The sequence below is a fragment of the Streptomyces sp. NPDC048825 genome, from assembly GCF_043198355.1.
Lineage (GTDB): Bacteria > Actinomycetota > Actinomycetes > Streptomycetales > Streptomycetaceae > Streptomyces > Streptomyces xiangluensis.
Genome location: NZ_JBICUR010000001.1, coordinates 115,344 through 171,481 on the forward strand (window position 1 = coordinate 115,344; position 56,138 = coordinate 171,481).

51 protein-coding genes and 1 pseudogene (2 of these 52 cut by a window edge) are annotated in these 56,138 nt (G+C 71.5%); 23 read left to right on the top strand and 29 right to left on the bottom strand.

Features of this window, described 5'->3' with window-relative positions; translation table 11 throughout:
• On the top strand, positions 1–910 hold the 3' portion of the coding sequence (dapA, locus tag ACGFNK_RS00485; RefSeq protein ID WP_393410450.1) for a 4-hydroxy-tetrahydrodipicolinate synthase. The gene continues 17 nt to the left of window position 1, outside the view; the window shows 910 of its 927 coding nt (coding positions 18–927); its start codon lies off the left edge, out of view; the stop codon is at positions 908–910.
• Positions 911–1,285: 375 nt separating this feature from the next.
• The gene (locus tag ACGFNK_RS00490; protein WP_393410452.1) at positions 1,286–1,648 is read left to right on the top strand and encodes a DUF4180 domain-containing protein; all 363 of its coding nucleotides are present in this window, start codon (positions 1,286–1,288) and stop codon (positions 1,646–1,648) included.
• Between the two features lie 73 nt (positions 1,649–1,721).
• On the opposite strand, the gene ACGFNK_RS00495 is transcribed toward ACGFNK_RS00490, so the two are convergent.
• The 3 genes from ACGFNK_RS00495 to ACGFNK_RS00505 form a co-directional block, all read right to left on the bottom strand.
• Positions 1,722–2,942 carry an acyltransferase family protein gene (locus tag ACGFNK_RS00495; RefSeq protein WP_393410455.1) on the bottom strand — a complete coding sequence of 407 codons (1,221 nt, stop codon included), beginning with the start codon at positions 2,940–2,942 and terminating at the stop codon, positions 1,722–1,724.
• Entirely contained in the window at positions 2,939–5,257 is a 2,319-nt protein-coding gene (locus tag ACGFNK_RS00500) for a glycosyltransferase (protein ID WP_393410458.1), read from the bottom strand. Before ACGFNK_RS00500 ends, ACGFNK_RS00495 begins: the two co-directional genes overlap by 4 nt.
• Before the next feature lie 215 nt (positions 5,258–5,472).
• On the bottom strand, positions 5,473–5,877 hold the full coding sequence (locus ACGFNK_RS00505; RefSeq protein WP_393410461.1) for a VOC family protein: 405 nt from the start codon (positions 5,875–5,877) through the stop codon (positions 5,473–5,475).
• A gap of 116 nt (positions 5,878–5,993) precedes the next feature.
• Between ACGFNK_RS00505 and ACGFNK_RS00510 the strand changes: the two genes are divergently transcribed.
• Both ACGFNK_RS00510 and ACGFNK_RS00515 read left to right on the top strand, forming a co-directional pair.
• Positions 5,994–6,356 carry a hypothetical protein gene (locus ACGFNK_RS00510; protein WP_393410464.1) on the top strand — a complete coding sequence of 121 codons (363 nt, stop codon included), beginning with the start codon at positions 5,994–5,996 and terminating at the stop codon, positions 6,354–6,356.
• An 81-nt stretch (positions 6,357–6,437) separates the two neighbouring features.
• On the top strand, positions 6,438–7,091 hold the full coding sequence (locus ACGFNK_RS00515) for a hypothetical protein (RefSeq protein WP_393410466.1): 654 nt from the start codon (positions 6,438–6,440) through the stop codon (positions 7,089–7,091).
• 60 nt (positions 7,092–7,151) lie between these two features.
• Here the strand turns inward: ACGFNK_RS00515 and ACGFNK_RS00520 are convergent, their stop codons facing one another.
• Entirely contained in the window at positions 7,152–7,547 is a 396-nt protein-coding gene (locus ACGFNK_RS00520; RefSeq protein ID WP_393410469.1) for a cupin domain-containing protein, read from the bottom strand.
• Between the two features lie 52 nt (positions 7,548–7,599).
• Between ACGFNK_RS00520 and ACGFNK_RS00525 the strand changes: the two genes are divergently transcribed.
• Positions 7,600–8,592: a GlxA family transcriptional regulator gene (locus ACGFNK_RS00525; RefSeq protein ID WP_393410471.1), complete on the top strand. Its 993-nt coding sequence runs from the start codon at positions 7,600–7,602 to the stop codon at positions 8,590–8,592.
• A gap of 198 nt (positions 8,593–8,790) precedes the next feature.
• Here the strand turns inward: ACGFNK_RS00525 and ACGFNK_RS00530 are convergent, their stop codons facing one another.
• Complete coding sequence (locus ACGFNK_RS00530) at positions 8,791–9,588, bottom strand: cache domain-containing protein (protein WP_393410474.1); 798 nt, start codon at positions 9,586–9,588, stop codon at positions 8,791–8,793.
• The gene (locus tag ACGFNK_RS00535) at positions 9,536–10,360 is read right to left on the bottom strand and encodes a FadR/GntR family transcriptional regulator (protein WP_393410476.1); all 825 of its coding nucleotides are present in this window, start codon (positions 10,358–10,360) and stop codon (positions 9,536–9,538) included. The genes ACGFNK_RS00530 and ACGFNK_RS00535 overlap by 53 nt, the downstream gene beginning before the upstream one ends.
• A gap of 113 nt (positions 10,361–10,473) precedes the next feature.
• Here ACGFNK_RS00535 and ACGFNK_RS00540 point away from each other — a divergent pair, with 113 nt between their 5' ends.
• From ACGFNK_RS00540 to ACGFNK_RS00555, 4 genes are all read left to right on the top strand, one after another.
• Complete coding sequence (locus ACGFNK_RS00540; RefSeq protein WP_393410478.1) at positions 10,474–11,523, top strand: ABC transporter ATP-binding protein; 1,050 nt, start codon at positions 10,474–10,476, stop codon at positions 11,521–11,523.
• A gap of 145 nt (positions 11,524–11,668) precedes the next feature.
• Positions 11,669–12,865 carry an ABC transporter substrate-binding protein gene (locus ACGFNK_RS00545; RefSeq protein WP_393410480.1) on the top strand — a complete coding sequence of 399 codons (1,197 nt, stop codon included), beginning with the start codon at positions 11,669–11,671 and terminating at the stop codon, positions 12,863–12,865.
• A gap of 13 nt (positions 12,866–12,878) precedes the next feature.
• A complete protein-coding gene (locus ACGFNK_RS00550; RefSeq protein ID WP_393410482.1) occupies positions 12,879–13,763 on the top strand; it encodes an ABC transporter permease in 885 nt (294 codons plus the stop codon).
• 94 nt (positions 13,764–13,857) lie between these two features.
• Complete coding sequence (locus ACGFNK_RS00555) at positions 13,858–14,673, top strand: ABC transporter permease (RefSeq protein ID WP_393410485.1); 816 nt, start codon at positions 13,858–13,860, stop codon at positions 14,671–14,673.
• A 304-nt stretch (positions 14,674–14,977) separates the two neighbouring features.
• Here the strand turns inward: ACGFNK_RS00555 and ACGFNK_RS00560 are convergent, their stop codons facing one another.
• Both ACGFNK_RS00560 and ACGFNK_RS00565 read right to left on the bottom strand, forming a co-directional pair.
• Positions 14,978–15,718 (bottom strand): Type 1 glutamine amidotransferase-like domain-containing protein, encoded by a 741-nt coding sequence (locus ACGFNK_RS00560; RefSeq protein WP_393412112.1) that lies wholly within the window; start codon positions 15,716–15,718, stop codon positions 14,978–14,980.
• Between the two features lie 89 nt (positions 15,719–15,807).
• A complete protein-coding gene (locus ACGFNK_RS00565; protein ID WP_393410488.1) occupies positions 15,808–16,524 on the bottom strand; it encodes a FadR/GntR family transcriptional regulator in 717 nt (238 codons plus the stop codon).
• A gap of 185 nt (positions 16,525–16,709) precedes the next feature.
• Here ACGFNK_RS00565 and ACGFNK_RS00570 point away from each other — a divergent pair, with 185 nt between their 5' ends.
• The 8 genes from ACGFNK_RS00570 to ACGFNK_RS00605 all read left to right on the top strand — a co-directional run bounded on the left by ACGFNK_RS00570 (position 16,710) and on the right by ACGFNK_RS00605 (position 30,510).
• On the top strand, positions 16,710–18,089 hold the full coding sequence (locus tag ACGFNK_RS00570; protein WP_393410491.1) for an SLC13 family permease: 1,380 nt from the start codon (positions 16,710–16,712) through the stop codon (positions 18,087–18,089).
• Positions 18,090–18,188: 99 nt separating this feature from the next.
• Positions 18,189–19,679 carry an acyl-CoA synthetase gene (locus tag ACGFNK_RS00575; protein ID WP_393410493.1) on the top strand — a complete coding sequence of 497 codons (1,491 nt, stop codon included), beginning with the start codon at positions 18,189–18,191 and terminating at the stop codon, positions 19,677–19,679.
• Positions 19,680–19,686: 7 nt separating this feature from the next.
• Positions 19,687–21,078, top strand: coding sequence for a carboxyl transferase domain-containing protein (locus tag ACGFNK_RS00580; RefSeq protein ID WP_393410496.1), 1,392 nt, complete (start codon positions 19,687–19,689; stop codon positions 21,076–21,078).
• Positions 21,079–21,179: 101 nt separating this feature from the next.
• The gene (locus tag ACGFNK_RS00585; RefSeq protein WP_393410498.1) at positions 21,180–21,533 is read left to right on the top strand and encodes a CU044_2847 family protein; all 354 of its coding nucleotides are present in this window, start codon (positions 21,180–21,182) and stop codon (positions 21,531–21,533) included.
• On the top strand, positions 21,530–23,446 hold the full coding sequence (locus ACGFNK_RS00590) for a trypsin-like peptidase domain-containing protein (RefSeq protein WP_393410500.1): 1,917 nt from the start codon (positions 21,530–21,532) through the stop codon (positions 23,444–23,446). The genes ACGFNK_RS00585 and ACGFNK_RS00590 overlap by 4 nt, the downstream gene beginning before the upstream one ends.
• A 28-nt stretch (positions 23,447–23,474) precedes the next feature.
• Positions 23,475–24,494: an AAA family ATPase gene (locus ACGFNK_RS00595; protein ID WP_393410502.1), complete on the top strand. Its 1,020-nt coding sequence runs from the start codon at positions 23,475–23,477 to the stop codon at positions 24,492–24,494.
• Between the two features lie 76 nt (positions 24,495–24,570).
• The gene (locus ACGFNK_RS00600) at positions 24,571–29,346 is read left to right on the top strand and encodes an SAV_2336 N-terminal domain-related protein (protein WP_393410504.1); all 4,776 of its coding nucleotides are present in this window, start codon (positions 24,571–24,573) and stop codon (positions 29,344–29,346) included.
• Positions 29,347–29,472: 126 nt separating this feature from the next.
• Complete coding sequence (locus tag ACGFNK_RS00605; RefSeq protein ID WP_393410506.1) at positions 29,473–30,510, top strand: rod shape-determining protein; 1,038 nt, start codon at positions 29,473–29,475, stop codon at positions 30,508–30,510.
• 55 nt (positions 30,511–30,565) lie between these two features.
• On the opposite strand, the gene ACGFNK_RS00610 is transcribed toward ACGFNK_RS00605, so the two are convergent.
• Positions 30,566–31,147, bottom strand: a complete 582-nt coding sequence (locus tag ACGFNK_RS00610; protein ID WP_393410508.1) for a hypothetical protein — start codon at positions 31,145–31,147, stop codon at positions 30,566–30,568.
• 538 nt (positions 31,148–31,685) lie between these two features.
• Complete coding sequence (locus ACGFNK_RS00615) at positions 31,686–32,336, bottom strand: phosphoribosyltransferase (protein WP_386355526.1); 651 nt, start codon at positions 32,334–32,336, stop codon at positions 31,686–31,688.
• Between the two features lie 174 nt (positions 32,337–32,510).
• On the opposite strand from ACGFNK_RS00615, the gene ACGFNK_RS00620 reads away from it, so the two are divergent.
• Positions 32,511–32,930 carry a CBS domain-containing protein gene (locus ACGFNK_RS00620; protein WP_386355523.1) on the top strand — a complete coding sequence of 140 codons (420 nt, stop codon included), beginning with the start codon at positions 32,511–32,513 and terminating at the stop codon, positions 32,928–32,930.
• 114 nt (positions 32,931–33,044) lie between these two features.
• Complete coding sequence (locus ACGFNK_RS00625; RefSeq protein WP_393412114.1) at positions 33,045–33,506, top strand: archease; 462 nt, start codon at positions 33,045–33,047, stop codon at positions 33,504–33,506.
• Positions 33,507–33,559: 53 nt separating this feature from the next.
• Here ACGFNK_RS00625 and ACGFNK_RS00630 read toward each other — a convergent pair whose 3' ends face one another.
• Positions 33,560–34,978, bottom strand: a complete 1,419-nt coding sequence (locus ACGFNK_RS00630; protein WP_393410511.1) for an RtcB family protein — start codon at positions 34,976–34,978, stop codon at positions 33,560–33,562.
• A 126-nt stretch (positions 34,979–35,104) separates the two neighbouring features.
• Here ACGFNK_RS00630 and ACGFNK_RS00635 point away from each other — a divergent pair.
• A pseudogene (locus ACGFNK_RS00635) lies at positions 35,105–35,221 on the top strand (TetR/AcrR family transcriptional regulator); the annotation flags it as partial.
• A gap of 92 nt (positions 35,222–35,313) precedes the next feature.
• On the opposite strand, the gene ACGFNK_RS00640 reads toward ACGFNK_RS00635, so the two are convergent.
• From ACGFNK_RS00640 to ACGFNK_RS00650, 3 genes are all read right to left on the bottom strand, one after another.
• Positions 35,314–36,354 carry a glycoside hydrolase family 5 protein gene (locus tag ACGFNK_RS00640; protein WP_393410513.1) on the bottom strand — a complete coding sequence of 347 codons (1,041 nt, stop codon included), beginning with the start codon at positions 36,352–36,354 and terminating at the stop codon, positions 35,314–35,316.
• Positions 36,355–36,775: 421 nt separating this feature from the next.
• On the bottom strand, positions 36,776–37,006 hold the full coding sequence (locus ACGFNK_RS00645; RefSeq protein ID WP_393410515.1) for a DUF5133 domain-containing protein: 231 nt from the start codon (positions 37,004–37,006) through the stop codon (positions 36,776–36,778).
• Between the two features lie 552 nt (positions 37,007–37,558).
• A complete protein-coding gene (locus ACGFNK_RS00650; protein ID WP_393410517.1) occupies positions 37,559–38,047 on the bottom strand; it encodes a DUF5709 domain-containing protein in 489 nt (162 codons plus the stop codon).
• A gap of 211 nt (positions 38,048–38,258) precedes the next feature.
• On the opposite strand from ACGFNK_RS00650, the gene ACGFNK_RS00655 reads away from it, so the two are divergent.
• Together ACGFNK_RS00655 and ACGFNK_RS00660 are read left to right on the top strand one after the other, a co-directional pair.
• A complete protein-coding gene (locus ACGFNK_RS00655; RefSeq protein ID WP_393410519.1) occupies positions 38,259–39,533 on the top strand; it encodes a cytochrome P450 in 1,275 nt (424 codons plus the stop codon).
• A 31-nt stretch (positions 39,534–39,564) separates the two neighbouring features.
• The gene (locus ACGFNK_RS00660) at positions 39,565–39,810 is read left to right on the top strand and encodes a hypothetical protein (RefSeq protein ID WP_386355503.1); all 246 of its coding nucleotides are present in this window, start codon (positions 39,565–39,567) and stop codon (positions 39,808–39,810) included.
• A 187-nt stretch (positions 39,811–39,997) separates the two neighbouring features.
• On the opposite strand, the gene ACGFNK_RS00665 is transcribed toward ACGFNK_RS00660, so the two are convergent.
• The gene (locus tag ACGFNK_RS00665; RefSeq protein ID WP_393410521.1) at positions 39,998–40,987 is read right to left on the bottom strand and encodes an SDR family oxidoreductase; all 990 of its coding nucleotides are present in this window, start codon (positions 40,985–40,987) and stop codon (positions 39,998–40,000) included.
• Positions 40,988–41,198: 211 nt separating this feature from the next.
• Between ACGFNK_RS00665 and ACGFNK_RS00670 the strand changes: the two genes are divergently transcribed.
• Positions 41,199–41,375 (top strand): hypothetical protein, encoded by a 177-nt coding sequence (locus tag ACGFNK_RS00670; protein WP_386355497.1) that lies wholly within the window; start codon positions 41,199–41,201, stop codon positions 41,373–41,375.
• Between the two features lie 153 nt (positions 41,376–41,528).
• Here ACGFNK_RS00670 and ACGFNK_RS00675 read toward each other — a convergent pair whose 3' ends face one another.
• From ACGFNK_RS00675 to ACGFNK_RS00740, 14 genes are all read right to left on the bottom strand, one after another.
• Positions 41,529–42,563: a DNA topoisomerase IB gene (locus ACGFNK_RS00675; RefSeq protein ID WP_393410524.1), complete on the bottom strand. Its 1,035-nt coding sequence runs from the start codon at positions 42,561–42,563 to the stop codon at positions 41,529–41,531.
• A gap of 302 nt (positions 42,564–42,865) precedes the next feature.
• The gene (locus tag ACGFNK_RS00680; RefSeq protein WP_393410526.1) at positions 42,866–43,762 is read right to left on the bottom strand and encodes a glycosyltransferase family 2 protein; all 897 of its coding nucleotides are present in this window, start codon (positions 43,760–43,762) and stop codon (positions 42,866–42,868) included.
• The gene (locus ACGFNK_RS00685) at positions 43,759–44,676 is read right to left on the bottom strand and encodes a glycosyltransferase family 2 protein (RefSeq protein WP_393410528.1); all 918 of its coding nucleotides are present in this window, start codon (positions 44,674–44,676) and stop codon (positions 43,759–43,761) included. Before ACGFNK_RS00685 ends, ACGFNK_RS00680 begins: the two co-directional genes overlap by 4 nt.
• Positions 44,673–45,632 (bottom strand): glycosyltransferase family 9 protein, encoded by a 960-nt coding sequence (locus tag ACGFNK_RS00690; protein WP_393410530.1) that lies wholly within the window; start codon positions 45,630–45,632, stop codon positions 44,673–44,675. The genes ACGFNK_RS00685 and ACGFNK_RS00690 overlap by 4 nt, the downstream gene beginning before the upstream one ends.
• Complete coding sequence (gene rfaE2 / locus ACGFNK_RS00695) at positions 45,629–47,002, bottom strand: D-glycero-beta-D-manno-heptose 1-phosphate adenylyltransferase (RefSeq protein WP_393410532.1); 1,374 nt, start codon at positions 47,000–47,002, stop codon at positions 45,629–45,631. The genes ACGFNK_RS00690 and rfaE2 overlap by 4 nt, the downstream gene beginning before the upstream one ends.
• Before the next feature lies 1 nt (position 47,003).
• Positions 47,004–47,597, bottom strand: coding sequence for an SIS domain-containing protein (locus tag ACGFNK_RS00700; protein WP_393410534.1), 594 nt, complete (start codon positions 47,595–47,597; stop codon positions 47,004–47,006).
• Positions 47,597–48,814 (bottom strand): glycosyltransferase, encoded by a 1,218-nt coding sequence (locus tag ACGFNK_RS00705; protein WP_393410536.1) that lies wholly within the window; start codon positions 48,812–48,814, stop codon positions 47,597–47,599. The genes ACGFNK_RS00700 and ACGFNK_RS00705 overlap by 1 nt, the downstream gene beginning before the upstream one ends.
• The gene (locus tag ACGFNK_RS00710) at positions 48,811–49,761 is read right to left on the bottom strand and encodes a glycosyltransferase (protein WP_393410538.1); all 951 of its coding nucleotides are present in this window, start codon (positions 49,759–49,761) and stop codon (positions 48,811–48,813) included. Before ACGFNK_RS00710 ends, ACGFNK_RS00705 begins: the two co-directional genes overlap by 4 nt.
• Positions 49,758–50,747, bottom strand: a complete 990-nt coding sequence (locus ACGFNK_RS00715; protein WP_393410540.1) for a glycosyltransferase family 9 protein — start codon at positions 50,745–50,747, stop codon at positions 49,758–49,760. The genes ACGFNK_RS00710 and ACGFNK_RS00715 overlap by 4 nt, the downstream gene beginning before the upstream one ends.
• Positions 50,744–51,346: a D-glycero-alpha-D-manno-heptose-1,7-bisphosphate 7-phosphatase gene (locus tag ACGFNK_RS00720; protein ID WP_393410541.1), complete on the bottom strand. Its 603-nt coding sequence runs from the start codon at positions 51,344–51,346 to the stop codon at positions 50,744–50,746. The genes ACGFNK_RS00715 and ACGFNK_RS00720 overlap by 4 nt, the downstream gene beginning before the upstream one ends.
• Positions 51,343–52,344 (bottom strand): glycosyltransferase family 2 protein, encoded by a 1,002-nt coding sequence (locus tag ACGFNK_RS00725; protein ID WP_393410542.1) that lies wholly within the window; start codon positions 52,342–52,344, stop codon positions 51,343–51,345. Before ACGFNK_RS00725 ends, ACGFNK_RS00720 begins: the two co-directional genes overlap by 4 nt.
• Complete coding sequence (locus ACGFNK_RS00730) at positions 52,341–53,975, bottom strand: carbamoyltransferase (protein WP_393410543.1); 1,635 nt, start codon at positions 53,973–53,975, stop codon at positions 52,341–52,343. Before ACGFNK_RS00730 ends, ACGFNK_RS00725 begins: the two co-directional genes overlap by 4 nt.
• 534 nt (positions 53,976–54,509) lie before the next feature.
• Positions 54,510–55,472 (bottom strand): NAD-dependent epimerase/dehydratase family protein, encoded by a 963-nt coding sequence (locus ACGFNK_RS00735; protein ID WP_393410545.1) that lies wholly within the window; start codon positions 55,470–55,472, stop codon positions 54,510–54,512.
• Between the two features lie 57 nt (positions 55,473–55,529).
• On the bottom strand, positions 55,530–56,138 hold the 3' portion of the coding sequence (locus ACGFNK_RS00740; protein WP_393410547.1) for an endonuclease/exonuclease/phosphatase family protein. 174 nt of this gene lie beyond the right edge of the window; the window shows 609 of its 783 coding nt (coding positions 175–783); its start codon lies off the right edge, out of view — the gene reads right to left on this strand; it ends in the stop codon at positions 55,530–55,532.

The following is a 56,138-nucleotide window of genomic DNA, read 5'->3' on the forward strand; positions in this document are numbered from 1 at the left end:
TCTCACCGACCTGTTTGTCCCCTTGGTGACTCCGTTCACCGACGACCTGCGCCTCGCCCCGGACGCGCTCGCCTGCCTCGCCGACGAGGCGCTGTCGGCCGGCGGCGCTCGGGGACTCGTTGCCCTGGGCACCACCGCGGAGGCGGCCACGCTGACCACCGAGGAGAAGCGGGCCGTGGTCCGCATCTGCTCGGCCGCCTGCCGGGCACACGGAGCTCCGCTGATCGTCGGCGTCGGCACCAACGACACCGCCGACGCCATCACGACACTGCAGGAGCTCGCTCAAAGCGGTGACGTCGCCGCGGCGCTGGTTCCCACGCCGCCCTACACCCGGCCCGGCGAGGCGGGAACGCTGGCGCACTTCACGGCACTCGCCGAGCACGGGGGTTTGCCGCTGGTCGTCTACGACATCCCGTACCGCACCGGTCAGCCCCTCAGCACCAGCACGCTGAAGGCGCTCAGGCACCTACCGGAGGTCGTCGGGGTCAAGTACGCGACCGGCGCGATCGACGCAGCCGCGATGGAACTGCTCGGCTCGTCGATCTCGGGCTTCGCGGTGCTCGGCGGCGATGACGCCGTCATCTCGCCACTGCTCGCGGCGGGCGCCCGCGGCGGCATCCTGGCGTCGGCCAATGTCCGCACCGCTGACTACGCCGAGCTGATCTCGCTGTGGCAGCGTGACGCCACCGGACCGGCCCGCAGGCTGGGAACCGAGCTGGCCCGGCTGTCCGCCGCGCTCTTCGCCGAGCCGAACCCGACCGTGATCAAGGGGGTGTTGCACGCCCAGGGCCGTATCCCCAGCCCGGCCGTCCGGCTGCCGCTGCTGGCCGCCTCCGCCGATTCGGTCCGGCGAGCTGCAGACCTGGCAACCGCCAGGACCCACCAAACCCACCAAGAGACCGCGGCCTGACACGGGCCCGTGGTCCCCGGGGGAACCCGGTGGACTTCGATGCAAGCCGATGGGCCCAGCCCGCTCCCGTGCCACCACACTCCCCACGTGGGCGAGCTGTCCCGGCCGTCCGAGAGTGATCCCGGGTAGGCGGCAGGAAGCAGCTGCTCCTGGTCGGTCACCTACTCAGACTGGAGGTGCGCGACAGCGGTAACGGCAGGCCGACGATCCGACCACGAGAGGTGTACGGGGCGAGGGCACTGGTCCGCGAGTTGGCCGATGACTTCGGCGTCACCGAGCATGTGCCGGGCAAGACCGTGTGGGCCTCCTTCAAAGTCGCGACGGTGTGGGTAAACCCTTTCTCGCCTGTCTCGGCTACCTCGTAGCCTGGGCGCCATGACCACCCTGCAGAAGATCCACGACGTCCCCGTCCTGATGTGCGCCCCCGAGGGCGAACCCATCCGCAGCGAACGCGACGCGCTGGATTTCATCGGCGATGCCGGGTATCAGGGCGCCCAGTGGGTCGTCATCCCCGCCGAGCGGTTAGACGAGGCGTTCTTCCAGCTGAGCACTCGTGTCGCCGGAGGGATCATCCAGAAGTTCGCCCAGTACGGCGTGGGGATCATCATCCTCGGTGACATCTCCCGTCATACGGAGGCCAGTTCGGCGCTGCGGGACTTCGTCCGTGAGTGCAATCGTGGGCGGCAGACGTGGTTTCTGGCCGATGTGGAGAAGCTGAAGGAGCGGCTCAAGGGGTAGAAGGCCCGGCCCGTTGGTGTGTCCTGCGCGAACGGGCTTCCGTGCGCGCAGGACACGTGCGGGACTCGTACCCTCAGCGCACCGGTTGCGGCGCCCCGACCGGCTCCGGTTCCCGCTCCGGTGACGGTGAGGTCGCCGGCGCCGCCGGGTAGAACTCCCGCGGCCTCCCCGCCCCGTCCTTCGCCCGGACCAGCAGGCTGCCTGGGTACTCCACGAGCCAATAGCTCAGTACCGCCGTCGGCAGTGCCACCGCCAGGACGATCAGGACGCCCAGCGGAAAGCCCGACGGGCCCGGTGGCAGCCACCCTGTCTTGTCGAGTTGGAGCATGACCGGTTCGTGCCAGATGTAGAGGCTGTAGCTGATCAGGCCGACCGCTGTGACCCACCGGGCCCTCAACACCGCGTGTCCACGCACCCGTTGGCGTGCATGCAGCGTCGCGAGGAGAAGCACGAACCACAGCAGGGCCGCGAGCGGGTGGTAGTAGGTGTGGGCGAGGTTCTCCGGGGCGGACGCATACGAGAGCGCGTACAGGCCCGTCAATGACGCCACCGAGAGCAGCACGGACCAGCGGCCGGCGATCCGGCCCCGTTCCCCCAGCGCGACCAGCAGCACCGCGAGGCCCATGCCCGCCGCGAAGCCCCCGAAGCGGGCCTGGGGGCCGAAGTACACCGGCCAGTTGGTGTGCGGGATGCCAAGGACGTGGTGGGCGAAGGCGATCCAGGCGACGGGAGCCGCGAACAGGGCTACGCAGCCCGAGGCGCAGAGCGCCACCCTCGCGCGGCGGGTGCTCAGGCGGCGGCAGGCCCGTATCGCCAAGGGCCCTAGGGCGACCAGGGAGAGGTAGAACGCGATCTCCAGGGACAGAGACCAGCTCGGGCCCAGCGTGTAGAAGATCCGCTCGCGGTCGAAGATGTGCGTGAACGTGAGGTGTTCGACCAGGTCGCGCCAGTCGCCGGGGAGCGTGGGGTTGCGGCTCGCCCAGACGACCAGGACCGCGAGGAAGTACAGCGGCAGGATGCGTACCGCCCGCCGGAAGAGAAACACCTTGCCCGGCCGTACCGACCCCTCGTCGATGGCCGCGCGGGCATAGGAGAGAGTCAGCAGGTACGCGGACATCACGAAGAAGAGGTCGATGACTTCGAGGGAGATGAGCGCGCCCAGCCAGGGGTTGTCGACCGGCGGATGGGAGCCTTCGGCGTCGTACGTGTAGTACTGCTGCCAGACGTGGAAGACGACGGTGCTGAGGGCGGCGAGACCGCGGAAGCCCTGGAGTTCGAGGGTGGAACGCTTCACGCCTCGGACACCTCCGCTCGTTCCGCTCGCGGTGTGACCCGCCAACGCCGGTCCCCCATCGCCTCCTTGAGGTGCGCCTGCCGCGCGACGAGGTTCTTGAAGTGCGTGTAGAAGAACGTCGTCACGAGGAGGTACCGCCAGAACCAGGCCTTACGGCGCCGCAGTTCGGGCACCGCGAGGCGCCAGGCGAACGCCGCCTGCACGACTCCGGCGGACAGGGTCAGTGCCACCGCCAGCAGACAGACGGGTACGGCCCAGTCGAGCCCGTCCACCCCGCCCGCTCGCAACGCCGCGTGCAGCAGCACGGGCAGGATCTGCAGCGACAGCCACGGCTGCACCTCCCGCCAGCCGAGCAGCACGAAGAGGCCGGCCTTCTGGCGGCGCGTGAAGAGCGGCGACCGGAGCCCGCGCCACAGATGCCGCAGTGAGACCTGGAGCCAGCCCTGCGCCCAGCGCGAGCGCTGGTTCCACAGCGGCTTCAGCATCGTGGGCGCCAGCTCGCGCGAGACGAGGGTGCGGTCCATGGCGATCCGGGCGCCCTCGGCCAGCGCGCGCATCGTGGAGTCGATGTCCTCGGTGAGCATCGAGCCGTGCATCCGGGTGCGCGCCAGAAGATCCGTACGCCAGAAGCCGTTGGAACCGCCGAACACCCCGAAGCCGTACATCCGGGTCCGGCCGGGATGGCTGACCGCGTAGATCGCCTCGAACTCGACGCCGACCAGCTTGGCGACCCATGAGCTCTCGCCGTTACGGATCACACAGTGGCCCTGCACGACGTCGTAGCCGTTCGACAGCCAGTCCCAGGCACGCCGGAAGGCGTCCGGCGCCGGATGATGGTCGGCGTCGAAGATGCCGACGAACTCGCCTCCTACGCGCGTAGCGGCAGCGTTGAGATTCTGCGCCTTCGACGTGCTGCCCGGCACGGGGAGCAGGACGAGGCGGGGGTCGCGGCGGGCGATCTCGCGCAGGGTGTCCTCGACGGGCAGGGGGTGCGGGGTGTTGTAGGCGAGGACGATCTCGAGTTCGTTCGGGTAGTCGAGGCGCAGGAACGATTCGACGGTGTCGACGATCGTGGCGGCCTCGTTCGGCAGATACGCGGCGATGACGGCACTGGCGGGCGGATACGGCTGCGCGGCCTGCGCGGGGCGGGGCTCGGCGTCGAGCGAGTACAGGCACTCCAGCACGATGAGCAGCGCGGATACGACGAGACCGGCGACCACCACCCAGTACGCGGCCGAAGCGAGGTCCCAGCCGAGTGCGTAGGCCTGCTGATAGATCAGGAACGGCACACCGATGCCGAGCAGCAGGCTCAGCACCGGGGACAGCAGCGGGGCGAGGGAGGTGCGGGCGCCGCGGTGGGACGACCGGGCCCTGGCGCGCATCCACGGTTCGTAGCGGACGGGGCGCAGATCCCGGTGGCGTACGGCCTCCGCGGCGGCGTCCCGAGCTTCTTGAACCGGGCGGCTGTGGCCGGTGTGGTCGGTGAGCGGGGTCCAGCCGACGGCAGGAGTAAGCCGTACGTTCTCGTCGGCGACGACGAACCGGGTGCCGGCGACGGTGGTGGCGAACTCCTGGAGCGCGCCGAGGGCCGCCTCCTCGTCGACGCCGGGCATCAGCATGAGCAGACGCCCTTCGTCGTCCCAGCCGAGCCGGTCGCAGCCGCTGCCGAGGCGCTCGGCGACCTGGGCGAGCCGTTCGGCGACCTCACGCCGCACACGTGTGCCGAGCCGGGCCTCCAGCGCGGCGGTCTCGGCGACACCGACCACGGCGAGGACGCCTCCGCGGCGGGCCGCCGCCGGACGCCTCAGCTCCCGGTCGAGCTCGTCCATGAAGTGCGGTCCTGAGTACAGACCGGTGCGCGGGTCGAGGAGCAACTGGTCCACGGGGACGGGCACTCGGTGCAGCTTGGCCGCGATCCGCGCGTCCAGCTCGTCCGGGTCGGGTGCCTGAGGCAGACAGTCGTCGGCGCCGTCCCGCAGCAGCCCGGCCACGGACTTGGGGCAGCCGTCCGCGGTGACCATGAGGAGGGGCAGCGCCTGTCCCGCGGGATCGGCACGCACCTCCCGTACGACACCAAGTCCCTCGTCGAGGGCGACGATCGCGTCGGGCCGGTACTGCCGCGCCTGCCGGATGACGTCTCCCGGCGCCGCGTGAGAGACCTCGTAGCCGGCCGATATGAGCGTACGGCCCAGCTGTTCACGCTTCGTTCCCGGCGTCCCGACGGCCAGGACGTGACCGGGGCTGGGCTCGGTATCTCGGGGCACGCGCGCGTGAGCGTCCTGGGGCACGCGGGCGTGCCCAAGCTGATTCAGCATCTATGTGGTCCGATCCTGTCGGATTGTGGGGGAGGACCTTGATTCGGATGAGCGCTCAACTGCCTTGTGGGTATGGGCAATTGACGACATCAGCCTTGGCGATCACTGTGTCGGCAAGCCTTCGACGGCGTAACACTCTCTTTGCGGTCTTATGCCGACGTGGCGAAGATCGCTGCCGTCAGGTGGGGCCTGAGCGGCAGCGTGACGGCCGAAGCTCAGACCCCTCGGCACCAACCTGCGGGCCGCCCTTCCACACAGAAGCGGTTCCCCTCCGGGTCGGCCAGCACCACGTACGGAGGCTGTTCGGGGCGACGGTTCTCCGGGTAGTGCGGCCAGTCGACACGCTGTGCACCCAGGGCCACCAAACGGTCAACCTCGTCATCGAGGTCACGCTGTCCCGCCTTGAGATCAAGGTGGACACGGGGGAACTCCTCCGCAGGACTCTCACTCACGTCCATCGCGATCGCCACCCCGGAACCTCCCGGCGGAGGCTCCAGCACGATCCAGTCGTCGCCTTCGAAGCGGGGCGGGCGCCGCACGTATCCCAGCGCCTGACGCCAGAACTCCCCCGCTCTCCGGTCATCACTCACACCCAACGAGATCTGCCCGATCACCGTCATGCGTCCAGATTAGAGACGGTGTGACACCACGTCATGCTTTCGTCCTGACGAACGTCACTGCGAAGTGATGACACCACGCCCTGCCAGGCGAGCGTGAAGGCGGCTGAGATGGATGCATGACCTCGGCACCCGTCACCGACGCTGAGCGTCTGACCCACACCCAAGGCGACGTCCACTCCGTGAAAGGGCTGCCCCACGCGCTCGGCCTGGCCGTCCTGAACCTCTGCAACCCCGCCCAGATCGACGTGCTGGTCCGCATGGACGGCTGGCGGCGGGGCCGTCCCATGCCCGCCCGTTCCGGCGCCCCCGTACGCCCCTCAGGAGGACATCAGATGCACCGAACCTTGTCCCTCGCCGTCGCCGCCACCGCGGTGGCGGCGACGGCGATTCCGGGAGTGTCGGTGGCGGCGACGCCGGACACCGTGCGCTGGGGCCCGTGCCCGGAGAAGGCCGCCTTACGTGCGCGAACGACGCGGTGACGGCGTTCCTGACCACCGGGCAGCACCCGGCGCGGGACCTCGCCTGCGCGGCGGAACCCAGCAAGTAACGGGAGTAGAGACATGCTCAGGGAGTGGCGGCATCGTCGGGCTGTGCAGCGGGTCAAACCCGGGGACGGGCGACCGTTGAAGCGTTTCCGCTGGTGGCAGATGCTTACCCGCGCACTGTTCCATCTTCGGCTGGTGAACGACGACGGCCGGCAGACGGTCTACGCAGTCGAGGTCAAGCATCAGAATCAGTCGGAGGGCTACGTCAAGGCCCATCTGTACCTCGACGGCAGGCATCACGCCGAGTCCAAAGTCCCTGCCGTCTTCCCCGTCCAGGGCGGCACCGTCGAAGTGAGGACGAGCGGCTTCGGGCTCAAGCGCTGCCACTACGTCACCGCCGAGGGGTCCGAGCACCAACTCGTCCCGGACCCCGCCTCCGCCGAGGGGCGCCGCGCGCGCCTCGACCGATCGCACCCCGCACTGAGCCGCTGTATCGGTTTCCTCTCGGTGATCGTGCTCGTCATCGGCCTGGTTCTCCTGATCCTTCAGCTCGCCGAACAGGTCACCCGGGCGCCGGAGGGCGTCGCCCAGTACGTCGGGACCTTCACCTCGCCCATTGATCTACCGGCGTGGGGCAACGCCGTGGTCGGGCTCGTCACTGTGGCGGCCAGCACCGAGCGGGCGCTGCGGCTGCGCTACAGCCGGCTGCTCGACGGCGGGGCGGGCTGAGCCTGACGTATACCCGGGCCCCGGCGGATGAGCGCTTTGAGGCGCCGCAGGCCTGTCGGCTCAGGTGCTGAGTGTGTGCCCGGTCGTTGCGTCCACGTGGTCCGGGACCTCATCGTGCCGATCGCCCACGGTCAGCGTCCCGGAGGGCTCGAACACGAGGATTGCGGCGCCGGACGGAGCGTACGGCTTGTGCTCCGTGCCTCGGGGGACGGTGAAGACCGCCCCCTGCGGGAGCAGGACCGTGCGCTCCCCATCGGCCTCGCGCAAGGAGATGTGCAGCTCTCCGTCGAGCACCAGGAAGAACTCGTCGGTGTCGTCGTGGACGTGCCAGACATGTTCGCCCTCGACCTTGGCGATGCGGACGTCATAGTCGTTGACGCGCGTGACGATACGAGGGCTCCACAGGGCATCGAAGGAGGCCAGAGCCTTGCTGAGGGAGATGGGTTCGTTACTCATGGGCTCATCCTGAGCCGTCTTGCATGGCCGAGGTGAGTGCTAGAAATTGCGCATGGCGAAAGAATCCTCGCACGCACTGCGCTCGGCGGGCGTACACCGGGTCGTCGTGATCGTCGACGAGAACTCGAACCCCTTCGAGCTCGGTTGCGCGACCGAGGTCTTCGGTCTGCGCAGACCGGAGATCGGCCGTGATCTCTACGACTTCAGGCTCTGCTCCCCCGAGCCCCGCACCCTGATGAGGGACGGATTCTTCACACTCACGGGAGTCGCCGGTCTGGAAGCGGCCGACACGGCGGACACCTTGATCGTCCCCAACCGTCCCGACGTCGAGGTGCCCCGCCGCCCCGCCGTGCTCGATGCCGTCCGACGGGCGCACGCGCGCGGTGCGCGCCTGGTCGGCTTCTGCAGCGGCGCGTTCACACTGGCCGAGGCCGGAGTTCTCGACGGGCGCCGGGCGACCGCGCACTGGCAGTGGGCGGATTCCTTCCGGGCGCGCTTTCCTGCTGTCCGCCTCGAACCAGACGTGCTGTTCGTGGACGACGGCGACATCCTCACCGCCGCGGGGAGCGCGGCCGCGCTCGATCTCGGGCTGCATGTGGTCCGCCGCGACTACGGCGCGGAGGTTGCCAACTCGGTGAGTCGACGACTGGTTTTCGCGGCAAACCGGGACGGCGGGCAGCAGCAGTTCGTGGAGCGGCCCATGCCCGACCTGCCTGACGAGTCCCTGGCGCCCCTCTTGGCCTGGGCGCAGGAGCGGCTGGACTCACCGCTCACGGTCTCGGACCTTGCGTCGCGCGCGGCGGTCAGTGCGGCGACGCTGCATCGTCGCTTCCGGGCACAATTGGGAACGACGCCGTTGATGTGGCTCACAGGGGAACGACTCGCCTTGGCATGCCGGTTGATCGAGCGAGGTGAGTCCCGCTTCGAGATGGTCGCGCGGCGCAGCGGGCTTGGCACCGCTGCCAATTTGCGCACTCTGATGCGCCGCGAGACGGGCATCACTCCGTCGGCATACAGGCGTCGGTTCGGGCCGGAAGCGGATTGACGGCGGGGCATCCTGCATCCCGAAGGTCTTTGTCGCAAGGCGAGGAGCCCGTGGGTCCGCAGTCGATCCGGAAGCGGCTTTCCGACCGTGCGATGCATCCGTTCCGGGTGTGCGGTTGCGAGAACGCCGATGCAAGGGGCGGTGCCGAGCCGGAAGCGCATGTCCGGCGACCCGGACTGCGGAGTGCGGGCGCCCGGGTTACGGGCGTTGGGCCGCTGTCACCAGGATCAGTGGGACGCCGTCGCAGGGACGCAGTTGCAGGCCGCCGTGTTCGACACCGTCTGCCGAGCCGGCCAGTACCGTCGCGAAGTCCGGGCCCTTGATGAGCGATCCGGCCAGGTGGTGAGGGTCGGTGGAGGCGGCGACGCGGCCGCGCGCGTTGACCAGGCGGGCGGGTCCCGGCAGGCATTGGAGTATCGGCACGACGCCTGCTTCGAAATGCCGCAGATAGACGTCGGCCGCGGCCACTCCCATGAAGCGGCCCTTGACCATCACGGGTGCGGAGAGGGTGAGGCTGTACTCGTCCGAGCAGAGATAGTCGACGTAGGGTCCCGCGACGGCCCGCTGCCCGGTGTCGCGGGGCAGCGTGAACCAGTCCCAGTGGGTGTAGTCGTAGTACGCCGAGTGCTCCGGGTCCAGGTCCAGCAGTAGTGGCCGGAGGGTTCCGTCCGCGGTGGTCTGCCACCACTCCAGGCATGCCGGTACGTCGCCGAGCAGCCCGGGCACCGCCACGAAGCCGACCCCCGAGACCAGGTCGTACCGGCTGAGGCGGGCGTGCAGGCCGGGGCGAAGAGCCGCCAGATCGGCCGAGACCGGACGGCGGCCGTTCATGCCGGCCGAGGTGAGCACCGCCTCCGTGTCCGCCCCCGTCCGGCACACGGCGTCGAAGACTCCTTCGAGCGCGTCCCGGACACGGGCGGCCACGTCGGCGACCGTCAGCTCGTCAAGAACCGCCGCCGGGGCGTGTTCGAGACGGGGATCGCTGCCGCTGCCCATGGGGGTCCTCCTTCGGACGGGGACCGCGCGCCCCGTGGACAGGACCGAGGCGGAGTTCGATCAGACGCGTCATGGAGGTCTGCACGCATTGTTCGGCCAAGGCCCTGGCACGGTCGTCTGCACCATCATGCACAGCTGCGATTACGGCGCGGTGACGATCCAATACGTCCTGAAGGTACTCGTCCTCGCCGAGTACGAGGCGCATCAGTGCTCCCACCTCGGTCTGGAGGGTGACCTCCGCCTTGGTCAGCCGGGCGGACTGAGCGGCCGCGGCCAGTTCGACGTGGAAGCGTCCATAGATCCGGCTGCGCGCCGCGGTGTCCTCCGCGCGCGTCAACTCTCCCAGGGACCTGTTCAGTTGCCGGAGGTCCTGAGGCTCGGTGCGCTGGGCGGCGAGCCGGGCGGCGGCACCCGAGACGGCCGCCCAGTGGTCGGAGAGGTCGCGGAGTTCCTCGGTGCTCCAGTCGGAGAGACGGGCCCGCAGTCGGTCCTCCGCAGGCTCGTCGGGCACGGTGACGAAGCTGCCTCCGCCGCGGCCCCTGCGGGTGGTGACCAGACCCTGCTGACGCAGAGCCATCAGGGCCTCGCGCAAGGTCACGGTGGACACGCCGAGCTGAGCGGCGAGTTCGGTCTCGCCGGGCAGCTGCTCACCGTCGGCCAGCAACCCGAGGTCGATGGCGTCACCGAGTCTGCGTACGACGGCATCCACCCGGGCGAGGGTGTCGACGGGCGTGAAGACGGCCCTTTGGGCGCCCGGTTTGTCGCGGTTCACGACCACCACCTTGCTTGTTGACTCAGCCGTTACCTTAATGGGGCCTTGAAATTAGAACTATGACTTCATATGTTTATGGTCAACGTCCGACAGCATCAGAAAGGTTCCCGCCCATGGAGGGAATGGCGATCCGGCTGCAGAGCCTGCGCAAGGCGTTCGGCCGGACAGAGGCCGTGGCCGGAGTCGATCTGGAGATAGCGGACGGCGAGTTCTTCTCGATGCTGGGTCCGTCCGGCTCGGGCAAGACCACGGTGCTCCGGATGATCGCCGGCTTCGAGGCTCCCACCAGCGGCACCATTGAGCTCGCCGGTTCCGATGTCACGCGCCTGGCGCCCTTCGAACGCGATGTGCACACCGTGTTCCAGGACTACGCCCTGTTCCCGCACATGACCCTGGAACAGAACGTCGCCTACGGCCTCAAGGTCCGCAAGGTGCCCAGGGCCGAGCGGCTGAGGCAGGCCCGGGAGGCGCTGGCGGGCGTAGGGCTCGAGGACTTCGGCACGCGCCGCCCGTCCCAGCTCTCCGGCGGCCAGCGGCAGCGCGTCGCACTCGCCCGCGCCCTGGTCGGCCGCCCGAAGGTGCTGCTGCTCGACGAGCCGCTCGGCGCCCTCGACCTGAAGCTGCGCGAGCGGATGCAGATCGAGCTGAAGGCGATCCAGCGCGAGGTCGGCATCACCTTCGTCTTCGTCACGCACGACCAGGAGGAAGCGCTGACGATGAGCGACCGGATCGCGGTGTTCAACCACGGCCGCATCGAACAGATCGGCACACCGGCCGAGATCTACGAACGGCCCGCCACCCCCTTCGTCGCAGGCTTCGTCGGCACCTCCAACCTGCTCACCGGCGAGGCCGCCGAGCAGGTGGTGGGCAAGGTCGGCACGTACAGCGTCCGCCCGGAGAAGATCCGGGTGGTGAAGGACTCCGAGAACGTCGACGATCCGGACCACTCCACCGCCGTCGGTACGGTCGCCGAGGTCGTCTACCTGGGGGACGCGACCCGTTTCCTGGTCGACCTCGACGCAGGCGGGCGGCTCACCGCCCTCCAGCAGAACCTGGAGACCTCGTCCGAGGACGTCGCCGCCTACCGCGGCTCCCGGGTCAGGCTCCAGTGGCACCACCGCCACAACTTCCGTGTTCCGGAAGCGGTCCGGGCAGCGAAGTAGCCGCACCCGTCCGTACCGCGTCCCCCGCGCCCGGCCCCTGCCCCCCCCCGTGCCGTGCCCCCTGCCCCGTCCGTGCCCGGCGGCCCCCCTGGCCCGTGCCCTGCCCTGCCCATCCCCCTTCCCACTCGTGGAGATTCCCGTGCGCATGTCCCATTCGCTCAAGGCGGCCACCGCGGTCGGTGTCCTGCTTCTCGTCACCGCCTGCGGCTCGTCCGACGGCTCCGGCTCCGGCTCCGCCGCCTCCGGCCTGAACCCGCCGGACCTCAAGGCCCAGGAAAAGCTCGGCAAGACCGAGGGTGAGGTCAACCTCATCGCCTGGGCCGGCTATGTCGAGGACGGCACCAACGACCCGGAGGTCGACTGGGTCTCCGACTTCGAGAAGGAGACCGGCTGTCAGGTCAACACCAAGACCGCGGCCTCCTCCGACGAGATGGTCAGCCTGATGAAGACCGGCCAGTACGACGCCGTGTCCGCCTCCGGCGACGCCTCGCTGCGGCTCATCGCCTCAGGTGACGCGGCGCCCGTCAACACCGACCTGACCCCCAACTACGCCGACGTCTTCGCGGGGTTGAAGAACAAGGACTGGAACACCGTCAAGGATGTGCCCTACGGCGTCCCGCACGGCCGCGGTGCCAACCTCCTCATGTACAACACGGAGAAGGTCAAGCCCGCCCCCACCTCCTGGTCCGTCGTCTTCGACAAGGGCTCGGAGTACCAGGGCAAGGTGACCGCGTACGACTCCCCGATCTACATCGCGGACGCCGCGCTCTACCTGATGAAGACCCAGCCCGAGCTGGGCATCAAGAACCCGTACGCGCTGGACCAGAAGCAGTTCGACGCATCCGTCGCCCTGCTGAAGGAACAGAACGCCAACATCGGCGAGTACTGGAGCGACTACCTCAAGGAGATCTCGGCCTTCAAGAGCGGTGACTCCGTCGTCGGCACCACCTGGCAGGTCATCGTCAACGCCGCCAAGGCCGAGAAGGCCGACGTCGAGGCCGTCCTCCCGGAGGAGGGCGCCACCGGCTGGTCCGACACCTGGATGCTCTCCGCCAAGGCCGAGCACCCCAACTGCGCCTACAAGTGGATGGACTGGATCATCTCGCCCGAGGTGAACGCCCAGGTCGCCGAGTACTTCGGCGAGGCACCGTCCAATGCCAAGTCCTGCGACCTGACCGCCGACAAGAACCACTGCGCCACGTACCACGCGAGCGACGAGCCGTACTGGAAGAACGTCCACTACTGGACCACTCCCATCGCTCAGTGCATCGACGGCCGTACGGACGCGAAGTGCGTGCCGTACGCCAAGTGGGTCCAGGCCTGGACCGAGATCAAGGGCTGAGGGTCAAGGACCGATGACGAACACCGTGCCTGCCGCCGGACCTGTCCGGCGGCTCGCCGGGACCCTGCACCGCCGCCCCCGGCTGCGACTGTCCCTGCTGCTCTCCGCGCCGCTCGCCTGGCTGGTCCTGGCCTATCTCGGCTCGCTCGCCGCGCTGTTCATGTCCGCGTTCTGGACCACGGACAGCTTCACCTCGAACGTGGTGAAGGTCTGGAACACGGACAACTTCACCGCCCTGTTCACCACCGACGTCTACCGCCAGGTCGCCCTGCGCAGCGTCGGCATCGCCCTCGCGGTAACGGCCCTGTGCGCCCTGATCGCCTTCCCCATCGCCTTCTACACGGCCCGCATCGCCCATCCCAAGTGGCGGCCGCTGCTGGTCGTCGCGATCCTCACCCCGCTCTGGGCCAGCTACCTGGTCAAGGCGTACGCCTGGCGACTCATCCTCGCCGACGGCGGGTTGCTGGACTGGGCGCTGGCGCCGATCGGTCTCGACGGTCCCGGCTACGGACTCACCGCGACCATCGTGGTCCTGACGTATCTGTGGCTGCCGTACATGATCCTGCCGATGTACGCCGGACTCGAACAACTCCCGGCCAACCTGCTGGACGCTTCCGCCGACCTCGGTGCCCGCACCGCACGCACCTTCCGCTCCGTGGTGCTGCCGATGCTCCTGCCGTCCGTCGCGGCCGGCTCGGTCTTCACCTTCTCGCTCAGTCTCGGCGACTACATCGCCGTGCAGATCGTCGGCGGCAAGACCCAGCTCATCGGCAACCTCATCTACTCCAACATCAGCTTGGACCTGCCTCTGGCCGCCGCGCTCGGCACCGTACCCGTGGTGATCATCGTGCTCTATCTGCTCGCGGTGCGCCGCACCGGAGCGCTCAGCAGCCTGTGAAGTCCCAAGCCCCTCAAGTCCCGAGCCTGTGAAGTCCACGACTCTCTTGAGTCCCCGAACCCTCCGACCGTACGACGCACAGCGAAGGCCCCCGATGAATCTCTCCCGCCCCGCGCGCATCGTCCTGCGCATCACCGCCGGGCTCGGCTTCGCGGTCATCTACATCCCGCTGCTGTTGGTCCTGGTCAACTCGCTCAATCCCGACCGCAGTTCGGGCTGGCCGCCGCCCGGCCTCACCTTCCACTGGTGGAGCGCCGCCTGGGAAAGCACCGGCGCCCGCGACGCCGTGTGGACCTCCGTCAAGGCCGGACTCGGCGCCACCGCCATCGCCCTGGTCCTCGGTACTCTCATCGCCTTCGCCGTCCAGCGCTACAAGTTCTTCGGCCGCGAGACCATCTCCTTCCTCGTCGTTCTGCCGATCGCCCTGCCCGGCATCGTCACCGGCGTCGCGCTCAACACGGCCTTCCGTACGGTCCTCGAACCGCTCGGTGTCGGGCTCGGCATGTTCACCGTCGTCGTGGGCCACGCCACCTTCTGCATCGTGATCGTCTTCAACAACGTCATCGCCCGGCTGCGACGGATGCCCGGCTCGTACGAGGAAGCAGCCATGGACCTCGGAGCCCACAGCTTCCGCGCCTTCGTCGACATCACCTTCCCGCTGGTGCGCTCCGCGCTGATCGCGGGCGGGCTGCTGGCCTTCGCGCTGTCCTTCGACGAGATCGTGGTGACCACCTTCACCGCGGGCCCCGGCATCCAGACCCTGCCCGTCTGGATCTTCTCCAACATGGCCCGTCCCCAGCAGGCCCCGGTGGTCAACGTCGTCGCCGCCGTCCTCGTCCTGCTCTCCGTGATCCCGATCTACCTCGCCCAGCGGCTGTCGTCCGACACCACGTCCGGCAGCAGGATCTGATCCCCGCCTGCGACGCAACTCCCACCCGGCCGAACCCCCCGAGGTAGAGCATGTCGTCCGCGTCGGCGTCGGGCTTGGCCATGATGCCCAGCACCTTCTCGGGCAACAGCGGCAGCTCGGGCACCGGGCCGCCACATCCGCCTGCCACACATCTCGAACCAGAGGTGTCTGGCAATGGGGCTCCCGACCTCGTGGACGGTCATCGTCAGGCTCACGTCGGGTAGTGATGCCACCCAGTCACGGTGCTGGGTGAGTACGTCGGAGATCGCCTTGGTCTCCCCGGGGTTGGACACGACGATCAGGGTCAGTTGACCGTAGGCAAACGGCGCGGCTCGATGCGTTCCTCGACGGCCGAGTCGCCGTCGCGGGTTACGACATACGCTCCCTTGCCGGGCAACTCGGTTACGGCTTCGGTCAGTTCGGTGCCGCGGTAGACCAGGCCCACTCCGTCGTCGGTGCAGTGCGTGACGGGCAGGGTGCCGTTCGCGACGAGGCTGTGGACCAGGGGGCGGCGGCCGGGGTCGGTGTCGTAGTGGACGCCGTTGCCGTAGGGGAGGAAGCCCAACGCGTTGGTGAGCGGGCGGAGTTCGGGGCCGAAGGAGTCCGTGGTGCCGCCCTGGAACCAGCAGATCGAGCCTGCGCTGACGCCGCTGAGGACGACGCCCGAGCGCCAGGCCCGGCGGAGGATGTCGTCCAGGCCGTGTACCCGCCACACCGCGAGGAGGTTCGCCACCGAGCCGCCCATGACCCAGACCACGTCCTGGTCCAGGACGGTGCCCTCCACATCCTCGTGGTTGGGCATCGGGAAGAGCTGGAGGGGCGTGAGGTCGAAGCCCGCCACGCGTGCGGCCTCGGACATGCGGGCGGTGAAGTGCTCGGCGTCGCCTATCGCCGTGCCGACGTACATGACGCGTGGGCGGCGGCCGTGGGCGCCCGACAGTTCGACCGCGTGGTGCACCAGGGCGTCGAACATCACCATGGTCCGGCCGCCGCCGGCTCGGTGGCCTCCGGAGGTGGCGAGGATGGTGGGCTCCCGTCCGTTCACGGGAGAGGGAGAAAGAGACGGAGAAGGGATGGTGGCGGGGGCGGGTCCTGGTGCGGGTGCGGTCATGACGGGGGATCGTAACGAGCCTGTCAGGCCGTTGGGTCGTCGTCCTCCGGGTCCCAGTCCAGCAGGCGTACCTTCGCCACCGTGCGGACATGGCGGCGCATCGCCGTGGCCGCCTGCCTCGGGCGGCGGTCGGTGATCGCGTCGAGGATCGCGTGGTGCTGGGCCAGGGAGCGGGTGGGGCGGCCCGGCTGACGGAGGGATTCGTTGCGGCTCTCGGTGATCTGGTCGGCGATGGAGCGCATGAACTCGGCGAGGATGCTGCTGTGGGCCGCCGCCGTGACCGCGGCGTGGAAGAGCCGGTCGCCCTCCACTCCGTGGGCCCCCTCCTCGATCTCGCGTGCCATGTGGTCGAGGGCCTGGCGCAGGGCGGCGAGATCGTCGTCCGTGCGGCGTTCGGCGGCGAGTTCGGCGAGCTTGGTCTCCAGGGCCTCGCGGGCTTCGAGTACGTCGGGAAGGCGCCGACGGCGTTCGACGAGCCGGTCGACGGGTTCCACGTCGAGGCTGTCGCGGACCAGATACGTACCGCCACCGTGCCGGGCCTCGACCAGGCCCTGGACCTCCAGGACCACGATCGCCTGCTTCACGGAGGCGCGGCTGACACCGAGACGGGCCGCCAGGTCGCGCTCGGGCGGCAGACGGTCACCGGCGCGCAGACCGCCCTCGGCGACGTACTGGCGCAGCCGCTCCAGCACCTGCTCGTAGAGGCGCTGTTTCATCATGGGGCGCAGGGCTTCGGTCATGAGGTCCCCCTTCGTCGGGAGCCTAACACCGTGGTCCAGTGGTCCATTGGCTGAGCCAATTCTTGCGCGACCCCTTGACGTCCGTACGCGTCGCACCCACGCTGTCCAGCGACCGAAGTGGTTCAGCCACTTGGCCAATCAGCCAGCCCTCTATGCCACTCCGGGGCCCAAGGACGGGAGCCCGTATGTCCGCCGAACTGATATCGATCCTCGTACTCGTCGTGGTGTTCGTGATCGCCACCACCCGCTCCATCAACATGGGCGCGCTCGCCTTCGCCGCCGCGTTCGGGGTCGGCGAACTCGTCGCGGACCTCAACGCCGACGAGATCTTCGCGGGCTTTCCCGGTGACCTCTTCGTCGTGCTCGTCGGGGTGACCTACCTGTTCGCGATCGCCCGCGCCAACGGCACCACCGACTGGCTCGTGCACGCCTCGATCCGGCTCGTACGCGGCCGGGTCGCGCTGATCCCGTGGGTGATGTTCGTGATCACGGGGGCGCTCACCGCGATCGGCGCGGTCAGTCCGGCCGCGGTCGCGATCGTGGCGCCGATCGCGCTGAGTTTCGCGGCGCGGTACGGGATCAGCCCGCTGCTGATGGGCGCGATGGTGGTGCACGGGGCGCAGGGCGGCGGCTTCTCGCCGATCAGCATCTACGGATCGATCGTCAACGGGATCGTGGAGCGCGAGAACCTGCCGGGCAACGAGATCGCCCTCTTCCTGGCCTCCCTGTTCGCCAACCTGGTCATCGCGGGCGTGGTCTTCGTGCTCTTCGGCGGGCTGAAGCTGTGGGCGCAGGGGGCGGTGACGCCGGACGAGCCCTCCAAGGACGCCTCTGACAAGGGCGACCTTCCGGAGGGCGGTTCCGGACCGCAGCCCGCCGGCACCGCTGCCGGCACGGGTACCGGCACCGGCAGCAACACCGCCGTAGCCACCCGCCCCGACGCACCCGCCAAGCCCGACACCACCCGCCTCACCCCGGCCCGTATCGCCACGCTCACCTCGCTCGTCGCCCTCGTCGTAGCCGTCCTCGCCTTCGACCTGGACGCCGGTCTGACCGCGATCACCCTCGCCGTCGTGCTGAGCACCGCCTGGCCGGAGGACAGCCGCAACGCGGTCGGCCAGATCGCCTGGTCGACGGTCCTGCTGATCTGCGGTGTCCTCACGTACGTCGGTGTCCTGGACGAGATGGGCACCATCACCTGGGCCGGTGAGGGCGTCAGCGGCATCGGCGTCCCGCTGCTGGCCGCGGTCCTGCTCTGCTACATCGGCGCGATCGTCTCGGCGTTCGCCTCGTCCGTCGGGATCATGGGCGCACTGATCCCCCTCGCCGTGCCCTTCCTCGCGCAGGGCGAGATCGGGGCGGTCGGCATGGTGGCCGCACTGGCCGTGTCGGCGACGGTCGTGGACGTGAGCCCCTTCTCGACGAACGGCGCGCTGGTACTGGCCGCGGCGCCGGACGTCGACCGCGAGCGTTTCTTCAGGCAGCTGATGGTGTACGGAGGGATCGTGGTGGCGGCGGTACCCGCGGTGGCGTGGCTGGTGATGGTGGTACCCAACTGGGGATGACCTGGGGATTCCCCGGGGAGACCTGAGGATGCCGACGACGCCATGAGTGACGTACCGCCATGAGCCACGTACCGACGAACGACCAAGGAGTAACGACGCGTGTCCCCTCTCTTCCCGGCCCTGACCGAGGCCTCCGCGGACCCCGACGGACCCAGTGCGCACCGGCCCGCCCTGCGCTTCGGCAACCGTTCCCTGACGTACGGCGAGCTGGCCGGCGTGGCCGCGCCCCTGGCCGAGCGCCTCGCGGGAGCGGGCCGGATCGCCGTCTGGGCCACGCCCACCCTGGAGACCGCGGTCGCCGTGGTCGCCGCGCTGCTGGCCGGCGTTCCCGCCGTACCGCTCAACCCGAAGTCGGGCGAGAGCGAGCTGGGGCACATCGTGTCGGACAGCGCGCCGACGCTGGTGCTCGCCGGATCCGGTGACCAACTCCCCTCGGCGCTGGGCGGGTTGGGGCGCGTCGACGTCGACGTACGCGCCACGCGGACGCCCCGCGTGCCTGAAGACCCCAGCCCCGAAACCCCCGCCCTGATCGTCTACACCTCCGGCACCACCGGCCCGCCCAAGGGCGCCGTCATCCCCCGCAGGGCCATCGCCGCCACCCTGGACGCCCTCGCGGACGCCTGGCAGTGGACGGGCGACGACGTACTCGTGCACGGCCTGCCCCTCTTCCATGTGCACGGCCTGATCCTCGGCATCCTCGGCCCGCTGCGCCGCGGCGGCTCGGTCCGTCACCTGGGCAGGTTCGAAACCGCGGGCGTGGCAAGGGAGTTGAGCGCGGGCGCCACGATGTTGTTCGGGGTGCCGACGATGTACCACCGGATCGCGCAGGCGCTGCCCGACGAGCCGGCTCTCGCGAAGTCCCTGGGGAAGGCACGACTGCTGGTGTCGGGCTCCGCGGCTCTGCCCGTGCACGACCACGAGCGGATCGCGGCGGCGACCGGACGCCGGGTCATCGAGCGGTACGGGATGACGGAGACCCTGATGAACACGAGTGTCCGTGCGGACGGGGAGCCGCGCGCGGGCACGGTCGGCGTCCCGCTGCCGGGTGTCGAGCTGCGGCTGACGGAGGACGACGGGGTGACGGCCGTCGAGGCGTACGACGGGGAGACCGTGGGCGAGATCCAGGTCCGCGGGCCGAACCTCTTCACGGAGTACCTGAACCGGCCCGACGCGACGGCGGCGGCGTTCACGGAGGACGGCTGGTTCCGCACGGGTGACATGGCCGTGCGCGACCCCGACGGCTATGTACGCATCGTCGGCCGCAAGGCCACCGACCTCATCAAGAGCGGTGGTTACAAGATCGGGGCGGGTGAGATCGAGAACGCGCTTCTGGAGTACCCGGGCGTGCGCGAGGCCGCGGTCACGGGTGAGCCCGACGCGGATCTCGGCGAGCGGATCGTGGCGTGGATCGTGCCGGACACGGACACGGAGACGGGCTCGGCTCAATCACCGCCGTCCGCCGAGGAGTTGGCGGACCATGTGGCCCGTCGCCTGGCGCCCCACAAGCGTCCGCGCGTCGTCCGTTACCTCGACGCCCTGCCCCGCAACGACATGGGCAAGATCATGAAGCGTGCGCTGCCCCATGACTGACGGTCCCATGGCTGACGGCTCCATGAGCGACGTGACCGGCGTACGGCGCTTGACGGCTCGCGAGGCGATCGGTCTCGTGGCCGACGGTTTCACCGAACTCCCGGCCCCGACAGGCGAGTACGCTCCCGACGGCCCGCTGTCCTGGCAGGGCTACGACGCCTCGCGCGGCCGAGCCGCCGAGCGCACCGGCGAGGAGGAGTCCGTCGTCTGCGGCAGCGCGCGGGTCGGCGGGACGGGCGCCGTGCTGATCTCGTTCGAGTTCGGCTTCCTGGGCGGCTCGCTCGGGGAGCGCACCGGGGACCGGCTGGAGGCGGCGTACACGTACGCGCGTGAGCACCGCCTCCCCGTCGTGTCCCTCGTGGCGACGGGCGGCAGCCGGATGCAGGAGGGCATGCGCGCCCTGGTCCAACTCCAGCGTGTGGCGCGGCAGTCGGCACTCACCCGCGCGGCGGGCCTGCCGCAGCTCGCGGTGCTGCGGGACCCGACGACGGGCGGCGGCTGGGCCACGCTGGGCGCGGGCGCCGACGTGATCCTCGCGCTGCCGGGCGCCCAGGTCGGATTCGCGGGTTCCCGGGTCCGTCCGCCGGACGCGGACCCGGCGGCGTACACGGCGGAGGCGCAACTGGTGGCGGGTTCGATCGATGCGGTGGTTCCCCCGGAGGTGCTACCCGGGGTACTGGAGCTCTGGCTGCGCCTGCTGACCCGCCCGTCGACGACACCCGCCCCTCCCCCGCCCGCCCTGGGCCGGGCCGGCCTCCCCGCCACCGGCCGTGAGGCGGTCGACAACGCCCGCTCCCCTCAACGACCCCGCGCCCAGGCCTACTTGGACGCGTACTTCACCCACCGCGCGCCGATCAGCGGCGACCGCACCGGTGGCGGCACCGACCCCGCCACCGGTCCCGACCCCGGAATGCTCTGCGGCTTCGGCGAACACGACGGCCGTACGATCGCCTACGCGGCCCAGACGGGCACCGCCACCCGCCCCGCCGGCTATCGCACCGCCGCCCGTCTGATCCGACTGGCGGACCAACTCGGCATCCCCGTACTGACGTTGGTGGACACCCCGGGCGCAGCCAACGACGCGGAGGCGGAACGTCAGGGCGCGGGTGCGGCGATAGCGGAGCTGTTCGCCGCCGTGGCAGCCGCACGCACGCCCCTCACCAGCCTCCTGATCGGCGAGGGCGGCTCGGGCGGCGCCCTCGCCCTTGCCGCTCCGGACAACACCTGGGCCACACCGGACAGTTACTTCTCGGTGATCGCTCCGGAGCTCGCGGCGGCGATCCTCAAGCGGCCGGCGGAACAGGTGACAGAGACGGCGGACGAACTCCGGATCCGGCCGCAGGACTTGGTGGAGCTGGGGGTCGTAAAGGGCGTCGTGAGTCCCGACGAGAACGAATGACCTCCCGGGGCTACGGAATCCGTGACAAGCCGCGACAACCACAAGTACCGTCCGTGACAATGAGGTTGATCGAGAGTCACTGACGAGGGACCGGGGGCGTCATGGAAGGCTTGGTGGAGTTCAAGACCAACGACGGAGTCGTGATCACCGTCGAGGGCATCGAGGACGTCTCCGGTCACCAGATGGTCTCGCGCCGCGACGACGGTACGGTCCAGGCGACCCGCACCTTCGAGGGCGCCCTGGACGGAGTGCGCGCGGCGGCCGAGTCCGCGCTCCGGGTCTTCCGGGACGGCACGCTGCGGCCCGATTCCGTGGAGCTCGAGTTCGGGGTGAAACTCACGGCGGAGGCGGGTGCGTTGATCGCCAAGAGTGGGGCCGAAGGGCATCTGCTGCTCCGGCTCTCCTGGTCACCCGGGCAGGCTGACGACTCCTCGGAGACCGCCCGGTCGTCATGACGAGCGCCTCCTGGCACGCCAGAATCAGCTGCGGGCGCGACATCGGCGCCGGTTTTCTGGTCACCGAGCGGCACGTCCTGACCTGCGCCCATGTCGTCGCGTGCAGCCGCACGGCCCCGGTCACCGTCTCCTTCGCGCACGGCACCGACGGCCAGGTTCCCGCCCAGGTCATCGCGCAGGGCTGCTGGGACGGCCGCGACACCGACCCCGGTGATCTGGCCGTACTCGAACTGGACCACCCTGTCCCCATGAAGCCGGCGGAGTTCGCGGCGCCGTCCGACGCGTACGGCGACCCTCCGCGCAGGCTCCTGGCGTACGGATTCCCGAAGCGGTACGACGAGGGGACGCTCGCCGAATACCGGGCCACCGCCGACCAGTTGATCGCCGGCGAGTGGGTCCAGCTGGAGGCCTGGGCCGCCCATGGCCAGCCTCTGGTTCCCGGCTTCAGCGGCGCCGCGGTGACGCTCGCGGACACCGGCCGCGTGGTCGGCATGGTCTCCACGGCTGCCCGCAGCCCGGAGATCCGCAACGGCCGGATGCTGCCCGCCCAGGTCATGGCCCGCTACTGGCCGCGGCTCGGCGAGCTGATTCCGACACCGGAGTACGGCCGGCCGGAGAAGGAACGGCTACGACAGTTGGTGGAGGCGATGGAGGGGCAGCGAAGCGCCCCTCCAGAGGCCGCCCCTCCAGAGGCGCGGGGCTCTGACATATGCGGCTCCGCCGCGTGGGCGCGAGCAGCCCTCAGGGACCCGCAGATGAGGCACGACGGGAGCCCGGGAAGTCTGGAGTGCAGCCCCGAACGGCTGTACCTCGAAGCGGTCGGCCCACTCGGCCCTCCACTACCGCCTCAAGGGTTCGGCTCGTTGTGGGACGCGGTCTGGTACCTCCTGTCGGAGGTACCGGACCCCGGCGCCGTCACCCGCTTCGCGGCACGGCTCGCCGACTTCGTCGACGACGCCCGGACCCGGAGCGCGCTGCGGAACTGGCCGCTGACGTACGCCCGCCGCGAGCCGGTTCCGGCACCCGTTCCGGCGCCGCGGCCAGCACCCACCGCCGTACACGCCTGGTCCCCGATCCTCGTAGAGATCGCGCCCAGCGGCTCCGGTGACGGCCATTTCCTGGTCGAGGTGTCCGCGTACAACGGCCGACACCGCCGAGTGGTCGGCTCGCGCCGCCTCCCCATGGACCGCGTACGCCCGTACGCGCTCGAACGCATCGACGAGGCGTACCACGAACTGGAGCCAGGAGCACGCGAGTTGATCGTGTTCGTGCTGCCGCGCCGCTGGCTCAACGCGGACGTGGCGCACTGGAAGCGCAGCACCGACGACGACAGCCCGCTCGGCGCCTTCGCTCCGCTCGTCGTGATGGACCTGGAGCGGCGCCGCAGCGGCGGACTGCAGCACAAGCTCCGGCAGAAGTGGCGGCACCTCGACGCCCGGCCGGCGGCACGGCTGCACCGTATCGACTGCTGGGCCGTCGGACAGGACCAGGTGAAGCTGACGATCGGGCTGCGCCGGGCCGCGGACATGGTGGGCTTCGCCACCGCGCCCCGCGCGAACGGCGTCCGGCGGCTGTTCCAGGCCGGCCTCAACGCGGCGGTGCCGGTGATGCTCTGGCCGCGCACCGGCTGCCGGGAGGAGCACGGGCGTGGGCAGCCATCGGCTTCGAGCACCCCGGAGGCGAACCGACAAGCTGGGGAGCGATGCCGGGGCAGCGAGTTCCTGGACCGCCTTGCCGAGCATCTCGCCGACCTGCCTCCGCGCGAACTCCCTTCCTACGTCCATGAGTTGCGCGAGGCCGCGTACGCCTCCGACTCCCCCGAGCCGCACTGGGCGTACGACCTGGCAGTGCTGTGGGAGGACCCCGACTGTCTGCCCGAACCCGTCGGCCATCTGCACAACCCCGTCGGCTGAGCGACCGGCACGCATCGAGGAGAGACACATGTCCCTGTGGCCCGTCTACACGGGTACGAGCGAGCCCCACGACGGCATCACCGCCCTGCCCCCGCCGCCGCCCTGGCGTGCCTTCGACGGCGGACCGGAGCTCGCGACTCCCGCCGAGGACGGCGACACCTCGGCCACGTCCCCGGACCGTATGCACCGCGCCCGCACCTATCGCGCCACGGACCAGGCCGTCCAACTGGTCAACGCCGCCCTGTACTTGCGCCGCCCGCTGCTTGTGACCGGACCGCCCGGCAGTGGTAAGTCGAGCCTGGCGTACGCGGTGGCAAGGGAGTTGAGACTGGGCCCGGTCCTGCGCTGGAACATCACGAGCCGTACGACACTGCATGACGGCCTCTATCAGTACGATCCGCTCTCGCGTCTGTACGCCGCCGGGCAGGCCGCCGCCCGCGAACAGCTCCCCGCGGACAGCGAGCTCCAGGACCATCTGCGCCTCGGCCCGCTCGGCACCGCGCTGCTTCCGTACGGCCGGCCGCGTGCCCTGCTGATCGACGAGATCGACAAGAGTGACCTGGACCTTCCCAACGATCTCCTCAACATCCTGGAGGAGGGCCAGTACGAGGTCCCGGAGCTGGTCCGCGCCGCCCGCCGCACGCCCTCGGCCGAGGTGATGATCGACGGCACGGACAACCGGGTCACCGTCACGCGCGGCCGGGTCCGCTGCCGTGCCTTCCCGTTCGTGGTGCTCACCAGCAACGGCGAACGCGAGTTCCCGCCCGCCTTCCTCCGCCGCTGCGTCCGCCTCGAACTCCACCAGCCGCGCGACGCCCACCTGGAGCGGATCGTCCGCGCCCATCTCGGCGAGCCCGACGCCTACGCGCGCGACCTGATCGCCCGCTTCCTCTCCCGGGGAACGGACGGCGAACTCGCCACGGACCAGCTCCTGAACGCCATCTACCTCACGGGGGCGGCAGGCCTCGAAGCCTCGTCCCGCGACGAACTCGCCGAGCAGCTGATGCCGTATCTGAGCCGGAACGGGGAGGAGCCGGACGGTTTCTGAAGCGGGGTGTGGAGCTGGTTCGCGTCCGTCCGAGCAGGTTTTCCGAGCAGTTTCGTCCGAGCAGGGAGGTGACGGGATGAGCGACCCGGTTGCGGCCGACGGCAGCGCGGGCACGGGTGCCGCTCGTCTCGCCGATCTGCTGGCCGAAGTGAGCGGCGGGGCCCTGCCCACGTCGGTCGAGCTGGCCGAACTGCTGTGGCTCGCCCGGCACATGAAGGAGCCAGAGCCTGCCGCGTCCTTTGCGGATCCACCGCCGGTACGGCCCGAGCGAGCCGAGTCGGAGCGCGAGATCCCGCCCCCGGAGTCCGGCGGCCCCTCTCCGCCGCACGGCCCGGACGCAGCCGCGCCTCCCGAGCCGGAACGCCGCCCGGACGGCCGCGTCCCCCTGCGGCTGCCCGGCCCCAACGCGCCGAACGAGCCGCGGGAGCCGAACGGTTCGTACACCTCGCTGCTCGCCCCCGCACCCCCGATGCTGACCCACCCCCTCACACTGCAACGCGCCCTGCGCCCCCTCAAGCGCCGAGTGCCCGCGCCCGTCGGGAAGGAGCTCGACGAGGAGGCGACCGCGCATCGGATCGCACGGCTCGGCGCGGAGCCGCGGTGGTGGCTTCCCGTGCTGCGTCCGGCGACCGAGCGCTGGCTGACCCTGCATCTCGTGTACGACGCGGGCCCGACCATGCCGGTCTGGCGGCCGCTCGTCCGTGAACTGCACACGGCGCTCGCCCAGTCAGGCATCTTCCGCACGGTGGAACTGCACCGGCTGGAAGCCGACGGCACGGTACGCCGCCCCGGCTCGCAGGAGTCGTACGCGGATGGCCGCACCATCACGCTCCTGGTCAGCGACTGCATGGGGCCTCAGTGGCGGGACGGCCCCGCGGGCACCCGCTGGTACGGGACGCTGCGGCGCTGGGCGAGGAGGATGCCGGTCGCAGTGATCCAGCCACTCCCCGAACGCCTGTGGCGCACCACCGCACTGCCGGCCTCGGCCGCACAGATCGTCGCGCCCTCGCCCGCGGTGCCCAACTCGGCGTACGACGTGGACTCCTATGCCGCGGACCACCCCCTGCCCGGGATGCTCCCTCTCCCCGTCCTGGAGCCCTCGGCTCCCTGGCTGGCGAACTGGTCTGCGCTGCTGGCCAACGCGGGCAAGCTTCCCGGCTCCGTCGCTCTGCTGGGCCACACCCCGCCGCCCGCACCCCTCGACGAGTACGGCAGGAGCGAGGTCGAACAGCTCTCCCCGGAGGAACTGATCCTCCGCTTCCGTTCCATCGCCTCCCCCGAGGCCTATCGCCTCGCCGGTCATCTCGCGGTCGGACGCCCCGAGTTGCCCGTCATGCGGCTGGTCCAGGCGGCGATCGAGCAGAATCCGCAGCCGCAGCATCTCGCGGAGGTCATCCTCAGCGGGGTGCTCACCGCGATCCCGGGTCCGCCTGGTTCGTACGCCTTCCGCCCCGGCGTACGGGAGTTGTTGCTGCGTACGCTGCCCCGGACCGCTCACGGCCGGACCTCCGAACTCCTCGCCCGGATAGGCGCGTTGATCGACGCTCGGGCGGGCGTCGCGGCCGGGGACTTCCGGGTGCTGGCTCCGGGAGGCGGCGGCGAGGCGGCCGGGGGTGAGCCGTTCGCGGCGGTGCGGGAGGAGAGTGTTCGGCGGCTGGGCGGGAGCGAGGGCGGGGGGTCGTCGCTGTTCGCGGGGCGGTATCGGCTGATCGGGCAGCGCGGGCCGTCGCAGCGGATGTGGCAGGCCGTGGACGTACGGCTGAACCGTCCCGTGGTAGTGCACCGGTACCCGCCGCAGGCCGCGCCGCGGCAACGGTTTTGGGAGGAGGCCCGTCGGCTCGCCGGCCTGCGGCATTCACATGTGGTGCCCGTTCTGGACTTCGGGGTGGAGGACGACAGTCCTTATCTGGTCGCGGAGTTCGTGGACGGCGTGACCGTGGCCGAACTGGAACCGGGAAACGGTCCCGTGGTGTCCTTCAGAGTGTTCGCCCGGCTGGTCCGGGACGTGACCGCAGGGCTCGACGCCCTGCACGCACGCGGTCTGGTGCGCGGTCAGGATGGCTGGGACGGCCTGCTGCTGCGCCCGGACGGGACGGTCGTGCTCAGCCGGTTCGCACTGGGCGAGCAGTCGGAGGGCCTCGACGCGTCGACGGACTTCCGCGCCTTCGGGCAGTTGCTCCGTGACTTGGCCTCGCTTGCGTCGGACGAAGCAAGGTTCGAACAGTTCCTGCGCCAGTTCCCGCGCCACCGCTTCAGCCCCGCCCACGGTGGCCGCCACACGGTCAGGGAACTCGCCTCGTCACCCGACTTCGAGCCGACGGCAACCGAGGCCGACTTCCTGAACTTCACCGTGCTCGGCCCGCCGCGCGTCCACCGCGGCGAACGGCTCCTCAACATCCCGTCCCCCGGGGCGCAGGCCCTGCTGTGCATGCTGCTGCTCAAGCACGGCCGCCGGGTGACCTTCGCCGAGCTGGCCCAAGGGCTTTGGGAACAGCCGCCCTCGGAGGGCGACGCCGCCCGTATCCGTCCTCTGGCGATCGCCCTGCGGGAGTGCCTGGGCCCGGGCACTCTCGCCGCCCTCAAGGACGGCTACGCACTCCACGCGGCTGGCGACCACATCGACGTACTCCACTGCGAGGACCTGCTGAACCGCCGTACGCAGGATCAGGACCCGCGCACCGAGCGGGGCCTGATCCAGTCCGCCCTGGACCTCTGGTACGGCGATCCCCTGGACGGCGTGCCCGGCCCCGCCGCCAAGGCGGCCCGCACCCGCCTGCGCGCCCTCCGCCTCACCCTCTGCGCCACCCGAGCCGAACTCGACCTGGAACTGGGCAACTTCGAGGGGGCGGCGAACGATCTCGCCGAGCTTCTCCGCGACCACCCCGAGCGGGAGGACTTCCGGCGGCTGCACATCCTGGCCCTCAGGGAGCAGGGCCGTATCGCCGAGGCCATGGAGTCGTACGAGACGTACGAGGAACACCGGAACCAGCAGCACAGTGAACCGGACCCCACCCTGCAGGTGCTCTACCGCGAGCTGCGCACGGCGCCGGAGCGCGGCCGGGCGACGATCGTCGCCGAGTTCACCGACCCCGGCGAGCACCGTCTCGCGCACAGCGTCCTCGGCCGCTCCCTCACCTGGCTGCTCTCCCTGACCGAGATGGCTCCGAACCAGTACGAGGTGCTGTCCCGCGACAACGGCTATCTCGTGATCACCGAGCCCGAGGCGTCCGTACTGCCGGTGCTGGGCGCTGTTCTTCGCGAACTCCCCGGTGCGCTCCTGGAACTGGACGACCCGCCGAAGGTCAGGGTGACCTTCTGGCACACCGCCCAGTTCGCCCGCGCCGACCGCCCGACGACGCAGCCCGACATCCAGGCCGCGCTGGGGCACTCCGCAGCGGACATCATGGTCGTCCTCTCCCCCGTCCTGCACCAGGAACTCATGAGAGGCTCCACCTCCCTCGACCCGGCCCGCTTCGTTCCCCTGCACAGGGAGTCGCGCGGGGAGGCGGCCGACGGCACGGCGATCGCCTGGTACTGCCCCCTGGAACTGCCGGAACGCGCCCCGGCCCCGGCGCCCGAGGAACGGGATCTGGTACGCGGCCCGCTCACCACCCGGGACCTCGGGGCGATCCGCCCTCCCCAGCCCGGCCGCACCGCCATCGTGCTCTCCCAGCCCGACGGCCCGCTGACCCTCCTCGGCCCCGACGGCCCGTACGGCGTACGCACGCCATGGCCCCTCACCACGTACTACGAGGTCGATCTCACCACGCACCAGGCCGGCCACGAGGTGTCCCTGCCGAGTTCGCGCGGCGACACCTTCGCCGCGTCCGTCGAGCTGTCCTGGCACGTCGACGACCCGGTGGCCTTCGTACGCGGCGAGACCGCCGACGTGTCCGGGCGGCTCCTCGACCACCTCCTCAAAGAGGCGGGGCGCATCACCCGCCGCCACCCGCTGCGCCGGGCGGGTGCGGCGCAGCACGCGGTGCACGACGGGCTGCGCAGGTGGCCGGTGCCGGGGCTGTCGGTGGCATGCTCGGTACGGCTGACGCCTGAGGGGGAGATGCCAGCCGCGGGGCAGGCACCGCGGTCGCCCCGTACGCCGAAACCGGTGGCCCCCGGGGCCACCGAGCCGTCACGTTCCCTGGCCGCGCTCCTCGCCGACGCCGAGTGCGTACTCCTTGGCTTCGACGGGCCGGTGGCCCGCCTCTACACGGGGGAAGGGGCGTCGCGCGCAGCCCGTGATCTCGCCACGCTGCTCGTCGAACTGCGGCCGCCCGACGAGGCATTGAGCGGTGAGCAGCTGCTGGAGAACGGAGCGCCGGTGACACCACTCGAGGGCTACTCCAACCCGCTGGACCTCCTCCGCGCGCTCGCACGCCACCGCCGGGGAACCGACCTGCGGCGCGAGCTCGACCGGCTCGAGCAGGACAACGCCCTCACGGCCCGGCCCACCCCTCATGCCGACGCGCTGGTCCGCACACTGGCCGCCACCGGACGCGGCCCCGCCATCGTCTCGGACAACTCGCACCGCGCCGTCACCACCTACCTGGAGGCTCGCGGCCTGATCGGCTCGGCGACCGGCGGAGTCCATGGGCGCGCGCTGGACCTCACCCTGCTGATGCCGCACCCCGACTGTCTGCTCCGAGCCCTGGACCAGCTGAACGCCTCCGCCTCGGACGCCGTACTCATCGGCTCCTCCGTCGCCGAGCTGACCGCCGCGAACGCGATCGGCCTCCCCTTCATCGGCTACGCCCACAACTCCGACCGCGAGGGGCGCCTGACCCGGGCGGGCTGCCAACAGACCGTCGGCTCCCTTGCGCCGGTACTCGAAGCGATCCGCGACGCCGACTGAGACCACCCGTCCAGCGGCACCCCACCCGGGCCATCACAACAGGCGGGCCCCCGAGCGTCCGCGCACGATGCCAAGGAGGACCGTCACCCGGCGGTCCCACGGTCTGCGCTCTCGGGAGGATCTGCCATGACCGCCAGTCTGGAGCAGTTGCGCCGCTGTCATTTCGCCGTCGACCTGGGGGCGGCGAGAACGCGCGTGTATGTGAAGGGTGCCGGGCTGGTCGTGGACCAGCCGAGTGTGGCCGCCGTCAACACGAGGACCGGCGCGCTGGTCGCGGTCGGGGAGCTGGCGGAGAAGATGACGGGCCGTACGCCCGACTACATCCGTGTCGTCAAGCCCGTGTCCGGCGGCACGGTCGTCGACATCGACATGGCGCAGCGGATGCTGCGGCAGCTGATCGGCGAACGCCTGCGCCGCACACTGCGCCGTAAGCCGCGGCTGCGCGCCGCCGCCTGTACGCCGCACGACGCCGACCCGCTCGCCCGGCGCGCGGCGGTCGAGACGCTGGTCGGGCTCGGGGCGTGGCGGGTCGAGCTGGTGGACACCATGATCGCGGCGGCGGTCGGCTGCGGGCTGCCCGTGGAGCAGCCCGAGGCGACCATGATCATGGTGTGCGGGGCGGCGGCCACGCAGGTCGCCGTTCTCTCCCTCGGTTCGGTCGTGAACGCCGAGCGCGTCCCCGTCGGCGGCGAGGTCGTCGACCACGCGATCGTCCAGTATCTGCGCCATGAGCACGAGTTGCTGCTGCCGAGTCAGTCCGTACGTCCCTTGCAGCTCGCCCTGTCCAGCAACGGTCTCACCCAGGAAGGGCCCGCCCGCACCGAGATCCACGGCCGGGACGTGGCCACGGGACTCGCCCGCTCCGTACACGTGGACACGGCCGCCGTACGCAATGCCATCCAGACCCCGCTCACGGCGGTGCTCGACGGGATCGGCAAGGTGCTGCGCGACTGCCCGCCGGATCTGGTGGCCGACCTCGCGGACCGCGGGATCATGATGGTCGGCGGCAGCGCCCTGCTGCCCGGGTTCGACCATATGCTGCGGGCCGCGACAGGCATGCCGGTGCACATCGCCGAACGTCCCGACGTGTGCGCCGCCCTCGGCCTGGGCGCGATGCTGGAGGGCAGACTCCGGCCGCCGGCCCTCGATCCGGTGTCGACCTGAGCGGACACGCCGGTGCCCCCGGCCGGCACGAGGTGGCGGTCAGCCCGTATTCCGGTCAGCCCGTCCTCCCGCCCCAGCGCAGGTCGGCCCGCTCCCACTCCGCGTCCCAGTCCCGCATACGGCGCCGGTCGAGGCGTACGCGCACGGTCCAGGTGGCCAGCCAGACGGCGCCGCCCGCGCCCGTCGCGGCCAGCAGGCCCGCCGATACCGTTTGCAGGACCGCTTCCGCGTCGTTGAGGGGCTTCGCCATCAGGGTGCCGTGCCGGTCGGTCCAGACTGTCGTCCCGGTGCCTTTCCGGGCTTCGGGTTTGACCTGGGCCTCGCCGGTGCGGGGCGTACCGTCCGGTGTCTTCCAGCGGACGGTGGCCCAGACCAGGTCGTCGCCCACGGACTCGGTCGGTGACCTCTCCGGGGCGTTCTCGGTGAGCACCGCCGTCACGGGGCGGCGTTCCTCCCGCTGCCGGTCCACGCTCCGGCTGACCACCTCGGCCGTCACCAGCCCTGCGATCAGGCAGCCCACCAGGGCGAACAGCCATGCGCCGAGTACCAACCAGGCCTCGACGACGTCCACGCGCCGCCGGAGCGGGTTGCTCCGCCAGCGCCACAGCCTCACCGTCGTACGACGCGTTCTCGCCATCGGCCAGCACCCCCTTGTGAGCACCGACGGCAGCCACCTCATCAGGTGTCCTACCAGTGTGCGCCCAAGAGCGGCACGGAGCACTCGGGCGGGCCCGGGGGCTCCTGATCCCGCGGACGGCGGGTCGAGAAGCGTCAATTGCCCTGATTCCGTACGCTGATCCACTTCTGGCGGCGTGACCAGTAAGCGAGCGTGAGTCATGGGTGAACGACAGCCGATGCCGGGGTTTGTGCCGGCGGGGGACGTGCTGGCGGGGGATGCGCCGGCGCCGCAGTTCCCTGCGGGCTCTCCTCTCTCCCCGTTGGGCGAACCGCAGGCGTTGATCGAGGAGTTCGCGCGGGAACTGAGCCGGGGGTTGCGGACGAGCCGCCTCCGATCGTGGGGGGCGGCTCCCTCCGAGGGTTGAGCAGGGGAGGTAGTTGCCGGGTGCGGGTTCGTTGTGGTTGCTCGCCCCCACGCGGCGGAGCCGCAAATTGATACAGCCCCGCGCCTCTGAAGGGCGCGCTCTGGAGCCGTCAGCCCTCGCGTGCCCGCAGGGCTATGCCTTGGTGTGGACGCTGCGCAGGGTATCGATCACCTCGCGGTCGGACAGCTGGCCGAAGTCCACGTACCACTCGCCTACGGCGTAGAAGTGCTCGGGCCGGTGGAGGCAGATCACGTCGTCGGCATCGTGCTGGCGTACGACGCCGAGTCCGGAGCAGACCGGTATGGCGAGCTCCAGCCGTGCAGGCGAGCCGCGGCGCAGGTGGAGGAGGGCGGCGCGGGCCGTGACGCCGGTGGCCAGGCCGTCGTCGACCAGGATCACTGTCCGGTCCCGTATCCGGGGGGCGGGGCGTCCCTCGCGGTAGAGCTGGTCCAGGCGGTGGACCTCCGCGCGCTGCCGGGCGACGGCCTGCGTGAACTCGTACTCGGTCATGTCCAGCAGCGCCAGCGCCTCCTGGTCGAACACCGGCGGATCCTCGCCCACGACCGCGCCGACTCCGGCCTCCGGCTGCCCCGGTGCGCCGATCTTGCGCACCACCAGCACGTCCAGCGGCGCGCGCAGGGCGTGCGCGATCTCCGCCGCGACGGGGACACCGCCGCGAGGCAGGGCCAGTACGAGGGGGTCGACGAAACCGCCACCCTCCGCCCGTCGCAGCAGCGCCGCCGCGAGTTCCTGTCCCGCCTGCCGACGGTTCTGGAAACGCATGATGCCCGCCTTCTTTCCGCCACGTCCGTCCGGCTGTGGGGCCTCGCGAGTACCCGGGCGGCCGGGTCTTCACGCGCGCATGGAGGAACATCCGCCGGGTACTCGACGCTCGACCGAGAACCGACTTATCAGGACATTTCCGGTACTCATTCCGGGAGTCACACGGAGGTAGCCATGGCGAAGCACGTCCGGGAAGTCATGACAGCGGAACCGGTGACGGTGACCGAACGGACCACACTCCCTGAGGTCGCCAAGCTCATGCGGGAGAAGAACATCGGCGACGTCTTCATCACCGAGGAGGACAACGTACGCGGCCTGGTGACCGATCGCGATCTGGTGATCCGGGCCATGGCCGAGGACCGGGACCCCGCAGCCACCCCCGTCCGCGAGGTGTGCAGCACCGATCTGGTCACCGTCTCCCCGCAGGACGACATCGACCAGGCGGTGCGGCTGATGCGGGAGCACGCCCTGCGGCGGCTGCCCGTCGTGGAGAAGGGCCACCTCGTCGGTGCCCTCAGCATCGGCGACCTGGCCGTCGAACGCGACCCGCGCTCCGCGCTCGCCGACATCAGCTCGGCGGAGCCGAACCAGTAGGAAACCAGCAGGACAAGTAGGGCGCCGTCCGTCGTCGGCGCGCAGTCGGCTTCTTCTGATTCTTCTGCGTGCCGGCGACACATGCGTACGGGGCAAACGGGGCACCCGGTGCACATGGTCGGCGAGACGTACGACGACAGGCAGGCGCGTGCGCAGGGCGAGAGCGGCCACCGGCTGGTGCCGCACACCGCGGACGTGCGGATCGAGGCGTGGGGCACGACCCGGGAGAACTGCCTGGTCGAGGCCGTGCACGGAATGGTCGACTGCTTCGCCGACGTCTCCGCCGTCCGGCCGACGGCGGTCCAGCGCGCCCAGCTGTCCGGGAACTGCGACGACGATCTCCTGGCCGCCCTCCTCGACGAGGTGGTCTACCGCCTCGAAGTACCGGGCCAGGTCCCCGTGGACGTCGAGCTGGAGACGGAGACTCCCGGCAGCTCTGTCGACGTGCGACTGGCGGTCGCCGACCTGTCGGATGTGGAGATCACGGGCGCCGTACCCAAGGCCGTGTCGTGGCACGAACTCCACATCGAACCGGGTCCGTACGGCTGGACCTGCGCGGTGACGATCGACGTGTGAGACCTGTGAGACCTGTGAGACCTGTGAGGGGAAAGTACGGGTGAGAGGGGGCCTCAACCCTTCACCACACCCAGCGGAACCAGTCGCGCGACCGTGCGGCACAGCCCCGCTCCCTCGCTCGCCGCCACTACCGCGCCGACGTCCTTGTATGCCTCCGGCGTCTCCTCCGCGAGCCCGCGCAGCGACCGCGGGCGTACCGCGATGCCGCCCCGTTCCAGCCGGGCCCGCAGCTCCTTCCCGGCGACAGTCCGCGCGGCCTGGTGACGGCTCATCACCCGGCCCGCGCCGTGGCAGGTGGAGTGGAAGGCGTCGCCGCCGGGGACTCCGGCGAGTACGTACGAAGCCGTTCCCATGGTGCCGGGGATCAGCACCGGCTGACCGAACTCCCTTATGTCTTCGGGCAGTTCGCTGTGCCCCGGCGGGAAGGCCCGGGTGGCGCCCTTGCGGTGCACGCACAGCCGGCGCCGGGTCCCGTCCACCGTGTGGGTCTCGATCTTGGCGAGGTTGTGGGAGACGTCGTACACGAGGGACAGCCGGGCGCGGGCGGCGCGGTGGAAGATCCGGCGGGCGGCGTCGGACAGCAACTGGCGGTTCGCACGGCCGTAGTTGGCGGCGGCGGCCATCGCGCCGAGGTACGCCCGTCCCTCGGGCGAGTCGACCGGCGTACAGGCCAGCTGCCGGTCGGGCACGGTGATGCCGTAGCGGTTCATGGCCCGGTCCATCGCGCGTACGTGATCGGTGCAGATCTGGTGCCCGAGCCCTCGTGAACCGCAGTGGATCATCACGCACACCTGGTCGCGGGCGAGCCCGAACGCGGCGGCGACCGGCTCGTCGTACACCTCGACGACCTGCTGGACCTCCAGGAAGTGGTTGGCGGACCCGAGGCTGCCGACCTGGCCGAGACCGCGTTCCCGGGCCCGCCCGCTGACCTGCGCGCCGTCGGCGTCGGCGACCGCGCCGCCGTCCTCGCAGCGGGCGAGGTCGCGCTCCTCGCCGTGACCGCGTTCCACGGCGTACCGGGAACCGCCGTCCAGGATCCGCTCCAGCTCCCCGGGCCCGCTCAGGTGCCACACCCCTCCGGGGCCGGCACCGCGCGGGATCGCCCGGTCGAGCCCGTCCATGACATCGGGCAGCGCGGGCCCCAGCGACCACCGGTCACCGTCGGCTGCCAGCAGCCGCACCCCGCACGAGATGTCGAAGCCGACCCCGCCGGGCGAGACGACGCCCCCGTCGTCCACGTCGGTCGCCGCCACGCCGCCGATGGGAAAGCCATAGCCCCAGTGGATGTCCGGCATGGCGTACGAGGCCTCGACGATGCCCGGCAGCGTGGCCACGTTGGCGACCTGCTCCAGCGACTTCTCGGCGTCCTGGAGCAGCTCATGGGACGCGAACACGATCCCGGGCACGCGCATGTCGCCTCGCGGTTCGATCCGGAAGCGGTACGGACGCTCCTCGACGAGGTTGAGTTCCATGGCGGCCTCCCGGGGTGCGTCGGCGTCGCGGCGCACGCTGCGGGTACCCGCGGCCGGTTCGGGGAATCGGGGGTCCTGGTCTGCGTACGGATCCTGATCCGCGCACGGGAGGGTCATCGGTGATCGCAGCCCGCGGAGACGATCGCGCGTTTCTTCCTCACCGGCTTCGACGGGCTCACGATGCAACATCTCTCGCTCCCCGACGAGGAGGCCGAGCACACCTGCCTCCAGGCAGTGGCCTCCACACGGACTGGGGTGCCCTCGTACGCGTACGAGGGCACCCCAGTAAACCGGATCCTGCCCGGCCTCGACGGCCGGGATGTGAGGGCTGGTGGTTACTGCTTCCAGGCCCAGTGCAGGCGGTCGAGGCCGCTCTGGTTGTTCAGCTTCAGGGTGAGGCGGGTGCCCGTGCCCTGGAGGGTGGTGAGGGAGTAGGTGTCACCGTTGCGCAGGCCGGGCCAGTAGACCGAGCCCAGGCCCATCTCCCGGATGGTGTCGGTCGCGGCCTGGATGTAGGCGACCTCGTTGGAGCCGTTGACCGGGCCGTTGTAGTCCAGGCCGGTAGTCATGGAAGCGCCGAACTCGTCGAGAATGGTGCGTGAGGCGCAGTCGCCGATGCGCTCCTTGAAGTCCGCTTTCCACTGGTCGACGCTGGTCCAGTCGGTGTGCCAGAAGCCGTAGTTGTGCAGGGCGATCCGGGTGCCCTTGAGGCGCGGGTCGGCGCACACCGGCTTGACGTCCTCGCTGTACTTGTACCCCCCGATCAGCATCCGGTCGCGGGGCACCTTGCGGTGGGTGGTCACCCACTTCGCGGCGATGTCGGTCCACTCCTGAGCGGTGTAGCCGAACGGCTCGTTCATCGGCTCGAGGTACACCTTGGAGTTGCGCCCGTAGGTGGAGGTGATCCGCGCCCACATCCGGTCCCAGGAGGCCTGGTCGTCGATCTTGCCGTCCTTGGCGTTGTCGGACTCCCAGTAGCCCAGGATGACCTTGAAGCCCTTGGCGGTGGCGGCGTCGATCGCGCCCCGGTACGACTTCCAGAAGGGGCCGTTCACGGAGGTGGGGTTGACCGGGAGGCGGACCGTGTTGGCGCCGAGCTTGGAGAACCCGCCGATGATCGCCCGGGACTTGGCGTAGGTCGTGGCGTAGCCGTCGGAGGTGGACAGGCCTGAGGGTACGACCGCGTCGTCGGCGTAGTTGTCACGCGGGTCGGCCCAGTTGACCCCGCGGAAGTCGCTGACGGGCGGCGGCGAGGCGTGGGTGGAGGCCGCGGCGGGAGCGGCGGACGCGGGGGAGGCCAGGGCCCCGCTGAATGCCGTGACGCCGGCCAGCAGCGCCCCCAGGCAAGCTGTCCCGCGATGGTTCTTTCGAGGCACGAAGTCCCTTTCGGCGCAGGTGAATCCGCGAACCTCACATGCAGGTCGGCGGCTCTGTGGCTCCCGCAAATTAGAAGAGATGTCGAACATAGGTCAACACATCTGCACACCAAATTTCATCAAGAACGCAGGATTACGAGCTGCCCACGGCCGGCCACGGCCAGCACACCCAGGCCGCGGAGCGCCTCGGCACACCCCCGGCTCCCCACAAATCACCGGCGTGTCGTACGTACCTGTCCGGCGCCGGGTCTGATGCGACTCCTGACCCTTCCCGCCGTGGCGGGCCGCTGCCGTGCCGTGGCCGACTCGGCCGGCCGCGCCGCGCGCCACCCCATGCGCAGGCGCCGGAGGCAACCTCCGGCGCCTACGGTCAGGGCGCAGTGACATACGGCCGTGTGGGGCCCTCGCCAGCAGTGGGGCGTCAGGCGTCGGCTGTCAGGGAGTCGTCTTCCGGGCGAGCTCCGGTGAGTTGGTGGCGGACGGCTGTCAGCGCGGCGTCGATGTCGCGGGTGCTGGTGGCGATGCACAGGGTGTAGGAGACGTCGTCCAAGCGCTGACGTGCCTCGGGACTGCCTTCCTCGGCGTTGAGCGCATGCAGGGTTTTGTACTGCTCGAGCAGGTCGGCGAGGATGGCGGGGTGGGCCATGAGCATGGGAACTGCTCCTTTCACACGAGGTGAGGGGTGAGGGCCTGTGAAGCAGTGGCCGATACCTGGTGGGCGTGCGAGGCGCTGTCCATGTGACGGGGCAGCAGGCGGCGAGACGCGCCTCTGGGAAATGACAGGTTCCTGGGCGATGCGAGCTTGGCTCGTGTCCTGCATCCAGCGCTTGCCGCTCGGGCCGCGGCATGGGGGCCGACCGCTCGCGTTCGGCAGCGGTACCGGGGGACCTCACATTGGCGCTGAGTGCCATCGCATCCGCTGCTCATCGAGTCTGTTCTCCTCCCGTCGCACTGTCGTCGGACGTGTGCGCGGGGGTCTGGACCGCGCACACCTGGAGGCAGCCGATTCTCGGCCGTCCCAGCGGTGGGCCTGCGATCCCAAGCACCTGCCGGGCCGATTGCCCGCGTCGCAGGGACTCAAACCGTTACCCGCCACCCTGGCCCCAGTGCCGTCCCCAGGCACCCGGGCTATGGGCCCCGGTCCGGCTCATGCTGGGTCCGGGCGACCCGTCTGAGTACGCTCCCGCTACTGACGCGGGACGTGTCATTCCCCCCGCTCGTCCACCGGTGGCAGCTGACCGTCCGACACGACGTGGACCGCGGCCTCCTCGGCACCCGCCGCTCCGCCGTCGATGCCCCGGTCACCGGCGACGAGTTCCTTGGTGGTGTCCGTGCGCGCGCCCTCGTCGGGCGCCACAAGGCGGCCGGCGCGGCCCGTGCCGGCCTCGGGGTCGCGTGGTTCACCCTCGCCGTCGGGCACATCGCCGACATCGTCTCCGGCCGGCTCCTCCACGTCGGGAACCTCCTGCCCCAGCCTCTCGTCGAGGGACTCACCCTCATGCTGCTCGGCCGCCGTGATGCCCGCTTTGGTGACACCCAGCGGCTTCTCCGGCGGGGAGTAGCCCTCATCCAGCATGTCGTCGTACGTGCGGTCGTCGACCGCGTCCTCGAGATCCAGCGGAGCGGCGTCCTCCTGCTCCTCGTTGCTGCCCGTGGGCTGATAGACGTCGTCCGCCATGTTCTCGTCGCTCATGTCCGCCTCCCGGCCGGTGATCGGTTGGTGCTGCCCTGGGGAGTACCGAGTACCCGGCGCGTGATGCCTGGCGCGGCCCCGGCATGGCGGCCCGTCCACGATCACGTGCAGATCACGAGCCACCGTTCGCAGCTCTACGGCGTCGAGAGCTGTTCGGGTGAGCGTGGGCCCCCGGCGTTTCCGGTCGGGGGCGGCGGGCACTCGGGCCCGCATGAATCAGAGTCGTCGCACCCCGCTCATCGACAGCTCACTCGCCGTCCTTTCCAAGGGGTACGCCTGGCTGCCCGACCGTCGGCGCCGTACCACCGCCCCCGTGGTGCGCGCCCGGGTCATGGGACAGCACACCGTCGCCCTGCACGGTCCGGAAGCGGTGCGGTTTTTCTACGACGAACGGCATGTGGGGCGCGGAACGGCGCTTCCCGGTCCGGTGCTGAGCACACTGTTCGGGCACGGAGCCGTGCACACCATGGACGGCCAGGAACACCGCGTACGCAAGGAGATGTTCCTCTCCCTGCTCACCGGACCGGAGGCGGTCGCCGGTCTCGTGGAATGCGTCGCCGGGGCGTGGGACGAGGCGGTGGAGTCGTGGCCCGGCCGTCCGTCGGTGGTCCTGTTCGACGAAGCGAGCCGCGTTCTCACCCGGGGCGTCTGCCGGTGGGCCGGAATCCCCCTCGACGACGCGGAGTCGCTGGCCAGGGACCTGGTCGCCATGGTCGACGGCTTCGCCACGCCGGGGCCGCGCCACTGGCGGGCTCGCCGTGCGCGGTCCCGCAGTGAGGCTTGGCTGGGACGTCTGGTCGAGGACCTACGGGACGGGGCCGCCACCGCGCCGGCCGGGTCGGCGCTGGATGTGGTGGTCCGGCACCGGGATGCCGACGGCCAACTCCTCGACCCGCACACCGCCGCCGTGGAACTGCTCAATGTCATCCGTCCGACCGTCGCGGTGTGCTGGTTCGTCGCCTACGCCGGTCATGCGCTGCGCCTCAGGCCGGACATCCGGGAACGGCTGGGCGAGGACGACCCCGCGTACGCCGTGGCCTTCGCCCATGAGCTGCGGCGCTTCTACCCCTTCGCCCCGTTCCTCGGCGGCCGGGCCGTCACCGATCTGGAGTGGCGGGGAGAACCGATCCCGTCCGGCGCATTGGTCCTGCTGGACCTGTACGGGCAGAACCACGACCCCGACCTCTGGGACGCTCCGTACACCTTCGACCCGCAGCGCTTCCTGGAGCGGCCGGCCCATCGCGACGAACTCGTTCCCCAAGGCGGCGGCGACCGCACCACCGGTCACCGCTGCCCCGGTGAGGACGTCACGATCGCGCTGCTGCGCGCCCTCGGGCCACGGCTGGCGCGCCTGGAGTACGACGTGCCGGAACAGGACCTGAGGATCCCGCTGAGCCGCATCCCGGCGCGCATACGCAGCGGATTCGTCATCGAGGCCGTCCGTGTACCGGTGTCCGCTCTCAGCTCCGGGCGGGCAACGGGCTGACGGCTGCCCCGGAGAGAGGCAGATGATTCCGATGATCACTGAAGCTCATGTCCGCGCGCTGCTGAACCGTGAGGACGACGCGGTGCTGGTGCTGCTCCGCGGGCGGGCCGAAGTGGTCCCCGCTCCGGAGGTGGACTCGGAGCGCTGTCGCGGCGCGATGACGGTGATGTCCGGCCGGGAGCTCAGGGAACGCCTGGGCTCCGACCGGTCGGCGCCGGGGGACCTCAAGGCGGTCGCGGCCACCCTCGACGCGATGGTGACGGAGCAGGGCGGCTGAGCCGCGGCACGCTACTGAGTCGGCACCACGGGCTGGGGACTGGGCTGGGGGCTGGGCTGGGCTGGGGGCTGGGCTGGGCTGGGCACCGGATCTTCTGGTCACAGCGCGTTCGGCGTCTCACCTGGGGCCACCGTGTGCGGGCGAGGAACCCGCACACGGCCTGGTGCCGGTCAGGCACTCCGCCCGGTCAGGCACCCGCCGGACCACGACTCATCCGCCGCCCGGCGGTCACGGCCGCTCCCACCAGCGCGCCAGCGACAGCCGTCCTGCGCATCGCGGTCCGCCGCCGCCCGCCCCAGCCGCCGTGCACCGCCCCCTCCCCGGGAGCCGGTACGTGCAGCGCGCCGTGGGTGGCGGGAGCCTCCTCGTCGTGGGACAGATGGGTCTTGTCCGCCTGTCGTGCCATCGCCCGCTCCGCGATTCCCGGTGTCCTCCGGGACTGGCGTACCAGAGCGCGGCCCGCGGGGCCGACGACCACTTCACGGCGCGGGTGGCGGACCAGATCCACGACGGCCCGGGCGACCCGCTCGGGGCTGTAGACGGGAGGCATGGCGACCACCTTGCGCCCGGTGTAGTTGGCCGCCTGCTCGAAGTGCGGGGTGTCGATGGTCGCGGGCATCACGGTGCACACCTGAATGCCCTCGCCCCCCTCCACCTGCAACTGCTGCCGGAGGCTCGACCCGAGCCCTTGGACGGCGTGCTTGGACATGCTGTACGGATGGCTGTACGGCTGAGAGGTGGCACCCACGACGGACGAGATGTTGATCAGCGTGCCCGTACCCTGTTTCCGCATCACCGGCAGAGCCGCTCGGGCCCCGTGCACGTAGCCCATGACATCGACGTCCAGGACCTTGCGGAAATCCTCCAGCGGCACGTCCTCGAAACGGCCGAAGGCGTTGACGGCGGCGTTGTTGACCCAGACGTCGATCCGGCCCAGCTCCTCCACGGCACGCCGCGCCAGCTCCTCGACCGCCCTGACATCGGTCGTATCGGTCGGCACGACCAGCGCTCGTGCCCCGCGATGCTTCTCGCACTCCCGGGCGGTCGCCCGCAGCGCCTCCTCGCGGCGCGCGGCCAGCACCACGGCGCACCCCTTGCGTGCGAAAGCCTCGGCCGTGGCCCGCCCGATCCCGCTGGACGCTCCGGTCACCACCACTACGTGGTCCTTCAGTCGCATGCCGTACCTCCTCGGGTCGTCTGCTCGAGCCGGACGCGTCATGTCCGGCCCCACTGCCGAACGGGTACCCCACATGGGCAGATGATCGGGGTGGCCGCACAGTTCGCCGCAACGCATGTCAGCGTGGGATTCCGCATCGGAAGCCGGTCTTCGGGTACTCAGAGTTTGCTCGATCGCACAAGGTCCCGCCTTTCGGGAGAAGGAGTGGCGTATGACCGTCCCTGACGAGAACCGTCCGAAGACCGGGAAAACCGACGACACGTCCGTCGCAAAGCCTGACGAGGAACGCCGTTCACAGCAGAAGCAGCAGAACCAAGGGGCCGGGCGGTCCATGCGGGAGGCGCTGGACGAGGCAGACATCACGCCTGAGGACTACGAGGAGAAGTAGAACCCGGCCGGTCGCGGACGCAGGTGACAAGTGCCCTGGCCACGCGGCCGGCCGGCGACTTCACCCGTGGAGCAGCACGCCGACGAGTCGGCCGAGAGGCTGAAGAAGTAGCGGCGCACGTGCCGTCGCGGCGTCGGCGCAGGCGTACGCCTCTCAATCCCCTTCAGGGGGGTGCCCGTTCCGCAGCATGCGCAGCACGGCCCGTTCGGCAGGTCCCTGGGTCGCGGGGATGCCGTAGGCGCCCTCGTCGCCGAGGTGCGGCAGCGCGGCGGCGACCGTCACGCCCTCCTCAAAGAGTTCGACCACCCGCGGGTTGATGTAGGAAGCCCGGCAGACCGCAGGTGTGTTGCCGAGGTACCCGGCCACCTCTCGCGCCGCCCGGGCGATGGCCCTGCGCCGGGCGGTCTCGCTGCGCGCGACAGGCTGTGAGACGGCCAGCGCCACGGCGGCCATGACGGTGGCATGCCAGGTGCGGAAGTCCTTGGCGGTGATCTCCAGGCCGGCCAGTTCCTTGAGGTACGCGTTGACGTCATGTCCACTCACGTCATGCCAGGCGCGCCCCTCCCAGTAGGCAAGGAGCCGGTCGCCGCCGCCCCGGCGCCGCAGCAGCGCGGTGAGGCTACGGCAGGCGGCGGGGTCCGCGACCGTCTGGGCGATCTCCTTACCGTGCTTGCCGGTGTAGGTGAACAGGACCGCACCGGCGTGGCAGCGGGAGTGTTCACGCAGCAGCGTGGTGAGGCCGTAGCTGTTGTTCAGGTCGGTGTAGCGGTCGCTGCCGATGCGGAAGAAGCCGAGGTCGAGCAGGCGTACGGCCGTGGCCAGGACCCGCTGCCGGGTCAACCCGCGGTCGCGCAGATGCCCTTCGACAGCCTCCCGTACCGCGGGCAGAGTCTCGGCGACGTCGAGCACGTGCTCGTGCTTGGCCTCCTCCTGCTCGGCACGGAACTGCGGGTGGTACAGGTACTGGCGGCGTCCGGCGGCGTCGGTACCGACAGCTTGCAGATGCCCGTTGGGCCGGGTGCAGATCCACACGTCCCGCCAGGCCGGCGGTATGACCAGCTGCCGGATCCGGGCCAGCTCACCGGCGTCGCGCAGCGGCTCTCCCCGGGCGTCGAGGTAACGGAAGCCGCGTCCGTGGCGCAGGCGGCGGTACCCGGGGTCAGTGGGACGGCTGTGGTAGAGACGCACCGCAACCTCCTTTGACGCACCTGCGGCGATGAAAGCACCGACTCGCCCGGTGCACGGTCCTCCAGTTCCCAGCCGACTGAGTCGGCTGCTTTCCCCATCTGCTACCCCCTCTCCTCTACCCCGGATCGCAGATTCCTGGGGTAAGCCGTGCCCAAAACCGACGACGGCCGACCCGAATGGCGAACGCCCCGAGAGCGCCGGCTGAAGCCACCGGTCGCCTCCCCACCACTGAGCGGCGCCGCCCACGACGCGGCTCCGCTCAGCCCGTGCAGCGGCGAGTCAGCCCGTGCAGCGGCGGCCGGTCAACCCGTGTAGCGGCGGGCCGTCGAATGGCGCTGGGAGTCCTCCAGCAGCCGCAGCCGGGACTCGACCTCCGGGGGAAGCACGTGCCGTTCGCGCAGTACCCACGGCAGCGCGGCGGCGGCCTCGGCGAAGGCGCGCAGTGACACGGCGTCGTGCGGCACTGTGCGGGCCAGATCCACGGTGCGGCGGAGCGCGGGCCCTGCCGGGCGGCGGAGCCAGGTGAACCACAGCGTGTTGCGGATGCCGTGGGCCCTCCGCAGCGTGGCGTTCCGGACGACCGAGGGCCGGTGATGGACGGTCAGATGCTCGGCGTACGTCAGCCACCAGCCGTCCGCCGCGAGGTCCGCAGCGAGCAGTTCCTCCTCGCCGCCCAGCCACAGCCGGGGGTGGAAGCCGCCCGCGGCCCGGAAGGCGTCGGCGCGCAGCACGGTCGCGGCGGCCAGGAAGGAGCCGAGGGCCGGCCCGGGCAGCCAAGGGGGCCCGGAAATGGGCGAGTTGCGCAGTTCGGTGACGATCGGGTCCTCGGTGCCGTCCGGTTCGACGACGATACGTGCCGTGACGGCGCCGAGTGCGGGATGCCGGTCGAGCAGGTCGGCGGCGCCGGACAGGGAATCCGGCGCCCACCAGGAGTCGTCGTCGCAGAAGGCCACGTACGGCGTGTGCACCTGGCGCATGGCCAGGTTGCGGCCGACGGCGCCGAGGTTGCGGCCGGGACGCAGCAGCCGTACTTCGGGGTGGAGGCGGGCGACGGCGGAGGCGGTGCCGTCGGTGGAGGCGTTGTCGGTGACGATGACAGGGGGCCGCTCCGGCAGTTGGGCCAGGTGGTCGAGGGTGCGCAGGAGTTCGGGGCGGCGGTTGTGGGTGATGACGACGACGGTCGTGCGGGGGTCGGTCATACCGGTGCTCCGATGTCTGCGGCGTCCAGGCTGCCGGCGGCCCGCTCGACGTGCGGGGGCAGCGGCCTGCGGGCCCGCAGTGCGGCGGGCAGGCGCACAAGGGTCTGGCGCAGGGCGTGGCGGGCGTGGGGGTCGTGGCGGGCCTCGGCGGCGAGGTCGCGGGTGCGGGCCAGGGCGTACGGCAGGGGGCGGCGCAGCCATGCGGTGAGCAGGGCGTTGCGGCGGACGGTGGCCGGGCGGCCGGTGCGGGGCGACGGTGCCGGGTGGTGGTGGGCGACCACGTCGGGGCAGTGGGTGACGCCCCAGCCGCGGGCGGCGAGGTCGTAGGCGAGCAGAGTTTCCTCGCCGCCGAAGAACAGCAGGGGGTGGAAGCCGCCCGCGTCCAGATAGGCGCTGCGGCGGACGACGGAGGCGCAGGCGAGGAAGCCGAGGACCTGGGTGCCGGGCAGGTCGGCCGCAGGGCCCAGCGGGGACGTGGCGAGCATGTCGTTGAGCGGGTCGGGACCGGCGGCGGGACCGACCAGGGTGTGCGCGGAGAGCAGGCCGAGCCGCGGGTGGGCGTCGAACAGGCGGGCCGCGCGGCTCAGGGCGCCCGGCGCCCACCAGGAGTCGTCGTCGCTGAACGCCACGTACGGGGTGTCGAGAGCCCGGACGCCGTGTGTGCGGGCGAGGGCTCCGCGGTTGGAGGGGAGGCTCAGCACGCGGACCTGGGGGAAGTCGCGGGCGAGGAGGTCGCGGGTGCCGTCGGTGGAGGCGTTGTCGGCGACGAGGACCTGGGGCCGCTCGGGCAGGTCGAGAAGGTGACGGAGGGTGCGGGCCAGCGAGGGCGCGCGATTGCGGGTGGCGATGACGACGCCGACGGGCGCGTGGTTGCTGCCGACGGGCCCGTGGTTCATGTCGGGTGCGTGGTTCATGACGGGTGCGCGTCGGGGAGTCGGTCGAGGGCGTCGAGGACCTCTTCGGGGCGGATACGCAGCAGGGCGGGGTCGGTGCGGCGCCCGTGCGGGTCGCCGTCCGGGCCGGGGTGCCACAGGACCTGATGGCGCGGGTGCGCGGGCGGGCCCCAGCGGCTGGGCGGGACGGGCCCGAAGAGGGTGACGGAGGGGGTGGCGTGGGCGACGGCGAGGTGGGCGATGCCGGTGTCGCCGCTGACGACGGCGCGGGCGGCGGCGACCAGCGCGGAGAGCCGGGCGAAGGGCAGGCCGCCGCCGAACACGTCGGTGTCGGGCAGGCGCGCCTCCTTGGCCAGCCGGGCCACCAGGTCGCCCTCGTCCGCTCCCCCGGTGATCACGACCCGGTGGCCGCGTTCGCGCAGGGCGGTCGCGACGGTCGCGTAGCGGTCGAGGGGCCAGCAGCGCGAGGGGGCTCCGGCGCCGGGGTGCAGGACGATCGCGGCGGGGGCCGGGGACGGGCCCGGCGGGCGCGGCAGCCGCAGGTCGGTGGGGTCGGCGGGAATGCCGTACGCCTCGAGGAAGCGGCACCAGCGGTCCCGTTCGTGTTCCTCGGCGTACCACGGCGGCCCGTCGATCTCGGGCGTGCCGGGATGCGCGAAGGCGAGGAGCCGGCGCGGGTGCAGGGATTGCAGGAGCCGGTGGCTGGGCAGCCCTTTGCCGTGCAGGTCGACCGCTACGTCGGGCGGCGGGCCGGTCCAGTGGAGGGTTGTGGGTACGGCGCGGCCGGGGGCGGCGGCGGGCAGCAGCCGGTCGACGGCTCCCGTCGTCGCCGTGACCGGGGCGAGTTCGGACGGGGCGGCCAGCACCAGTTCGTGGTCGGGGAAGCCGCGGCGCAGTGCGCGCAGCGCGGGGACACCGGCGAGGAGGTCGCCGAGACCCAGGGCGCGCAGGACGAGCAGACGGGGCCGCGTGCTCATCGGGCGCCTTCCCTCGCCCGGGCCACGATCGCGGTCGAGGAGCGGCCGTCGAGGTATGGCAGCAGGACCGCCTGTCCGCCCCACTCCTCGAGCAGTGCGGCCTCGGGCAGGTCGGCGCCGGAGTAGTCACCGCCCTTCACCCAGATGTGGGGGCGGAGGCCGGCCAGCAGACGCTCGGGGGTGTCCTCGTCGAAGACGGCGACGGCGTCGACGCAGGCGAGGGCGTTCAGTACCCGGACGCGGTCGGCCAGCGCGTTCACGGGACGTCCGTCGCCCTTGCGCCGCCGCACCGACGCGTCCGAGTTGACGCAGACGACCAGGCAGTCGCCGAGTCGGCGTGCGGCCTGGAGCAGGCCGACGTGACCGGCGTGCAGCAGGTCGAAGCAGCCGCCCGCGGCGACGACGGTGCCGCCGGTGGCGCGGACGCGGGTGACCAGGTCGCGGGCGTCGGTGGCGTCGGCGGTGGCCGCCGGGGCGGCGTCTGTGTGCGTGACGCCTCCGGCCCCGCCGGCTCCCACGAACTCGGTCGCCGCGGCCACGGCACCCTCCACGGCCTCCGCGACCAGCGCCCCGTCGGCCAGCAGTCCGGCCGCCGTGGCGGCGAACCGGTCGCCGGCGCCGCAGCTGTCCCCGTGGTGGGCGGCGGACGCTGGGACGAGCAGCGGGTTCTCCCCGTACGACAGCAGGGCGCCGTTCGCACCGAGGGTCACCGCTACGGCGGCGACCCGCCAGTGCCGTACCAGCTCGGCGGCGTCCAGGGCGGCGTCCCGCAGGGCGTTCCCGTGCCGCTCCTGGTCGACGGCCGCCGCGGCGAACGTACGTGCCTCCGCGCGGGCCGGTGACACCAGCCGGGTGCCCGGCACCGGCGGTCCTCCACGCGGATGCGGGTCCCAGACCAGAGGTGGCCGCTCGGCGAGGACGTTCCGGAGGGCGTCCGCCGCACCCCGGCCGTAGTCGGAGACCAGGACGGCGGAGGCCGAGCACAGTGCCTCGCGCGCCGCGTCCGTCGCCTCGCGGACGCGGCCCGTGCCCCGGTCCAGGCGGACCACAGGGCTGCCCTGGGCCATGACGCGGGTCTTCTCCGACAGCGCGCCGGTCAGTGGAAGCTCGATCAACTTCAGCTCCGGGGCGAGGAGTTGGCGCAGTTCCTCGCTCGCCGGGTCGTCGCCAAGACCGGTGATCAGGGTGACCTCGCGGCCGTCGCGGGCCGCGAGGTACGCGGTGAGGGCGGCGCCGCCCGGCCGCAGCCGGTGCGCGCAGTCGGCGACGACGGGCACGGGCGCGTCGGGGGCGAGGCGCTCGGCGGTGCCGGTCAGGTCGCGGTCGAGCAGAGCGTCGCCGACCACGACGAGGGGTGCCTTACGGTGCATGTCAGCTGCCCTCCCTTGCCAGCGCGGCGTCGAACGCGGCGCACACCATGTGCACCGCCACCAGGTGGAGTTCCTGGACGGTGGCGGTGGAGGCGGCGCTCACGCACAGGGACTCGTCGCTGCCCGCCAGCAGGGGGTTCGGGGCCGGGCCGGTCAGCGTCCACACGCGCAGGCCCGCCGAGCGTCCCGTGTGGGCGGCAGACAGCAGGTTGGCGCTGGCGCCGCTGGTGGACAGCAGCATCAGCACGTCGCCGGGGCGGCCGTGAGCGCGTACCTGGCGGGCGAACACCTCGTCGACGCCGTAGTCGTTGGCGATGGCCGTCGTGCTGGAGGTGTCGGCGTGCAGGGCGATCGCGGAGAACGCCGGCCGGTCGTCGAGGTAACGGCCGACGAGTTCGGCGGTCAGGTGCTGGGCCTGGGCCGCGCTGCCTCCGTTGCCCGCGGCGAGCAGCCGCCCACCGCCGCTGAGGACGGCGGCGAGCTGCTCGCCCCACCGTTCGGTGACGTATGCCGAGGCACGGAACGCCCCCAGGGCGTCGAGGAGTTCGTCGCAGTGCGCGGCGACCGGGGATGTCTCGGTGCTCCGAGTGCTCATCACGCCACCTCCGACGGGATCGCGTCACGCGCCGTGACGTGTTGGTGGACCTGTTCGACGCCGTCCGCGACGCGCTGCCAGGTGTAGCGGGCGAGGACGCGTTCGCGGCCGGCCGCGCCCATGCGGCGGCGCGACCGCTCGCCGTCGAGGAGTTCGCGGGTGGCCCCGGCGATCGCCCACGGGTCGCCCGCCGGCACCAGCCGGCCGGTGCCGTGGTCGGCCACGGTGTCCCGGTGGCCGCCGACGTCGGTGGCGACGACCGGTACGCCGCAGGCCATCGCCTCCAGCGGGACGATGCCGAAGGGCTCGTACGTCGGGGTGCACAGGACCACGTCGGCGCTGCGGATCAGCGCGGGCATGCGGGCCGGGTCCACTGCGCCGAGCAGGTGGACCCGGTCGCCGACGCCGGCGCGTTCGGCCAGGCGCAGCAGCCGCTGTGCCTCCGGTTCGGCGGCCAGCAGTTCGGGCGGCGGCCCGCCGGCCACGACGAGTTCGGCGTCGGGGATCCGGGTGAGCGCGCGGATGGCCTGGTCGTAGCCCTTGCGGGGGACGAGCCGCCCGCAGGAGAGGATCCGGTGCCGCTCCCTGCGTACCGGTTTCCCGGCGCGCGGCCTCCCGGGGCGGAAGTGGTCGGCGTCCACCCCGCACGGCACCACGGAGACCCGGCTGACCGGTACGCCCATGTCGGCCAGTTCGTGCACCTCGTCGGTGCAGGTCGCCAGGACCCGGGCGCAGCCGCGGCCGATCTGCCGCTCGACACCGATGCGCTGGCGCGGGCTTGTGTCCTCGTGGCCCTGGTGGCGCCGCTTGACGGTGCCGAGGGCGTGGAAGGTCTGCACGACGGGGATGCCGTGGGGCTCGGCGCCGGTCTGTGCCGCCATCCCGGACATCCAGAAGTGGGCGTGCACGGCGTCGGGCCGCTCGCGCTCCCAGACGCGCGCGAGGTACGCGCCGAAGGCGGGCATGTACGGGAACAGCTCGTCCTTGGGGACCGATTCGGGCGGCCCGGCCGGGACGTGCTCGACGACGGCACCGCCGGGCAGCGGCACCCGGTCGGGCAGGTCGGCCGCGTCGCGCCGGGTGTAGACGGTGACGTCGTGGCCGCGGCGCGCCAGTTCCTCGGTGAGGCGGGCGACATACACGTTCTGGCCACCGGCGTCGACGCCGCCGAGCGCCGCCAGGGGGCTCGCGTGCTCGGACACCATGGCGATCCTCATCGGCTCACTTCCTTCAGCAGCCGCTCCCAGTCGTCCAGGAAGCGGGGTAGTCCGTAGCGGGCGAGCGCCGCGGCGCGTGCGCCCTCGCCGACCATGCGGGCGTGCAGCGGATCGGCGACGAAGTCCCGTACGGCGTCTTTCAGTACGTCGATGCGGTTGGAGACCACCCCGGCACCCGCCGGCACCGCCTCGGTCACCTCGGTGGTGGCGAGGGCCACCACCGGCATGCCGAGGTGCATCGCCTCCAGCAGGGACAGGCCGAGGGAGGTCCAGCGGACGGGGTGGACGTACACGCGCCGTCGGCCCAGCTGCGCGTGCAGCTCGCTCTGGACGAGTTCGTGGGAGCGGCAGCGGTCGGTCGGGATGCCGATCCGGTCGGCGAGCCCGTCGGTCCCCATGCCGAATACGTCCAAGGGGGCCGCGCGGGAGAACTCCGGCAGCAGGTCCGTGCCCGTCGTACGGCCGCGCCGCACCGGCTCGTTGACCACCACGGCCGCCCGGTCCAGCTCACCGGTCCACAGGTGCCCGGGGTCGACGATGCCGTGCTCGATGACGGTCGTCGGGGTGTTTCCGGCGTCCCACATCAGGCGGTTGAAGTGCGTGACGTGGACGAGGGTGGCGCCGGGGATGTCGGCGGCCGGGTGGCGGGTGTCGGGGACGTCACCGTGCGGGGCGTTGTGCTCGAGGTACACCAGCGGCGGCCGGCGCCCCAGCCAGCGGTCGACCAGGGCGAGTTCGTGCGGCCGCTGGAGGACCACGGCGTCGATGTCCGCGTCCCGCAGCTGCTCGGGCGGGACTTCGACGACGGAGTCCGGCCAGTCGAAGGTGCGGGCGCGGCCACGTCCGTCGGGCCCCCGGTCCGGGGTGACGGGGACGACGTAGGTGTGCGGGCCCTGCACGAAGGCCGTGGTCCACGACCCGTGCACGTGCCAGATGAGGATCCTCATGACTCCCCCACGAGTTTCCGCACGGCGGCGAGCACATCGAGCACGGTCACCGACTCCAGACACGGATGGCCGGGGACCGGGCAGGTCCGTGCGCGGCTGTCCGCGCACGGGGCGGCCTGGTCGCCGAGCAGGACGTACGGAACGCCGTACGGCCTCCAGCGCTCGGCGGGCACCACCGGCGCGAAGAGCGAGACGACGGGGGTGCCGACGGCGGCGGCGAGGTGGGCCGGGGCCGTGTTGCCGGTGACGACGGCATCGGCTCCGGCCAGCACACCGGCGAGTTCCGCGGCACCGGTACGGCCGCCGAGGTCGAGGCCGTGCTCGCCGGCGACGTACGCGGTCAGGTCCCGCTCGTCCGGGCCGCCGGTGACCACGACCCGGTGCCCGTCCGCGGCCAGTTCTCGCACGGCCTCCGCGCTGCGCTCGCGGCTCCAGGCCCGGGCGGGGACGCTGGCGCCGGGGTGCAGCACGACGTACGGCCCGGGACCGGTCACCGGGGCGGTGGCGGGTGGTGGCAGCACCCGCAGCCGTCCGTCGTCGACCCGGGGGAATCCCGCGGCCTCGGCGATGTCGAGCGCGGCCTCCGCCTCGTGGGCGTGCGGCGCGCGGTGATGGCGTACGTCGAGGAGGGAGCCGGGGTAGTCCTGGCTGTCCGCTGCGATGTGCCCCACCCCGGCCAGGCGCAGCAACAGGGCGGCGGGCAGCGGGGATTGATGGAAGGAGGTCAGGACCAGGGCGGTCTCGGCGTCGATCATGTCGAGGAGCTGCTCGACCTCTCCGCGGCCGACGGGCGGGGGTGCGAAGCCCACCCAGGGCGCGTCCCAGACCAGGATGTCGTCCACGCCGGGCAGCAGGCGCGCGGCGGGCGCGCCCCGCGGTCCGCACAGCAGGGTGACGGTGTCGGCGCGGGCGGCGACGGCCCGTACGGCGGGCCCGGCGAGCAGCACGTCGCCGAAGCTGTCGAGGCGGGTCACGAGGGCCTTCACCGTGGCCTCCCGCTGGTGTCGTGGGCGGTGTCGTAGGCAGTCTTGAGGGGCCGCTCGTCGGCCAGGACGCGGCCCTGCGGCTGCCCGGTCAGCACCGCGCGGACGGCGGTCAGGACGTCCGGCGCCACATGCTCCGCCCGCGCCGTCTCCTCCGGCCGCGTCTCCGGAGCCGGTACGAGGATGCCGTGGGCGCCCGCCCGGTGTGCGGCCTCGACGTCGGCGCCGATGTCGCCGACGACGACGCAGTCGGCGGGCGCGGTGCAGATCCGTCCGGCCGCCCAGAGGATCAGGCCCGGTTCCGGTTTGCGGCAGTGGCAGCGGTCGTCGGGCCCGTGCGGGCACACGGCCCACACGTCGAAGGGGCCGAGGAGTTCGTCGACGCGGTGGTTGACCCTGCGGACGTCGGCGTCGGTGAGCAGTCCGCGCGCGATGCCGGACTGGTTGGTGACGACGCCGGTGCGGATGCCGCTCTCGCGCAGCAGGCCGAGCGCCTCGCGGGCTCCGTCGACCGGGCGGACCCGGTCGGGGTCGCCGTTGTAGGGCACGTCGTGGACGAGGGTGCCGTCGCGGTCGAACAGCACGGCCTTCACGCCGCTCACGACGCCACCTCCTGCCAGGCGGGGGCGCCCCGGTGCCGCCACAGGCCGCTCAGCCAGTGCCAGGTCGCGGCGGGCGGGATGAGCGCGCTGGTCACGACCATGGTCGTCACCTCGTTCCGGGTGCGCGGGCCGGGTGCGATGCGCGCCCACGCGAACTCGCCGGTGCCGGCGGCCCAGCCGAGCGCGGCGACCGCGGCGGCCCGGCGGCGTCCGGCGGCGGCGAGGGCGCACGCGGCGGCTCCGGTGGCCGTGATCGCGAGGTGGGCGCGCAGGCGGCCGCGCGGTGCCACTGCCCTGGGCCACCAGTCGGGCCCGTGCAGGTGCCGCATGAGGGCGTCGTCGGCGTTGCCGCGCTGGGCGCGCAGGGACACCCAGCGGTCGGTGGGGCGCACGGGGTGGCGGGTGGTACGGCGGCCCTGCCGGATGCGCCAGCCGGCGTCGAGGACGCGCAGCGCGAGGTCGGCGTCCTCCCGGAAGGCCCGGCGGAAGCGTTCGTCGAAGCCGCCGAGCTGCTGCAGCGCGTCGGTGCGGTAGGCCATGTCGGCGGTGATCCATCGGGCCTGCGCCAGACCGGCGGTACCGCGTTCCCAGTCGGTGGGCCGGCGTTCGCCGGGCAGCGGTACGGCGATGACGCCCTGGACGCCCGCGGTGTCGGGGGTCGTGTCGGCCAGGTCCTGTGTCAGCTGTTCGCACCAGTGCGGGCCGACCTGGACGTCGTCATCGAGGAAGGCGACCCAGGGCGAGGTGACCGCGCGCAGGCCGGTGTTGCGGGCGGCGGCGGGTCCGCGCCCGCCGCCCGGGACCACCGTCGTACGTTCGCGCAGGTCGCCCAGGACGCTGAGGGGATGCTCCAGCCGGCCGGGGTCCGGGTCGGGCCGGTCGTCGACGAGGACGATCTCCTGCGGCTCGGGCCCGGTCGCGGCAGCGAGCGCGGCAAGGCAGTCGGCGAGGGTGTCGCGGACGAGGGTGGGGATCACGACGGCGTAGGCCGGGCTCATGCGAACGCCCTTCCCCGGCGCACGACGTACGGCCCGATCGCCAGCAGGTCCACGGGCGCGGAGCCGAAGCACTCCAGCGCGTCGCGGGGATCGTCGACCATGGGCCGCCCGGCGGTGTTGAGGCTGGTGTTGACGACCACGGGCAGTCCCGTGCGCCGCTCGAAGGCAGCCAGCATCCGCGCCACGAGCGGTTCCTGGCGCTCCTCGACGGTCTGGATGCGCGCGGTGCCGTCGACGTGCACGACAGCCGGGATGCGATCGCGCCATTCCTGTGCGACGTCGTGCACGAAGAGCATGTACGGGCTCGGCAGCGGCCCGGCGAACAGCTCCTGGGCCCGGTCGGCCACGACCATGGGCGCGACGGGCCGGAACTCCTCGCGGCCCTTGACGTGGTTGAGCCGCTCCAGATTCTCGGCGCGGCCGGGGTGGGCGAGCAGTGACCGGTGCCCGAGGGCACGCGGCCCGTACTCGCTGCGCCCCTGGAACCAGGCGACGATCCCGTCCCGGGCGAGCTCCTCGGCCACGGTCTCGGCGATGTCGTCCGGCCGTTCGTACGGCACGGCGGCCTCGTCGAGCCGGGCGCGCAGCTCCTCGTCGCTCCAGCCACGGCCGAGGTCGGCGCCGGGCATGGCCTGCGGAGATTCCTGCTGCGCGGCCAGGTGGAGGGCGCCGCCGAGCGCGGTTCCGGCGTCCCCGGCGGCGGGCTGCACCCAGACGTGCCGGTACGGGCCACGGGCGGCGATCTTCGAGTTGGCGACGCAGTTCAGGGCCACCCCGCCGGCCATGGCGAGCGCCTCTCCGCCGGCCTCGCCATGCAGCCAGTGGACCAGTTCGAGCAGGACCTCTTCGAGGACGGCCTGGCTGCTGGCGGCGAGGTCGGCGTGGTCCTGGGTCCAGCCCTCGCCCTTGGCGCGCGGCGGGGCGAGAGCAGCCCAGTCGACGCCGTGCGCGCGGAAGCCGCCGTGGCCGGTCGGGTGGACGTACTGCCGCAGCTCGGGCAGGAAGCGTGGCTTGCCGTAGGAGGCGAGGGCCATCACCTTGTACTCGTCGCTGCTCCGCAGGAAGCCGAGGTGTTCGGTCAGCTCCTCGTAGAGCAGACCGAGGGAGTCCGGCAGCGCCTGCGCGGCGAGCGTGTCGAGCTTGCCGTCGCGGTAGCGGCCGGCCAGGTGGGAGGCGGCCTCGCCGCGGCCGTCGAGGACGAGGACGGCACTGTCCGGGTGCGGGGAGGCGGGCCCGGCGGAGGCGGCGTGCGCGACATGGTGGGGGACGAAGACCACACGGTCGGGGTCGAGGCCGGGCAGGGCCTCGGCGAGGAACTCGGGGGCGCGGCGCGCGTACTCGAGGCGCAGTGGGTCCCAGGGGTCGTTCAGCCCCATCTCCTGGGCGGGGCGGGCGAGCTTGGGATCGAAGGAGTAGGTGACGGCGTCGAGTTCCTCCGGCCGTACGCCCGCCTGCTCCAGGCACCAGCGGGCGGAGAGCTCGGGCAGCTCCCACGCGGAGAACGGCACCGGACGCTTGCCGTGCTTGCGGCGGCTGAAGCGCTCCTCCTCGGCGGCCGCGACCGTATGGCCGTCGACGACGAGAGCGGCGGCCGGGTCGTGGAACAGGGCGTTGATACCAAGGATCTTCATGGGCGAGTCGCTCCGTCCCAGTGGCTGGTGGGGTCAGTGCTCCGGCTTTTGCGGGTGCCGCCGAGACAGCTGTCTCAAACACTTGGAGATAGCTCGGCATGGAATGCTAATTTCACAAAATGCAATGTTTAGGTCACGGCTGGTTGCAATGGCCGGGGTGAGAGGTGCGGCTGACTGCTGGGGCCGAACAATGCTTCGGCCGGTCGGCCGGCCGGTTCGTCGAGCGGCTGGTCGGCCGGTTCGTCGAGCGGTGCCGATGGCCCCCGCGGACAGGGCGGGCGGTGTCCGGGCACGCCAGTACGGCACACGGCTCAGAGGGCCGCGCACGGAGGCCGGCGAAACACCGGGCCAGGGAGAAGGGAGCCCCCGGGGGCTGCTCACCCGCCGGCCGGATACGGTCCGCAGCCCACGAGCCGGTCACATGCCGCTCGCAGCCGCCCCGCCGACCGACAGGCAGCTCGCAGCCTGCGCGACCCCAGCAGCCCGCGGCGGAAGCCTCAGCGGTCCGACGGACCGGATCGACGTCGGACCGGGTCAGGCAGCCACCGACCGGGTGAACCAGTCGATCGTTCGCTCCAGGCCCGCACTCCAACTGGTCCGCGGCTGCCAGCCGAGCCGTTCGCGGGCGAGACGGGTGTCGGGCTTGCGGCGGGCGGGGTCGTCGACCGGGCGTTCGACGAAGCGGATCCGGGAGGCGGAACCTGTGAGGTCGACGATGCGGCGGGCGAGGTCCAGCACGGCGATCTCCTCACCGCCTCCGATGTTCACAGGGCCCGGCTCGTCGGAGGCCGCCAGGGCAAGGACACCGTCGACCGTGTCGTCGACGTAGCACAGCGAACGCGTCTGGTTGCCGTCGCCGGCCACAGTCAGGGGCACACCGTCCAGCGCCTGGGCGATGAAGGTGGGCACGGCACGGCCGTCGCCGGTGCGCATGCGCGGGCCGTAGGTGTTGAAGATGCGGACGATGGCCGCGTCGGTACCGTGCACGCTGCGGTGGGCGGTGACCAGGGCCTCGGCGAAGCGCTTGGACTCGTCGTAGACGCTGCGCGGACCGATCGGATTGACGTTGCCCCAGTATGTCTCCGTCTGCGGATGCTCCAGCGGATCGCCGTACACCTCGGAGGTGGAGGCGAGGACGAAGCGGGCGCCGTCGCGGCGGGCCCGGTCCAGCGCGTGACGGGTGCCGTCGCTGCCGACGGCGAGGGTCTCCAGTGGCAGCCGCAGGTAGTCGGCGGGGGACGCCGGGCAGGCGAAGTGCAGGACCAGGTCGAAACGCCCTGGCAGCGCCCGCCACGCCGCAGGATCGGCGGCGTCGGCCTGCACGAAGCGGAGACCGTCGTACCGCTGCAGGTTCACCAGGTTGGCGCGCGAGCCGGTGGCCAGGTTGTCGAGGCATACGACGTCGGCCCCCGTCTCGAGCAGCCGCCCGCACAGGTGCGATCCGACGAATCCGGCTCCGCCGGTCACCAGGGCCCGGCGGAAGGCGCGTCGGCTCATCGGGCTCTCCTCACTGTTGCCTTCATGTGCGTGTCCGCGTGCGTACCGGTATGAGGTTCACCCGTCCAGATCGGCCACCACGGCGTAGTGATCCGATGGCGCCGGTTCACTGGTTCCCGCGAGGGTGGTTGCCTGAAGGGTGACTGGGCGGCCGGGCATACCGGACCGCACGAGAATGTGATCGATCCGTCCGTCAGCGAGCCACTCGTCCGACCCCACGAAAGCGTTGTTGGTGGTGAAGGTGTGGCCGGGCTGCGCCGGGCAGGTGGCGGCCCAGGCGTCGACGAGAACTTGGGTGAGGGGCAGGAATTCCGGTGTACCCGGCCGCGAGTTGAGGTCGGCGGCCAGGATGGGCGGCAAGGGACCGTCCAGAGCGGGATCGGCGAGCAGGGCGGCCAGCGCGCGCGTCTGCGCGAGCCGTGCGTCGCCACGGTCTGCCTGCCAGTCCGGGCAGGCCGTCACGACATGCAGGGGACCGGCCGGATGGGCGAAGGTGACGGCGAGGGCCACCGTGGGGTCGCCGCGTCGTGGAGGTCCGTCCGCGCCATCGGGCAACTGATGCCGCCGGTACTCCACAACCGGCCACCGCCCGAGTACCGCCAAGCCGAGGATCGCGGCGTCGGGGGTCGGTTGCCGCCTCGGCATACGGCTCCTCGTAAAGACCGC

Coding starts and splice junctions, on each gene's coding strand:
- ACGFNK_RS00605 (WP_393410506.1), top strand. CDS start 29,473: ATGACCGCCAGTCTGGAGCAGTTGCGCCGCTGTCATTTCGCCGTCGAC.
- ACGFNK_RS00735 (WP_393410545.1), bottom strand. CDS start 55,472: ATGAGCCGACGCGCCTTCCGCCGGGCCCTGGTGACCGGCGGAGCCGGA.
- rfaE2 (WP_393410532.1), bottom strand. CDS start 47,002: ATGCACCGTAAGGCACCCCTCGTCGTGGTCGGCGACGCTCTGCTCGAC.
- ACGFNK_RS00730 (WP_393410543.1), bottom strand. CDS start 53,975: ATGAAGATCCTTGGTATCAACGCCCTGTTCCACGACCCGGCCGCCGCT.
- ACGFNK_RS00595 (WP_393410502.1), top strand. CDS start 23,475: ATGTCCCTGTGGCCCGTCTACACGGGTACGAGCGAGCCCCACGACGGC.
- ACGFNK_RS00585 (WP_393410498.1), top strand. CDS start 21,180: ATGGAAGGCTTGGTGGAGTTCAAGACCAACGACGGAGTCGTGATCACC.
- ACGFNK_RS00515 (WP_393410466.1), top strand. CDS start 6,438: ATGCTCAGGGAGTGGCGGCATCGTCGGGCTGTGCAGCGGGTCAAACCC.
- ACGFNK_RS00525 (WP_393410471.1), top strand. CDS start 7,600: ATGGCGAAAGAATCCTCGCACGCACTGCGCTCGGCGGGCGTACACCGG.
- ACGFNK_RS00510 (WP_393410464.1), top strand. CDS start 5,994: ATGACCTCGGCACCCGTCACCGACGCTGAGCGTCTGACCCACACCCAA.
- ACGFNK_RS00690 (WP_393410530.1), bottom strand. CDS start 45,632: ATGAGCACGCGGCCCCGTCTGCTCGTCCTGCGCGCCCTGGGTCTCGGC.
- ACGFNK_RS00655 (WP_393410519.1), top strand. CDS start 38,259: ATGAATCAGAGTCGTCGCACCCCGCTCATCGACAGCTCACTCGCCGTC.
- ACGFNK_RS00615 (WP_386355526.1), bottom strand. CDS start 32,336: ATGCGTTTCCAGAACCGTCGGCAGGCGGGACAGGAACTCGCGGCGGCG.
- ACGFNK_RS00665 (WP_393410521.1), bottom strand. CDS start 40,987: ATGCGACTGAAGGACCACGTAGTGGTGGTGACCGGAGCGTCCAGCGGG.
- ACGFNK_RS00580 (WP_393410496.1), top strand. CDS start 19,687: ATGGCTGACGGCTCCATGAGCGACGTGACCGGCGTACGGCGCTTGACG.
- ACGFNK_RS00545 (WP_393410480.1), top strand. CDS start 11,669: ATGTCCCATTCGCTCAAGGCGGCCACCGCGGTCGGTGTCCTGCTTCTC.
- ACGFNK_RS00725 (WP_393410542.1), bottom strand. CDS start 52,344: ATGAGCCCGGCCTACGCCGTCGTGATCCCCACCCTCGTCCGCGACACC.
- ACGFNK_RS00610 (WP_393410508.1), bottom strand. CDS start 31,147: ATGGCGAGAACGCGTCGTACGACGGTGAGGCTGTGGCGCTGGCGGAGC.
- ACGFNK_RS00700 (WP_393410534.1), bottom strand. CDS start 47,597: ATGAGCACTCGGAGCACCGAGACATCCCCGGTCGCCGCGCACTGCGAC.
- ACGFNK_RS00710 (WP_393410538.1), bottom strand. CDS start 49,761: ATGAGGATCCTCATCTGGCACGTGCACGGGTCGTGGACCACGGCCTTC.
- ACGFNK_RS00590 (WP_393410500.1), top strand. CDS start 21,530: ATGACGAGCGCCTCCTGGCACGCCAGAATCAGCTGCGGGCGCGACATC.
- ACGFNK_RS00520 (WP_393410469.1), bottom strand. CDS start 7,547: ATGAGTAACGAACCCATCTCCCTCAGCAAGGCTCTGGCCTCCTTCGAT.
- ACGFNK_RS00565 (WP_393410488.1), bottom strand. CDS start 16,524: ATGACCGAAGCCCTGCGCCCCATGATGAAACAGCGCCTCTACGAGCAG.
- ACGFNK_RS00680 (WP_393410526.1), bottom strand. CDS start 43,762: ATGACCGACCCCCGCACGACCGTCGTCGTCATCACCCACAACCGCCGC.
- ACGFNK_RS00550 (WP_393410482.1), top strand. CDS start 12,879: ATGACGAACACCGTGCCTGCCGCCGGACCTGTCCGGCGGCTCGCCGGG.
- ACGFNK_RS00505 (WP_393410461.1), bottom strand. CDS start 5,877: ATGACGGTGATCGGGCAGATCTCGTTGGGTGTGAGTGATGACCGGAGA.
- ACGFNK_RS00570 (WP_393410491.1), top strand. CDS start 16,710: ATGTCCGCCGAACTGATATCGATCCTCGTACTCGTCGTGGTGTTCGTG.
- ACGFNK_RS00530 (WP_393410474.1), bottom strand. CDS start 9,588: ATGGGCAGCGGCAGCGATCCCCGTCTCGAACACGCCCCGGCGGCGGTT.
- ACGFNK_RS00630 (WP_393410511.1), bottom strand. CDS start 34,978: ATGGAACTCAACCTCGTCGAGGAGCGTCCGTACCGCTTCCGGATCGAA.
- ACGFNK_RS00555 (WP_393410485.1), top strand. CDS start 13,858: ATGAATCTCTCCCGCCCCGCGCGCATCGTCCTGCGCATCACCGCCGGG.
- ACGFNK_RS00620 (WP_386355523.1), top strand. CDS start 32,511: ATGGCGAAGCACGTCCGGGAAGTCATGACAGCGGAACCGGTGACGGTG.
- ACGFNK_RS00625 (WP_393412114.1), top strand. CDS start 33,045: ATGGTCGGCGAGACGTACGACGACAGGCAGGCGCGTGCGCAGGGCGAG.
- ACGFNK_RS00685 (WP_393410528.1), bottom strand. CDS start 44,676: ATGAACCACGCACCCGACATGAACCACGGGCCCGTCGGCAGCAACCAC.
- ACGFNK_RS00600 (WP_393410504.1), top strand. CDS start 24,571: ATGAGCGACCCGGTTGCGGCCGACGGCAGCGCGGGCACGGGTGCCGCT.
- ACGFNK_RS00650 (WP_393410517.1), bottom strand. CDS start 38,047: ATGAGCGACGAGAACATGGCGGACGACGTCTATCAGCCCACGGGCAGC.
- ACGFNK_RS00500 (WP_393410458.1), bottom strand. CDS start 5,257: ATGCTGAATCAGCTTGGGCACGCCCGCGTGCCCCAGGACGCTCACGCG.
- ACGFNK_RS00670 (WP_386355497.1), top strand. CDS start 41,199: ATGACCGTCCCTGACGAGAACCGTCCGAAGACCGGGAAAACCGACGAC.
- ACGFNK_RS00645 (WP_393410515.1), bottom strand. CDS start 37,006: ATGCTCATGGCCCACCCCGCCATCCTCGCCGACCTGCTCGAGCAGTAC.
- ACGFNK_RS00705 (WP_393410536.1), bottom strand. CDS start 48,814: ATGAGGATCGCCATGGTGTCCGAGCACGCGAGCCCCCTGGCGGCGCTC.
- ACGFNK_RS00660 (WP_386355503.1), top strand. CDS start 39,565: ATGATCACTGAAGCTCATGTCCGCGCGCTGCTGAACCGTGAGGACGAC.
- ACGFNK_RS00540 (WP_393410478.1), top strand. CDS start 10,474: ATGGAGGGAATGGCGATCCGGCTGCAGAGCCTGCGCAAGGCGTTCGGC.
- ACGFNK_RS00490 (WP_393410452.1), top strand. CDS start 1,286: ATGACCACCCTGCAGAAGATCCACGACGTCCCCGTCCTGATGTGCGCC.